The sequence below is a fragment of the Enterobacter sp. ECC_219_Taxon_10 genome (assembly GCF_058354905.1).
The window spans coordinates 4,225,379-4,280,898 of sequence record NZ_CM178005.1 but is presented as its reverse complement, the minus strand read 5'-3'; the positions used below and the strand labels follow the sequence as shown (position 1 = coordinate 4,280,898).

Here is a 55,520-nt window from a genome sequence, read left to right as displayed (position 1 = left end):
AGCTGGGCGCAATGGCGACCATCAACCAGGTTATCGACCAGGAAACCGCACAGCTGGTTGCCGAAGAGATGGGCCACAAAGTTATCCTGCGTCGTGAAAACGAGCTGGAAGAAGCAGTAATGAGCGACCGTGACACTGGCGCTGCGGCTGAACCGCGTGCACCGGTTGTGACCATCATGGGTCACGTTGACCACGGTAAAACCTCTCTGCTCGACTACATTCGTTCTACGAAGGTTGCCTCCGGCGAAGCGGGTGGTATTACCCAGCACATCGGTGCTTACCACGTAGAAACTGAAAACGGCATGATCACCTTCCTGGATACCCCAGGCCACGCAGCGTTCACCTCAATGCGTGCTCGTGGTGCTCAGGCAACGGATATCGTTGTACTGGTTGTTGCAGCAGACGATGGCGTCATGCCACAGACCATTGAAGCTATCCAGCACGCAAAAGCGGCGCAGGTGCCTTTGGTTGTTGCAGTCAACAAAATCGATAAGCCAGAAGCCGATCTGGACCGCGTGAAGAACGAACTGTCTCAGTACGGTGTTATGCCGGAAGAGTGGGGCGGCGAAGCGCAGTTCATCCCAGTTTCTGCTAAAGCGGGTACCGGTATTGACGACCTGCTGAACGCTATCCTGCTGCAGGCTGAAGTTCTGGAGCTGAAAGCGATTCGCAATGGTATGGCGAGCGGCGCGGTAATCGAATCCTTCCTTGATAAAGGTCGTGGTCCGGTTGCTACCGTTCTGGTTCGTGAAGGTACCCTGAACAAGGGCGACATCGTTCTGTGTGGCTTCGAATACGGCCGCGTTCGTGCGATGCGTAACGAACTGGGCCAGGAAGTGCTGGAAGCGGGTCCGTCCATTCCAGTGGAAATCCTGGGTCTGTCCGGTGTTCCGGCTGCGGGTGACGAAGTGACCGTAGTGCGTGACGAGAAGAAAGCGCGTGAAGTTGCTCTGTATCGTCAGGGTAAATTCCGTGAAGTTAAGCTGGCTCGTCAGCAGAAATCTAAACTCGAGAACATGTTCGCGAACATGACCGAAGGCGAAGTGCACGAAGTGAACGTTGTACTGAAAGCCGACGTTCAGGGCTCTGTGGAAGCGATTTCCGACTCCTTGCTGAAACTGTCTACTGACGAAGTGAAAGTGAAGATCATCGGTTCTGGCGTAGGTGGTATCACCGAAACCGACGCGACCCTGGCTGCAGCTTCTAACGCCATCCTGGTTGGCTTCAACGTGCGTGCTGATGCATCTGCTCGCCGCGTGATCGAAGCGGAAAGCCTGGATCTGCGCTACTACTCCGTCATCTATAACCTGATTGACGAAGTGAAAGCGGCGATGAGCGGTATGCTGTCTCCTGAGCTGAAACAGCAGATCATCGGTCTGGCTGAAGTGCGTGACGTATTCAAATCACCGAAATTCGGCGCGATCGCGGGCTGTATGGTTACCGAAGGTACCATCAAACGTCACAACCCAATCCGCGTGCTGCGTGACAACGTGGTTATCTACGAAGGCGAGCTGGAATCCCTGCGCCGCTTCAAAGATGACGTTAACGAAGTCCGTAACGGCATGGAATGTGGTATCGGCGTGAAGAACTACAACGACGTTCGCGTTGGCGATATGATCGAAGTGTTCGAAATCATCGAGATCCAACGCAGCATCGACTAATCCCGTCGGGATCAGTCCATATGTAGGCCGGGATCGCCTCGTGCCACCCGGCAATAATTTTAAAAGGGGCTTTTAGCCCCTTTTTTGTCTGGAGAATTTATTATGGCGAAAGAATTTGGTCGCCCACAGCGCGTGGCGCAGGAAATGCAAAAAGAGATCGCACTCATCCTGCAACGCGAAATTAAAGACCCGCGTATCGGTATGATGACGACCGTCTCTGGCGTGGAAATGTCTCGTGACCTGGCCTATGCCAAAGTGTTCGTGACCTTCCTGAACGATCAGGACGAAGCGGCGGTGAAAAACGGCATTAAAGCACTGCAGGAAGCCTCCGGGTTTATCCGCTCTCTGCTCGGCAAAGCGATGCGCCTGCGTATCGTGCCAGAGCTGACCTTCTTCTACGACAACTCGCTGGTTGAAGGTATGCGCATGTCCAACCTGGTGACCAGCGTGGTGAAACATGACGACGAACGTCGTGTTAACCCGACGGACGACAGCAAGGAGGACTGATGAGTCGTCCTCGTCGTCGCGGTCGTGACGTGCATGGCGTGCTGCTGCTGGATAAACCGCAGGGTGCATCCAGCAACGACGTGCTGCAAAAAGTGAAGCGTATTTTTAATGCCAACCGTGCGGGCCACACCGGCGCGCTCGATCCGCTGGCGACCGGTATGCTGCCGGTCTGCCTGGGGGAGGCGACAAAGTTTTCCCAGTACCTGCTCGACTCGGATAAGCGTTATCGCGTTATCGCGAAGCTAGGCCAGCGTACGGATACCTCCGACGCGGATGGTCAGGTGGTGGAAGAGCGCCCGGTGACCTTCAGCGCTGAACAGCTTGATGCGGCGCTGGAGAGCTTCCGCGGGGACACGATGCAGGTGCCGTCGATGTATTCGGCGCTGAAATACCAGGGTAAGAAACTCTACGAATATGCACGCCAGGGCATCGAGGTTCCGCGTGAAGCCCGTCCGATTACCGTGTATGAGCTGCTGTTCATTCGCCACGAAGGCGATGAGCTTGAGCTGGAAGTGCACTGTTCGAAAGGGACCTATATTCGCACCATCATCGACGACCTGGGTGAAAAGCTGGGCTGCGGCGCGCATGTGATCTACCTGCGTCGTCTGGCGGTCAGCAAGTATCCGGTGGAGCGCATGGTGACGCTTGAGCAGCTACGCGCGCTGGTTGAACAGGCGGAAGCGCAGGGGATCGCGCCGGCAGATTTGTTAGATCCTTTGCTGATGCCAATGGACAGTCCGGCTGCGGACTTCCCGGTAGTTAATCTTCCTTTAACATCGTCCGTTTACTTTAAGAACGGCAATCCGGTTCGCACGGCGGATGCACCGCTGGAAGGGCTTGTGCGCGTGACGGAAGGTGAGGAAGGGAAATTCATCGGTATGGGCGAAATGGACGGTGAAGGGCGCGTTGCGCCGCGTCGTCTGGTCGTCGAATATCCGGTCGACGCGTGACGGCGATAACGGCTCACCTTGCGATAAGCAGGGGAGACGAGTAGAATATCGCCGCTTAACGTCCGGTGAATTGTTTAACAATCTGCTGGGCGTACATGGGGTCGCTGAATTAGAGATCGGCACCCTTACATTCTTTATACTTTGGAGTTTGAAAATGTCTCTAAGCGTTGAAGCTAAAGCTAAAATCGTTTCTGAGTTTGGTCGTGGTACTAACGACAGCGGTTCTACCGAAGTTCAGGTTGCACTGCTGACTGCACAGATTAACCACCTGCAGGGTCACTTTGCAGAGCACAAAAAAGATCACCACAGCCGTCGTGGTCTGCTGCGCATGGTTTCTCAGCGTCGTAAACTGCTCGACTACCTGAAGCGTAAAGATGTTGCACGCTACACCGCTCTGATCGAGCGTCTGGGTCTGCGTCGCTAAGTCTTGCGAGTTTCAGAAAAGGGGGCCTGATGGCCCCTTTTTTCAACCAGACGGCAGCAATTCAATGGAAACTATTGTATTGTTGCTATAAATGATCTTCATTGCAGAGGTTCGCGCGGCTAATGAGAGGCTTCACCCATGGGGGTGTCGGTTGTCATTAGTCGCGAGGATGCGAAGAAGGTCGGGTTAAATCGACAGCACGCCGGTGGTGTGCTGTCATACATTTAAGAAAGGACAGAATTTTGCTGAATCCGATCGTTCGTAAATTCCAGTATGGCCAACATACCGTCACGCTGGAAACCGGCATGATGGCACGTCAGGCGACTGCTGCCGTTATGGTAAGCATGGATGACACCGCGGTATTCGTTACCGTTGTTGGCCAGAAAAAAGCTAAACCAGGTCAGGACTTTTTCCCCCTGACCGTTAACTACCAGGAGCGTACCTACGCTGCCGGTAAAATCCCGGGTGGCTTCTTCCGTCGTGAAGGCCGTCCAAGCGAAGGCGAAACCCTGATCGCGCGTCTGATTGACCGCCCGGTTCGTCCGCTGTTCCCGGAAGGCTTCGTTAACGAAGTGCAGGTTATCGCAACCGTTGTTTCCGTTAACCCACAGGTTAACCCGGACATCGTTGCCATGATCGGTGCCTCCGCTGCCCTGTCACTGTCTGGTATTCCATTCAATGGTCCAATCGGTGCCGCGCGCGTCGGTTACATCAACGACCAGTACGTGCTGAACCCAACTCAGGAAGAGCTGAAAGAAAGTAAGCTGGACCTGGTGGTTGCCGGTACCGAAGCGGCTGTGCTGATGGTGGAATCCGAAGCTGAACTGCTGAGCGAAGACCAGATGCTGGGCGCTGTGGTGTTCGGTCACGAGCAGCAGCAGATTGTTATCCAGAACATCAACGACCTGGTGAAAGAAGCCGGTAAACCACGTTGGGACTGGCAGCCAGAAGCGGCAAACGACGCGCTGAACGCACGCGTTGCGGCACTGGCAGAATCTCGTCTGAGTGATGCTTACCGCATCACCGACAAACAGGAGCGTTATGCTCAGGTTGACGCGATCAAAGACGAAACCATCGCCACCCTGATCGCTGAAGACGAAACGCTGGACGCTAACGAGCTGAGCGAAATTCTGCACGCTATCGAGAAAAACGTTGTTCGTAGCCGCGTACTGGCAGGCGAGCCGCGCATCGATGGCCGTGAAAAAGATATGATCCGTGGTCTGGACGTGCGTACTGGCGTACTGCCACGTACTCACGGTTCCGCGCTGTTCACCCGTGGTGAAACGCAGGCGCTGGTAACCGCGACCCTGGGTACCGCACGTGACGCGCAGATCATCGACGAACTGATGGGCGAGCGCACTGACAGCTTCCTGTTCCACTACAACTTCCCTCCGTACTCCGTAGGCGAAACCGGTATGGTTGGCTCGCCGAAGCGTCGTGAAATTGGTCACGGTCGTCTGGCGAAGCGCGGCGTACTGGCAGTAATGCCAGAAGCAGACAAATTCCCGTACACCGTTCGTGTGGTTTCTGAAATCACCGAATCCAACGGTTCTTCTTCCATGGCTTCCGTGTGTGGTGCCTCTCTGGCGCTGATGGATGCAGGCGTGCCAATCAAAGCCGCCGTTGCGGGTATCGCAATGGGCCTGGTGAAAGAAGGCGACAACTTCGTTGTTCTGTCTGACATTCTGGGTGACGAAGACCACCTGGGCGATATGGACTTCAAAGTGGCGGGTTCCCGCGACGGTATCTCTGCGCTGCAGATGGATATCAAAATTGAAGGTATCACCAAAGAGATCATGCAGGTTGCTCTGAACCAGGCTAAAGGTGCGCGTCTGCACATCCTGGGCGTGATGGAACAGGCTATCAACGCGCCACGCGGTGATATCTCTGAATTCGCTCCGCGTATTCACACCATCAAGATCAATCCAGACAAGATCAAAGACGTTATCGGTAAGGGCGGTTCCGTAATCCGTGCGCTGACCGAAGAGACGGGCACCACCATCGAAATCGAAGACGACGGTACTGTGAAGATCGCAGCAACCGACGGCGAGAAAGCGAAATTCGCGATCCGTCGCATCGAAGAAATCACTGCAGAAATCGAAGTGGGCCGCGTCTACGCAGGTAAAGTGACCCGTATCGTTGACTTTGGCGCGTTCGTTGCCATCGGTGGCGGTAAAGAAGGTCTGGTTCACATCTCTCAGATCGCTGACAAGCGCGTTGAGAAAGTGACCGATTACCTGCAGATGGGCCAGGAAGTACCGGTTAAAGTTCTGGAAGTTGACCGCCAGGGCCGTATCCGTCTGAGCATTAAAGAAGCAACCGAGCAGTCTCAGCCTGCTGCGGCGCCGGAAGCTCCGGCTGCTGAACAGCAAGGCGAGTAAGTTGCCATTTGCCCTCCGCTTCGCGGAGGGCCTGTTATCAGGCAGGACGCCTTGTTAAGCCGCCGGGGGACAGGACGTTCATCCAATAGTTGTCTTCGGGAGTGGGAAATGAAGCCTTTTTTGCGCTGGTGTTTCGTTGCGACAGCTTTAACGCTGGCAGGATGCAGCAACTCTGCCTGGCGTAAGAGCGAAGTCCTCGCAGTGCCATTGCAACCGACTTTGCAACAGGAAGTGATTCTGGCACGCATGGAACAAATACTTGCCAGTCGGGCTTTAACCGATGACGAACGCGCACAGCTTTTATATGAGCGCGGAGTGTTGTATGATAGTCTTGGTCTGAGGGCATTAGCGCGAAATGATTTTTCACAAGCGCTGGCTATCCGACCTGATATGCCTGAAGTATTCAATTACTTAGGCATTTATTTAACGCAGGCAGGCAATTTTGATGCTGCCTATGAAGCGTTTGATTCTGTACTTGAGCTTGATCCAACTTACAACTACGCGCACTTGAATCGCGGTATCGCATTATATTACGGCGGTCGTGATAAGTTAGCGCAAGATGATCTGCTGGCGTTTTATCAAGACGATCCTAATGATCCTTTCCGAAGCCTGTGGCTTTACATCGTTGAGCGGAAGCTCGATGAGAAGCAGGCAAAAGAAGCCCTGAAACAGCGCTTCGATAAATCGGATAAGGAACAGTGGGGATGGAACATTGTCGAGTTCTACCTGGGCAACATTAGCGAAGCAACGCTGATGGAACGCCTCAAGGCGGACGCAACGGATAACACCTCGCTCGCTGAGCATCTCAGTGAAACCAACTTCTATTTAGGTAAGTACTACCTAAGTCTGGGGGATATGGACAGCGCTACGGCACTGTTCAAATTAGCGGTTGCTAACAACGTACATAACTTCGTTGAGCACCGTTATGCATTGTTGGAATTATCGCTCTTGGGCCAGGAGCAAGACGACCTGGCAGAATCGGACCAGCAATAGCTGACGACATAAACATCAGCCCGTAATCTTTTGATTGCCATCACCTTCACTGGTGAGGGCGTTGTTGTTCGTCAATACATCTACTTTGAGCCGGTTCACACTTTTCAATGAAAATTGCTAATCATTTTCACGATGAGCTAAGTAGACTGGCCGCCATTGACATTGAGGCACTCGTACTACATGGCTGAATTCGAAACCACTTTTGCAGATCTGGGCCTGAAGGCTCCTATCCTTGAAGCCCTTAACGATCTGGGTTACGAAAAACCATCTCCGATCCAGGCAGAATGTATCCCGCATCTGCTCTCTGGTCGTGACGTGCTGGGCATGGCCCAGACTGGTAGCGGTAAAACCGCAGCGTTCTCGCTGCCGCTGCTGAACAACATCGATCCGGACCTGCGTGCACCGCAGATCCTCGTCCTGGCTCCAACCCGTGAACTGGCTGTTCAGGTTGCTGAAGCAATGACGGAATTCTCTAAACATATGCGCGGCGTAAACGTGGTAGCCCTGTACGGCGGCCAGCGTTATGACGTGCAGTTACGCGCCCTGCGCCAGGGCCCGCAGATTGTCGTCGGTACGCCGGGCCGTCTGCTGGATCACCTGAAGCGCGGTACTCTGGACCTCTCTAAACTGAGCGGCCTGGTACTGGATGAAGCAGATGAAATGCTGCGTATGGGCTTCATCGAAGACGTAGAAACCATCATGGCGCAGATCCCGGAAGGTCACCAGACCGCTCTGTTCTCTGCAACCATGCCAGAAGCGATCCGTCGCATTACCCGCCGCTTCATGAAAGAGCCGCAGGAAGTGCGTATTCAGTCCAGCGTGACCACTCGCCCGGACATCAGCCAGAGCTACTGGTCTGTTTACGGCATGCGTAAAAACGAAGCGCTGGTGCGTTTCCTGGAAGCGGAAGATTTTGATGCGGCGATTATCTTCGTACGTACCAAAAATGCGACCCTGGAAGTGGCTGAAGCTCTGGAGCGTAGCGGCTATAACAGCGCAGCGCTGAACGGCGACATGAACCAGGCCCTGCGTGAGCAGACGCTGGAGCGTCTGAAAGACGGTCGTCTGGATATCCTGATTGCAACCGACGTGGCAGCACGTGGTCTGGACGTTGAGCGTATCAGCCTGGTTGTAAACTACGACATTCCGATGGATTCCGAGTCTTACGTTCACCGTATCGGTCGTACCGGTCGTGCGGGTCGTGCTGGCCGTGCGCTGCTGTTCGTTGAGAACCGCGAGCGTCGTCTGCTGCGCAACATTGAACGCACTATGAAGCTGACCATTCCAGAAGCAGACCTGCCAAACGCAGACCTGCTGGGCAAACGCCGTCTGGAAAAATTCGCCGCAAAAGTCCAGCAGCAGCTGGAAAGCAGCGATCTGGATCAGTACCGTGCGCTGCTGTCGCAGATTCAGCCTACCGCTGAAGGCGAAGAGCTGGACATGGAAACCCTGGCAGCAGCACTGCTGAAAATGGCTCAGGGCGAACGTAGCCTGATCGTGCCACCAGATGCACCGATGCGTCCTAAGCGCGAGTTCCGTGACCGTGACGATCGTTTCGAACGTCGTGGCGACCGCAACGATCGCGGTCCACGCGGCGATCGTCCAGAGCGTGGCGGTGAAGACCGTCCACGTCGTGAACGTCGTGACGCGGGTGATATGGAACTGTACCGCATTGAAGTGGGCCGTGATGATGGCGTTGAAGTTCGTCACATCGTTGGCGCGATTGCTAACGAAGGCGACATCAGCAGCCGTTACATTGGTAACATCAAGCTGTTCGCATCCCACTCTACCATCGAGCTGCCAAAAGGCATGCCGGGCGAAGTACTGCAGCACTTTACTCGCACCCGCATCCTGAACAAGCCGATGAACATGCAGCTGTTGGGCGATGCACAGCCACGTCCTGACCGCGGCGGTGAACGTCGTGGCGGTGGTCGCGGTTTCGGCGGCGAGCGTCGTGAAGGCGGCCGCAGCGAAGGTCGCGGTGGCGAAGGTCGTCGTTTCTCCGGCGAACGCCGCGAAAACCGTGGCCCGCGCCGTGAAGAAGGCACCAGCCGTCGTCGTTTCGGTGACGCGTAAGTCTTACGCACCTACGTAAAGTAAAATATACAGCCCCGATACACGCTATCGGGGCTTTTTTTATTCCCTTTGTACTCTTGTACTGGTACAGTGCGTCACGCTAAAATGCAGAACCGCATGATTAACTGGAGACAAGGCTGTATGGCGACACTAACCACCACCCAAACGTCACCTTCGCTGCTTGGCGGCGTGGTGATCATCGGCGGAACCATTATCGGTGCCGGGATGTTCTCCCTGCCCGTGGTCATGTCCGGTGCGTGGTTCTTCTGGTCGCTGGCGGCGCTGGTCTTTACCTGGTTCTGCATGCTTCATTCCGGGCTGATGATCCTTGAAGCAAACCTGAATTACCGCATTGGCTCCAGCTTCGACACCATCACCAAAGATCTGCTGGGCAAAGGCTGGAACCTGGTGAACGGCCTTTCCATCGCGTTTGTGCTCTACATTCTGACCTACGCGTATATTTCGGCGAGCGGCTCGATTCTGCATCATACCTTTGCTGAAATGTCGCTGAACGTTCCGGCGCGTCTGGCCGGGCTGTGCTTTGCCCTGGGCGTGGCGTTTATCGTCTGGATGAGTACCAAAGCGGTGAGCCGCATGACGGCCATCGTGCTGGGCGCTAAGGTCATCACCTTCTTCCTGACCTTCGGCAGCCTGCTGGGGCACGTCACGCCCGCCACGCTGTTTAACGTCGCGGAAGTGAACACCTCCTACACGCCGTACCTGCTGATGACGCTGCCGTTCTGTCTGGCATCGTTTGGCTACCACGGTAACGTGCCGAGCCTGATGAAGTACTACGGCAAGGATCCGCGCACCATCGTGAAATGCCTCGTCTACGGCACGCTGCTGGCGCTGGGGCTGTATGTGATTTGGCTGCTGGGGACGATGGGTAACATCCCGCGTCCGGAATTTATAGGCATTGCGCAGAAGGGCGGTAACATCGACGTGCTGGTGCAGGCCCTGAGCGGCGTGCTGAACAGCCGCAGCCTGGATCTGCTGCTGGTGGTCTTCTCCAACTTTGCGGTGGCGAGTTCTTTCCTCGGCGTTACGCTGGGCCTGTTTGACTACCTGGCGGATCTGTTCAGCTTTGATGATTCCGCGCTTGGGCGCTTCAAGACCGCGCTGCTGACCTTCCTGCCGCCGATTGTGGGCGGTTTGCTGTGGCCGAACGGCTTCCTGTACGCCATCGGCTATGCAGGACTGGCGGCAACCATCTGGGCTGCGATTGTGCCGGCGCTGCTGGCGCGTAAATCACGTCAACGCTTCGGCAGTCCAAAATTCCGCGTCTGGGGTGGAAAGCCGATGATTGCCCTGATCCTGGTGTTTGGGGTAGGTAACGCGGTGGTCCACGTGCTGTCGAGCTTTAATCTGTTGCCGGTGTATCATTAAATCGTGCAGCCTGATCCCCTCACCCCGACCCTCTCCCGAAGGGAGAGGGAGAAAACCGTAGGCCGGATAAGGCGAAGCCGCCATCCGGCAAAAAACTACCCCACCAACTCCTCTTTCACCTGCATCGCCAAATCAAACGAGTGCAAGCGCGCCTGGTGATCGAAAATCTGGCCGTTAACCATAATTTCATCCGCCTGCGTTTCACGCAGCACCGCTTCCAGCCCGTGACGCACTTTTGCCTTATCGCCCACCAGCGACATGCTCAGCGCCTGCTGCACGCCGTACTGCTCGGAGGCGGACCACAGCTGATGCATATTCTCCACCGGCGGCGGAAGCTGGCCCGTCTCACCGCGACGCAGCTTCACAAACGCCTGTTGCATTGAGGTAAACAGGAATTCCGCGTCGCGGTTGCTGTCGGCGGCAATGATGTTGATGCACACCATCGCGTACGGCTTCTCCAGACGCTCGGACGGTTTGAAGTTCGTGCGGTAGAGATGCAGCGCCTGATGCAGCATATCCGGCGCGAAGTGGGAGGCGAACGCAAACGGCAGCCCCAGTTGTGCGGCGAGCTGTGCACTGTAGAGGCTTGAGCCTAACAGCCACACCGGGATCTTCTCGCCGTAGCCCGGTACCGGGCGCACGTGTGGGTTCGGATCGCGTGCGTCGAACCAGTCCACCAGCTCGGCCACGTCGCGCGGGAAGTTGTCGATATCGCCGCTCATATGGCGGCGCAGGGCGCGCATGGTCGGCTGATCGCTGCCCGGCGCACGGCCAAGACCCAAATCAATACGCCCCGGATAGAGGGTATTCAGGGTGCCAAACTGCTCGGCAATCACCAGCGGGGCGTGGTTCGGCAGCATTACGCCACCGGAGCCCAGGTGCAGGGTGGTGGTATTTGCTGCCAGATAGCCAATCAGTACCGAAGTCGCAGCGCTGGCGATGCCCACCATATTGTGGTGCTCGGCCAGCCAGTAGCGGTGATAGCCACGCTTTTCGGCGAGCTGAGCCAGATCGAGAGAGTGCGAAAAGGCTTCTCGCGCGGAGGAGCCTTGTGGGATCGGCGCCAGATCCAGCACCGAAAACGGAATGGTTTTGTCAGTCATAACAGCTCACTTTGTCGACGGTCAATCTTTAATACTGCATTAAAAAATGATAACCGTTGTTAACAAAGTGAGCCTTTTTTAGGCCTGAAGTTCCAGCCCGGCCAGACGTTTCCAGTAACCGTTGCAGTCGCTGTTTGCCGTCAGCGGCAGCGGCGACGCGCCGTTTTCGTTGGCGCGGAAGGCGTCCAGCATCGCGAACACGCTGGTATCCAACGGCGACAGGCGCACCATGTCCACCAGCCCGTCCATCGACGCCAGTTCGTTGCCGAGGTTATAGACATAGCCGCTCATGGTCTGAATGCCGTTCAGAACAAATACCTGCTGATTTTCCTGCGACAGCATGCTGCGCCCGTTCGGATATTTAATACAGCAGGTTTCACATTCGTCTTTCGGGCGGTCTTCCGAGCGCGCGGTAAAGCAGCGAGCGGAGTAGGCCAGCGGCAGATGGCCGTAGCTCAGCACTTCCACTTCAAACTGATGGCGAATGCCCAGCTCGTCGCACTGGTTCAGCAGGTTTGCCAGCCAGTCGCGGGAGAGCTCCACCGGCATACACCAGCGTATCATTCCTTGTTTGAGCAGCAGGCGCAGGGTGACGGCGTTATAGCAGTTCAGCGCATGGCCCGCGACAAAGGGCAGCCTGCGTTCGGCGCACATGTTCACCACGCCCAGATCGCTCGCTTCCAGCAGAAACTCGCCGTTTTCGACGTAGCGCTTCAGCTCTCCCAGTTCGGACGAGGCCTGCACCAGCGCGAGCGTTGAAAGCACCACCTGTTTGCCGCTCCCGGCCAGGCTTTTCGCCATATCCAGCCAGTCGCCCACTTTGGTGGCGCGGCGTTTGCTGCACACCGCCTCACCGAGGTAAATCACATCGGCGCTGCTGGTGGCAGCCTGTTGGTAAAAATCTTCCAGCGTCTCTTTTGGCCAGTAGTAGAGCACCGGCCCTAATGAATATTTCATGGTTATCTCACTGCCATTTACGGTGATACGCGCCAAGCGTGGTTTGCGTGCCTTCGGACATCGATCCGAGCGTCTCCATCCACGCCGCTTGCGGGGCATAGTTCTGCGGGTCCGCCATGCAGCGGTCAATGGCCTGACGCCACACTTTCGCCACCTGGCTCACGTAGGCCGGGCTGCGCTGGCGACCTTCAATTTTCACCGAGGCAATATTGGCGGCCAGCAGCTCCGGCAGCAGCTCCAGCGTGTTAAGGCTGGTGGGCTCTTCCAGCGCGTGGTAGCGCTCGCCGTCGACCAGGTAGCGGCCTTTGCAAAGCGTCGGGTAGCCCGCGTTTTCACCGTCCTGATAGCGGTCGATCAGCACTTCATTCAGACGAGACTCCAGTCCCTGAGGGGTCTGCTGCCAGCGAACGAAGCGGGCAGGGGAGCAGGCCCCGACGGTATTCGGCGATTCACCGGTTAAGTAAGAAGAAAGATAGCAACGGCCTTCTGCCATGATGCACAGGCTACCAAAGGCAAATACTTCCAGCGGCACTGGCGTGACGCGAGCGAGTTGCTTAACCTGATGAATAGAGAGCACGCGCGGCAGCACCACGCGGGCTACGTCAAAGTTTTGATGGTAAAAACGCACCGCCTCTTCGTTTGTGGCAGATGCCTGAACAGAGACGTGGCGCTCAATATGCGGATAGCGTTCTGCCGCATACTCAAGCATGGCGAGGTCGGCCAGGATTAACGCATCGGCACCCAGCTGTGCTGCCATATCCACCGCGCGTTGCCAGCGGGCGTAACCGTCAGGATGGGCAAACGTATTGATAGCAATATGCAGCTTTCGGCGGTGCTGATGAACGAAGTTAACGGCTTCCTGAAGCTTTTTCTCCGTAAAGTTGAGGCCAGCAAAATGGCGGGCGTTGGTGTCATCTTTCAGCCCGATATAGACCGCATCGGCCCCATTTTCGATGGCCGCCTTAAGCGCCGGAAGGTTTCCGGCAGGGCAGAGCAGCTCCATAAATTATCCTGATGTAGTCGATAGCAAAATTGTTAACGAGCTGGGATTTTAATTAACCCATACGCGACAATTTTTGATTTAAGGCAGCTAATGGCGTATTGATGGCACCAATAATGAGGTACGTCGGACGACAGTTTGTTGATTTACGCCGCTATGTTGCGCTTCGGATATGGCAAAATAGCGGGACTATAGCTATCAGGGAGTAAAGCTCGTGCTGGATAAACTGCGTTCACGTCTCGTACAATTCGGTCCATCAATGCTGAGCGTGCCGGTCAGGCTGGCGCCGTTCGCGCTTAAACGCCAGGTGCTGGAGCAGGTCCTGAGCTGGCAGTTCCGTCAGGCGCTGCAGGACGGTGAACTGGAGTTTCTGGAAGGCCGCTGGTTAAGCATTGAGGTTCGTGACATCGGGCTGCGCTGGTTTACTTCGGTTGAGAACGACCAGCTGATCGTTCGTGAGTCCGCCGAGGCGGATGTGAGCTTTAGCGCCAACGCCAGCGACCTGCTGATGATTGCCGCGCGCAAGCAGGATCCGGATACGCTCTTCTTCCAGCGCCGTCTGGTGATTGAGGGCGACACGGAGCTTGGCCTGTACGTTAAGAATTTAATGGATGCCATTGAGCTGGAGCAGATGCCGAAAGCGCTGCGCGTGATGTTGATGCAAATGGCAGATTTCGTTGAGGCGGGGCTGAAATCCCCGCCGGACAGTAAACACACTTCAGTAGGTGAGCCATGCTGATTCGAGTCGAAATTGGGATTGATGCACCGGGTATCGATGCGTTATTACGCCGCGCTTTTGAGAGCGATGCGGAAGCCCAACTGGTCCACGATCTCCGTGAAGACGGCCTGATCACGCTGGGGCTGGTTGCCACCGATGACGAAGGTCAGGTTGTCGGCTATGTGGCCTTCAGCCCGGTGATCGTTCAGGGTGAAGATCTTCAGTGGGTGGGCATGGCACCGCTGGCGGTAGATGAAAACTACCGCGGGCAGGGCCTGGCGCGCCAGCTGGTCTATGAAGGGCTGGACTCGCTTAATGAGTTTGGCTATGCCGCCGTGGTCACGCTGGGCGATCCGGCATTCTATGGCCGTTTAGGCTTCGAGCAGGCCGCGCATTACGATCTGCGCTGCCACTGGCCGGGTACCGAATCCGCCTTCCAGGTGCATCGCCTGGCGGATGATGCCCTGAACGGCGTAAATGGTCTGGTGGACTACCACGACCATTTCAATCGCTTTTAATCAGGCTCTCGCGTAGCGCCTCAAAGGAGCCGTCTCCGGTTACGAGGCGCTCTTTCTGGCGCTTCGTCAGCTGCTTAATGCGGTACTCCAGCCTGAGCGCCAGCGATCTGTCCCCCACGGCGGCGGAAAAAGCCAGCTGCAGTTCGCCTTTCCCCCGCAGCGCTTTTGCCCCTTTTCCCGTTTGATGTTGTAAAAAACGCCGCGCCACATCGGTGGTGATCCCGGTGTAGAGTGCGTTATCAGCGGTTCGGACAAGATAGAGAAACCAGCACACGGTAAACAGATTCAGTATGTTAAGGTGAACGCACCATAGCATGAGAGAGAACGAAAATGGAAACACTGGCCGCCATCAACCGCTGGCTGGCGAAGCAGCATGTTGTCACCTGGTGCGTCTACAACGAGGGTGAGATGTGGTGCGCAAACGCTTTTTACTACTATGATCCGGAGCGCGTCGCTTTTTACGTCATGAGCGAAGACAAAACGCGTCATGCGCAGATGACCGGTCAGCAGGCAAAAGTCGCGGGCACGGTAAATGGCCAGCCGAAAACGGTCGCGCTGATCCGTGGGGTACAGTTTAAAGGGGAAATCCGTCGCCTGGACGGAGAAGAGAGCGACACGCGTCGTAAGCTCTACACGCGCCGCTTCCCGGTTGCCGCTGCGCTAAAAGCCCCGGTGTGGGAAATCCGCCTCGATGAGCTGAAATTTACCGACAACACCCTGGGCTTTGGCAAGAAGCTGCACTGGTTACGCGCCGAGCAGGCGTAGCGCTTCGCGGTTAAACGCCGGAAGATCGTCCGGGGTCCGGCTGGTGATCAGCTGGTCGTTGTCATTGACCACCTCCTGATCGTAAAACTCGGCCCCTGCATTTTTCAGATCGATAACGATCGGTTTCACGGCGGTAAGCTTACGCCCGCGAACAACCTCCGCGCTGATGAGCAGCTGCGGGCCGTGACAGATGGCAAAGACCGGTTTGCCGGTAGAGACAAAGTCCCGGGTAAAAGTCACGAAGCGCTCGTCCCCGCGCAGGGAATCCGGTGAATGGCCGCCTGGCAGCAGCAGGGCGTCGAAATCTGACGGGCTAACGTTATCGATGGATTCATTGATGGTCACGGTCGCTTCGCCCTTATGGCCTTTCACCGTTTTGCCTGCCTCTTTCTCAATGGTGATAACCTCGTGTCCCGCCTTGCGGAACGCCTCTGCAGGAGAGGTGAATTCTGAATCTTCAAACTCGTCGGTAATCAAGACTGCGATTTTCTTGCCCATGCTTCCTCCGTTGTTTTGGCTTCAGACTGATTTTTCTCCGCTTGTGGTAAATACTTACCTGTAACAGACTTCTAAGTGTGGTCGACCACGCTGAGTTCGCAAACGGACAATTCTGTAAAGGGGATAAGATGAGTCAGGTACTGATTACAGGCGCAACCGGGCTGGTGGGCGGGCATCTGCTGCGGCTGCTGATCCAGGACCGCCATATTAACTACATCGCCGCACCGACGCGTCGCCCGCTGTTGGACATCTCCGGCGTCTTTAACCCGCATGACCCCCAGCTCACCGACGCGCTGGCGCAGGTGCAGGACCCGATAGATATCGCCTTTTGCTGCCTGGGCACGACGCGGCGTGAGGCGGGCAGTAAAGAAGCCTTTGTTCATGCGGACTACACGCTGGTGGTGGACACAGCCATGACGGCGAAAAAGCTGGGGGCAAAACATTTCCTGGTGGTCAGCTCGCACGGCGCCAGCACCGGCTCGCCGTTTTTTTACAATCAGGTGAAGGGCAAAATGGAAGAGGCGCTGATTGCCCAGAAGTGGGAGCGTCTGACAATCGTGCGGCCTTCGATGCTGATGGGGCACCGCGACGAACGGCGTTTTAACGAATCCTTTTTCGCCCCGCTGTTTCGCATCCTGCCGGGTAACTGGAAGTCCATTGAGGCGCGGGACGTCGCGCAGGCGATGCTGAAAGAGGCGCTGGCATCGTCGCAGGAGGGCGTCAATATCATCCCTTCGGCAAAACTGCGTGAAATCGCGCAGGGCGAGGCGTAAACTTCTCCGGCTTATTAAATAACACTCTCCGGGGAATGGTATGACTGGTCAGTCTTCATCTCAGGCGGCAACACCTGTCCAATGGTGGAAGCCCGCACTCTTCTTTCTCGTGGTCATCATTGGCCTCTGGTATGTGAAATGGCAGCCGTACTACGGCAAAGCCTTCACCGCTGCCGAAACGCACAGCATCGGTAAATCTATTCTCGTTCAGGCTGATGCCAGCCCGCTGAAGGCGGCGTGGGATTACGCCATGGTCTACTTCCTCGCGGTGTGGAAAGCTGCCGTCTTAGGGGTGATCCTGGGATCGCTGATTCAGGTGCTTATCCCGCGTAACTGGCTGGTGAAAACTCTCGGTCAACCGCGCTTTCAGGGCACGCTGCTGGGCACGATTTTCTCCCTGCCGGGCATGATGTGCTCCTGCTGTGCCGCACCAGTTGCGGCGGGTATGCGCCGCCAGCGCGTATCCATGGGCGGTGCGCTGGCGTTCTGGATGGGGAACCCGCTTCTCAATCCGGCGACGCTGGTGTTTATGGGCTTTGTGCTCGGCTGGCATTTTGCCGCTATCCGTCTGGTTGCCGGGCTGCTGACGGTGCTGGTGGTGGCGACGCTGGTGCAAAAGCTGGTGAAGGATACTGCCGTCGAACCCGCAGCCGTTGGGCTGGACGTCAGCGAACCGCAGGGCGGTTTCTTTACTCGCTGGGGTAAGGCGCTGTGGCAGCTTTTCTGGAGCACCATTCCGGTCTATATCCTGGCGGTCCTGGTTCTGGGCGCCGCGCGCGTCTGGCTCTTCCCGCATGCGGATGGCGTGATCGACAACACGCTGATGTGGGTGATTGCAATGGCCGTTGCAGGCTGCCTGTTTGTGATCCCCACGGCGGCGGAGATCCCGATTGTCCAGACCATGATGCTGGCCGGTATGGGTACCGCACCGGCGCTGGCGCTGCTTATCACCTTGCCGGCAATCAGCCTGCCGTCGCTCATCATGCTGCGTAAGTCTTTCCCGGCGAAAGCGCTGTGGCTGACGGCGGGGCTGGTGGCGCTGAGCGGGGTGATTGTCGGGGGTATTGCGTTGATGTAAAAAAAAGCCCGGTGGCGCTCGCGCTCACCGGGCCTTCAGTCAGGTGTGGATTACTTAATGTAGGTAAACGCGGTGGTGACGTGCTTCACGCCGCTCACCCGGCTGGCGATATCCGCCGCCGCTTTCCCTTCACGGTCGGTCACCAGACCCAGCAGGAACACTTCACCATTTTCGGTCGTTACCTTCACATTTGAGGATTTCACCTGGTCTGAGCCCAGCAGCTGGGAGCGGACTTTGGTGGTGATCCATGTGTCAGACGACGCGGTCCCAAGGCTGATTGGCTGACCCTGGCGGATTTCGTTGAAGACTTCCGTGGTGCCCTCAACGCCCATTGCGATCTGCTTCGCGCGGCTGGAGAGCTCGGTATTCGGTGCCTGGCCCGTCAGCAGGACTTTGCCCTGATAAGCCGTCACGTTGATACGCGCTTCTTTCTTGATTTGTTCGTCTTTCGACAGCGCGCTGTTGACCCGCAGCTCCAGCGTACCGTCATCCACCTGTGTGCCCACAGAGCGCGGATCGGTCGCCGCTTTGGTGCCCACTGCAGCGGTACCCACAACGGCCGCAGCAATACATCCCTGAAGCAGTAATGCAGACATAAGGACTGCGAGGGTCGATAAAGCCTTCATAAAAACTCCTTAATCATCCTGGTGAGGGAAAAGCGTGTTATCGATCAAATCGCATAAGCAGTTCACCGTGAGCATATGCATCTCCTGAATACGTGCGCTACGGTGAGACGGAATGCGGATTTCCACATCCTGCGGCCCGAGCAGACCCGCCAGCTCACCGCCGTCGTAGCCGGTTAAGGCGACGATGGTCATGTCGCGGGTAACGGCGGCTTCAACGGCTTTGACGATGTCCCGGCTGTTGCCGCGCGTGGAGATGGCCAGCAACACATCGCCGGCGTGCCCCAGGGCGCGCACCTGCTTCGCGTAAATTTCGTCATGCAGACGATCGTTAGCAATCGCTGTTAAGACCACATTATCGGTATTAAGTGCAATGGCAGGTAAACTGGGGCGTTCTGTTTCAAAGCGATTGATCATGCTGGCAGCAAAATGCTGTGCGTTGGCGGCTGAGGTTCCGTTGCCACAACAGAGGATTTTGTTGCCGTTAAGCAGGGATTGCACCAGCGTCATTGCAGCGCGAGAGATCGCGTCCGGAAGGGCTTCCGCCGCGGCAATCTGAGTCTGGATGCTTTCTGTGAAGCACACTTTAATTCTTTCGAGCACGTTATCCCTTTTAAATCTTAATTATGCGTCTTCGCCAAAAGCGTTTTTAAGCCATTCGATCTCATTTCCGGTGAAGGCTATCACATCGAAACGGCAATCCACAGTATCAAAGCTCCCATTATGGCGGGCAAGCCACAAGTGGGCAGTCTGTAATAATTTATGTTGTTTGGCGAGCGTCACGCTGGCGGCAGCACCGCCAAAACGGGAAGACTGTCGAAAGCGGACTTCTACAAACACAATCACCTGACCGTCTTTCATGATCAGATCAATTTCGCCGCCGCGCCCGCGGACGTTAGCGGCGATAAAGCGCAGTCCTTTGCCTTCAAGCCAGCGACGCGCTTTTAACTCCCACGCATCGCCAGTCTCTTTACGGCTTAACTGGCCGGGACGATTTGCCCCTGCTGGTATTTGAGCCATGATAACTTCCTGTTAATCACGCAGTCCTGCGTCGCGGTCAGATCGCCGGTGTTGCCGTTAAGCTCAAAGCCCGGCACCTGACGCATCTGGGTGAAGTGGTTCGCCAGCGCCCATGCATCGACGCCCATCGCATACAGACGCGCCAGAGAGTAGTCGTTACGTACGGAGCTTAGCGCCTGCTGCATCAGCGCCGGGTTGCTGCCCGCCAGCATTGGAATTTCACTGTACTGCAGGCCGTCCATTTCCAGACGAAAATCCGGGCCCGCAGTACCTTGCGCGCTGCGGGAGCTGGCGTAGAGCGTTGCACCGCTCTGGCTGCCGTTACGCATCGCAATCATCGGTTTGATAAAGGCGATCTCCTGCGGCGTGGCAACGATATAGGCTGCATCCACTTTACCGCCACCGCTAATCTGCGCGTCGGTAGGTGGGGCAGGGATGGTCAGCCCGCCAATGGTCACGCTCTGCTGCTGAGGCAGGCTGGCGGAAACCGGGCTGCCGTTAAGCGCAATACCCGCCCCGCCGTTGACGCCCGCACGCAGTTCAGAAACGGAACCGAATTTCTGCTGCAGCACGATGCCGCCGCCCAGCTTCTGCCACTCGTCGGCAAAGGCATTAGCCACGCGATCGCCCAGCGTACTACGGGGGATCAGCAGCAGCGGAGCCTGTTTACCCTGCTCGTGGATATGACGCGCCGCATCGCGGGCTTCATCTTCCGGAGAAAGCGCGAAGTAGCAAATATTGGCCCGGTTCTGAACCTGTTCCGGCTGGTTGAGCGCCAGCACGTTCAGCGTGGTGTTGCTCTTCATCAGCTCTTCCACGTTATTTTTCAGCAGCGGGCCGACAACGATGCTCGCCCCGTCCTGCTGAACCTGCGCCAGCACCTGATCGAGCGGTTTCGAACTGGTGTCGTAGATTTTCAGCTCAGCGCCAGGGTTCGCGCTGGTGGTCGCCACGGCCTGCGGCTGAGCGGCAGGTTGGGATGCAGGTTGTACAGGCTGCTGTTGAGGCTGTTCTGCTGTTGCCTCAGGTGCAGGCGTCGCTTGTGTCTCAGCCGGAGGTGCTGCTGTAACTGGTGGGGTAGTCGGTGCGGTAACCGGGTTTTGCATTGTGCCCTGCGCCGGCGTTTGTGCCGTGGTCAGGTCACTGGTCTCAGCGGCGGAGGGGCTGACAACGTCGTTTACGTTGGCCGCCTGGGCCGCCTGTACCGGTACCGCACTGCCCGTCACCGGCGAGGTGCCGTTTTTCGCCGCTTCAAAGCCCTGTTGAATCGTACGGCCAAACACGGCCGCCTGGCCATTTAGCGGCAGAAGCAGCGCGATTTTGCTGGTCGATGCTGGCTTAAAGTTCTGCACGTTTACCAGCTGGGTTGGCAGCATTTTCGCCCCCGGGTTCTGCGGGTAACGGGTCTGCCAGTCGGTAATACCGGCTTTCAGCATTTTTGGATCGCTGCGGTTGTTAAACCACATCTGCTGCAGATCCAGCCAGCCCTGCAGCACGTTTTCGTCCGCGTTGATGACCAGCGCCTTTGCCTGATCCTGGGTCATCGAGGCAAGTGCCTGCCAGGTGGCATCAATGTTTTTCTGCTTGTCGGCCCCGGCGAGCAGCGGCTCCTGGGCAATCAAGGCGCGCAGCAGGGTCAGGGAAGGACGCCCCTGTTCTGCGGTGATGCCCGCCTGCCAGAAGCGCGCCTGCTGGTTTTTATCCAGCGCGCTCAGGTCGATGCTCCCCAGGATCTTTTTCGCGCTCTCATAGTCTTTCTGCGCGACCTTCAGCTCGGCAGAGAGCAGGCTCTGCTCAAGACGCTGGGTATCGTTAAGCTCTTTCGGCAGTTGGCCGAACAGCTCGGCAGCCTGCTGGGTTTTGCCCTCTTTCAGCAGTGCACGAATGGCGAGTAATTGCCAGTTGATCCTGGTATCATTTGTACTCTGCGACATTTGTTGCAGATAAAAGCCAGAATCAGCCTGAGCGGAGCCCTGAAGATGGGCGGTGCTCTGGTCAGGTGCCTGGGTGCCACAGCCTGCAAATATCAGTGCTGCGAGCAGAAGCGGCACGCTGCGCGTGGCTTTTTTTCGAAGAAACGTTAACGGTACCATACTGTATCCAGTGATTTTTTTTACGCAATGCTCAATATTAAATCGGCAATACGGACGAAACAATGAAACAACACGAAACGGCAGATAATTCTCAAGGCCAGCTTTATATTGTACCTACTCCTATCGGGAATTTGTCTGATATTACCCAACGTGCCCTCACTGTATTGCAAACTGTTGATTTAATTGCGGCTGAAGACACCCGACACACCGGCCTGCTGCTGCAACATTTCGCGATTAACGCCCGATTGTTTGCTCTGCACGATCACAATGAGCAACAAAAAGCCGAAACGCTGGTGGCGAAGCTGAAAGAGGGGCAGAACATTGCGCTGGTCTCCGATGCCGGTACGCCGCTGATTAACGATCCTGGCTATCATCTGGTGCGTACCTGCCGTGAAGCCGGTATTCGCGTTGTGCCACTGCCGGGGCCGTGCGCCGCCATTGCTGCTTTGAGCGCGGCGGGTCTGCCGTCCGATCGCTTCTGCTATGAAGGTTTCCTGCCCGCCAAATCCAAAGGCCGCCGCGATGTGTTAAAGGAACTGGAGGCCGAGCCGCGTACCCTGATTTTCTACGAATCCACTCACCGTCTGCTGGAAAGCCTGGAAGATATGGTCACCGTCTGGGGCGAGAGTCGCTACGTGGTGCTAGCGCGCGAGCTGACCAAAACCTGGGAAACCATTCACGGTGCGCCGGTGGGTGAACTGCTGGCGTGGGTGAAGGAAGACGATAACCGCCGCAAGGGCGAAATGGTGCTGATTGTCGAAGGGCATAAGGCGGAAGAGGATGCCTTGCCAGCCGACGCGCTGCGCACGCTGGCGCTGCTGCAGGCGGAACTGCCGCTGAAGAAAGCGGCGGCATTAGCGGCGGAGATCCACGGCGTGAAGAAAAATGCGCTGTATAAGCATGCGCTGGAGCAGCAGGGGGAGTGATCCATACTCCGCCTTTTTTGCCGGGCGGCGCTGCGCTTGCCCGGCCTACAAAATTTAGAGTGTCGGAATAAATGTCGTAATAAATGTCGGAAAAGAAAATTGCGCAGGTCATCCGCCGATCTGCGTCTTTCGCTAAACCGTAATGATCTCGGTGCCCGTTTTACCCAACAGTTCTTTTTCGTGCTTTCCGATCCCATCATCCGTTATCACACAGTCGATTTTTTCCATCGGCAACACCTGGTTGAACCCGCGGCGGTTGAACTTGCTGGCGTCCAGCACGGCAATCACCTTATGCGCTGCGGCAGCCATCACGCTGCTAATCGAATAGCCTTCATTGAACGTTGTAATGCCGTTGGTGGCATCAATACCGTCCGCGCCGACAAACATCAGATCCGCGCTTATCCCGGTCAGAGAGCGCTCGGCGATGGTGCCATGCATAGAGTGGGTTTTATGGCGCACGGTACCGCCACAGACCACGAGCGTAATATCTTTATTTTCCGAGAGGGCAAACGCGGCAGGCAGGCTGTTGGTGATGACGGTGATGTTGGCTTTTTTGGTGAGTGCTTCGGCGATGAGCATGGTGGTGCTACCGCTATCGAGAATGATCGTCATCCCTTCTTCAATCATGGATGCTGCAGCCTGTGCGATCCGCTTTTTCGGGTCGCTCGCCAGCTGATAACGATCCTCCAGTACCACTTCCTGATTTTCGCTTTCTGCCAGGCTGCTGCCGGGTCTTGCTGCGCCACCGTGAAAACGCGTGACCAATCCTTTTTCTTCCAGCAGGCGGAGATCTGTTCGAATCGTTACTTCTGAAATGCCAAACATATTTGACAGATCCAGCACCATGACACTGCCCTGAGCGTTGACGAGGTCAACGATTTTATTGCGTCGCTCAAATGAGTTCATATTGAATTGCCTGATAATTAACTGCCTCTATTCTAATCGAAGGGATGCGAAAGGTGTATGACAATATTCGAAAGCAAATGTGAGCCAGCTCAGGTTGCTGGCTCGAAGCACTACGCGAAGCGCAGCATGATTTTGCCCTGCATAGGCGCACCGTTTAGTCCTTGCACGGCCTGAGCAAAGCTGTCGCTATCGCCGGTATGAGCAATAAGGGGCTTTAGCTGCAGTTTTTTCTCTGTGAGCAGGCGGGCTGCGGTTTCCCATTCTTCACCCGGCCACGGGGCCGAATAATTCATCCAACTTCCCAGAAGCGTCAACTCCTTACGCAGTATCTTCCCAAATGTCGCCGCAGGTAAGTTCAGGTCGTGATGCAGCGTACCCACCAGAGCGACCTGGGCGCGCGGCCCGGCGATATCAATGGCGAGCGTGACGGTTTGCGGTGTGCCAGCAGTCTCCAGAACCAACTGATCAAACGGGTTGTCGCTCAAGGCGTTGAGGATGTCGTCTGCGCCCAGAGCTCGGCTATTAAACACCTGAGTTGCCCCCAGCGCTGTTGCCTGCGCGAGCTTATCGTCGTTGATATCGATCGCGCTTACGCTGTTGGCGCCCAATGCCAGCGCACACTGCATCGCCAGCAGGCCAATCGTCCCTGCGCCGACAATTATGACGTTCTTACCCTCGCAGCCGGAAGCGAGATGAAACGCGTGTAGCCCTACGGTTATGGGTTCAATAAAAGCGCCATCCTCAATTGCCATCTCTGCTGGTAGGCGGAACAGGTTTGCGCGCTTCACCACGATATATTCCGCGTTGCCGCCTTCGCTACGAGATCCGACAAACTGATACTGCTTGCAGAGCGAGTAATAGCCTTTTTCACATGCCGGACAGGAAAAGCAGGGCAGTAATGGCACGCAGGCAACCGGATCGCCTGCTTTGAGATCGTGCACTTCGGTACCACAGGCTTCGACATAACCGCTAAATTCATGTCCCAGGGTGATGGGATAATAATGCGCCCCTCCGGCAAAAATTCGCGGGATATCGGAGCCACATAATCCTGAGCAGGCAATGCGCACCTGCACATCATCCGCAGCCTGAATCTGAGGGATTGGACGTTCTTCAACACGCACGTTGCCCTCAGCGTGAATTACCACTGATTTCATATTCACTCCAGAAAAAGAGGGGGAGCTTGGCTCCCCGGATATCAAGACATCGTCTGGCTTTGCGGGCTAGCGACGTTCTTTTCTGCCGCGTTAAATACGCGGGCGCGTCGCCAGGTGAGCAGGACGCCGGTGAAGTAAATCGCGCCAATCACGATGAACCCCACCACGTTTTGCCAGGTGAACAATTGGATGAGCAGCCAGGTGACGGGTGAACCGCCCTGGTCCATGGAGGCCACCAGTCCGCCTGCTTTCAACGCGCCAGCATTTTGCGCAAGCTGGGTATGCAGGCCGATGGTCTGGGTCGCAATCCACAGCGTAATGCCCATGATGATGACGCCAGAGATAAGCGTGCGGAACAAGTTGCCCTGATGCACCGCGACCGCCATCGCCACAAAGAAGCCGATGGTGGCAAGGTCACCGAACGGCAGCACCTGGTTGCCCGGCACCAGAACCGCAATCAAAATGGTTAGTGGGATGAAAATCAGGCTGGCGGAGACGACGGACGTATGGCCCAGCAGCAGCGCCGGATCGAGACCGATCAAGAACTCCTGCCCACCAAACTTCGCCTGCAGACGTTTACGGGCATGTTTAGCAATCGGCGTCAGGCCATCCATGATGGGTTTGATGACGCGCGGCATCAGCAGCATCACGGCGGCGGTTTTAACGGCCAGCTGGAGAACCGATTTAGCGTCGTAGCCAGCCAGCAGGCCAATAGCCAGTCCCATCACAAACCCAACCGTGACCGGTTCGCCAAACGGGCCAAAACGTTTTTGCACGTCGTCTGCGCTAAAATGAATACGCTTCACGCCTGGGATTTTGTCGATAATCGTATCGACCAGAACGGCGATCGGGCCAAGGTAAGCTGACGAGCCGTGAGGGATGGCGATCCCTTCCAGACCGAAAAAGTCCCGGGTGTCCTTAGCAAACCAGTCTCCAAGCTTGTAAACAAAGGCTGCGTGCACCACAACGCCCAGGATCCCCAGCCAGTAAGAGCCGGTTGCCAGGTGCAGCATCGCACCGGTGAAGGTCATGTGCCAGATGTTCCAGATATCGACGTTTACTACCCGGGTCATCCGCGTCACCAGCATGACAACGTTAACGCCAATGGCAACAGGGATAGCAATAAGTGCAATCTGTGATGCCCAGGTCATTGGGGATGAACCCGGCCAGCCGACGTCCACCACGTGCAGGTTAATCTGGAACTGCTCAGCCATCGCTTTGGCCGCCGGGCCGATGGAGTCAAGCATCAGGCCGATAACCAGCCCGATCCCGACGAAGCCGATGCCAATATGCAGGCCGGATTTAAAGCAATCGCCCAGCTTCATCCCCAGAAGCTTCGAGAAGATGATGATGACTATGGGCAGCATGACGGTGGGACCGAGGTCGAGAATATACCGCATGATTTCGGTAAACATGATCTTACCCCTCGAGGATGGTCAGAATTTTTTGCTGCAGGGCTTCGACGCCGACGCCGGATACAAACGGCATGCCGTGCACCACCGGGATGTCGCCAAAGGCTCTGTCAACTTTCGCCGTGGTACAAATTAGATCTGCGCCGTCCATATAGGTTTCGATTTCAGTCACCCGGCACTGGACCAGATCCAGTTCAATGTGGTGGGCTTCACACAGCTCTTTGATCTCTTCTGCTGCCATGGTTGAGGTGGCGACAGCACCGCCGCAAGCAACAATAACTTTGCGTTTCATAGGGTACTCCTTTTTATTATCAGTATGTTATGAAGCCTGGGCACAGGCGACAGGCTCAAGGATCGTCTCCCGGAAACGATCGGCCAGGCGCTCTGCGGGCACCGCCAGCAGCATGTCCAGCGTGTCCGGGTTTTGTAGCTCACTGAAAAGGCGGCGCAGCAATTTCATTTGCGCCGCAGGGTTTTCAACGATTAACGCGATGATGAGTGAGACGGCGACCTCGCCATCATCGTCAGCCTGCTGAAAATGCACCGGTTTGTCCGGGCGAATCAGGTAAATCGCGGGGCGTTTCGCATGTATGGCTTCGCAGTGCGGAATAGCGACCGCATGGCGTTCAAGAGCAATGCCGGTGGGGTAGTTCATCTCCCTTTCCATAAGGGCGGCAGGGTAGGTGGCGTGTACAACACCGTTAGCCAGCATCTCCTCGCCAATATGCGCCAGCGCCTGCTGGCAGGTTTCAAACTCAATTCCGGTACGGACAAAAACGTGACTCATACATTCTCCGGCATCAGACGGGTTCAGGGGTGCAGCCAAATCGATAGGCGCGTAATACATCCTGTATTTTGTCGATGATGAGATTTTGCGGTGTTGCGGCGATCTCATTCATCGACAATCGTTCGAACTGGACGGGCATAAACTGGCTGATCAGCCCCAGAGGCAAGGAGGTTGCGTTCAGATTAGCAATTAACTTCTCAACGCTCTGGCGAATGCGCGGGTGCGGCCAGTAGTAGCGAATGCGATCGGACAGGCTAAAGTGAATATCCACCATTGCCTGGCTCCAGGTGGGGCGGTAATACTTCTTCCAGTAATCCGGCTCGTTCAGCATGACTTCGTCGATCACGTCAAGCACATGGCTGCGTTGCTCAGGGGCGATGAGGGCCTTCTCCATTTGCGCGAGGGCAAAAATGGCTTCTCGCAGGGCAAAGGTAAGCGCCGGACCGACTTTCAGGATCGCGAAGTGATCGCGAACCAAAGCGCGATAGGCCTGACGAGTCTGGTAGTCGGTGGAGTGCGCCTCATAGACCATGGGGGTCTGGCGGATCCAGCCGGAAAGCGCCTCTGCCGCGTGCGGCTGGTAGTGAATAATTTGCGTATGGTCGAACTCCACGCCGGGTTGCACGACTATCGCAATCACGCGCGTCATCGCCTCGTCCAGACCGAGCGCGGCAAAGGCCTCACGATGCGTTTCCAGCGTCTGCGCGGCATCTTCCACACGGGTAACATGCACGCTGCTAATACTGCTGGCCTCACCGCCTGGAACGGGAACCTCAGTACCAATCACGTAGGTCAGCGCCGCTTTTTGTTCTTCAGTGGCCGTCTCTTCTGCCGCTTTACACAGTCGGGCAGCACGCTGTGCCACCACCCCTGGCGGGAGTGGAACAGGATCGTCGGCGCAGGACATGGAGGCGTCCAGGTGGATCTTGCTAAACCCTGCCGCGACATAGGCTTTGATCAATGCGATGGATTTCTCCATCGCCGCGTCTGCCGGTTCGTTTTGCCAACAGTTTGGCCCCAGATGATCGCCACCCAGGATCAAACGTTCATGCGGAAAGCCCACCTCTTTAGCAATCTTCAGAACGAAATTACGGAAATCAGCGGGTTTCATACCGGTGTACCCGCCGAACTGGTTCACCTGATTTGAGGTGGCCTCAATCAGTACCTTGTTGTCGGTATGCAGATCGAACCGCAGTGCGGCTTCGATAACCAGCGGGTGCGCTGAACAGACAGAACAAATACCGAGATGCTCTCCCGCCTTATGGCGGGCAATAATATCTTTCACATTTCCTCCGGGTCAGGACTTTAGAGTTTTCCTTCACAACCACAATCGTTAATGACTTTGCGCACCACCTCTTTCATGGCACGTTTGGCGGGCACCATGTAATGTCGCGGGTCACTGGTTTCGGGATGTGAAGCGAGATAGGTTTTCAGCGCATTCGAGAAGGCGATTTTGAGTTCTGTGGCAACGTTGACCTTGCAGATACCGAGGCGAATGGCCTGACGGATATCGGCCGTAGATAAACCTGAAGCGCCGTGCAGCACCAGCGGGATATCGACCTGATTGCGGATCTCTGCCAGACGTTCAAAATCAAGTTTCGGCGTGGCAGTGTAGAGGCCGTGCGCGGTACCGATGGCGACGGCCAATGAGTCGATACCCGTTAATTCAACAAATTCGCGTGCCTGTTGCGGGTTGGTGTAAAGCGCGTCTTTGCTGTCGACGACCAGGTCATCCTCCTGACCGCCAAGACGGCCAAGTTCAGCCTCCACGCTAACGTCGTAGCGGTGGCAGTAGTCTGTCACTCTCTTCACCAGCGCCACGTTTTCAGTGAACGGATGATGAGAGCCGTCGATCATTGCAGAGCGGACCCCTCTCTGTACTTTCTGCGCGATATCGTCGAAATCTTCGTGATGATCGAGGTGGATCGCCAGTGGCTGGTTATACGTTTTGGCCAGATCGCTGGCGATGGCGACCACGTTCCCGGTTCCGGCATAGCTAAACGTACCTGGCGTACCCGCGACGATCAGAGGGGAGCGCATCTCAGAGGCCGTTTCAACGACCACCTGCAGCGTTTCGAGATTATGAATATTGAATGCCGGTACGGCGTACCCTTCGCGCTGTGCTTTTAACAGCATCGCTTTCGACGAGATGATGAACATCTTTCCTCCGAAACCTTTCGTTTTGTTTATGCGAAAGAGAGTATAGGGTTTCGGAATGTTATTTTGTGATTGGTATCTTAAAAATGAAAGAATCGAAACGAAAGATAAGAATGCGAAAGAAATGAAAGAAAAAAAAAGCATGGCCGAAGCCATGCTAAGCGAGGTTTACAGCAAACTCACGTCACTGGCGCCGGGTTAAACACCGCCAGCTGATTATGCAGCCCCCACTGGTCCGAGAACGTTTTCTTCCGCCCGCTTGCCACGTCCAGAATAAAGTGGAACAGTTTCCAGCCCACGTCTTCAATACTCTCTTCCCCGGTGGCAATGGTGCCCGCATTGATGTCCATTAAGTCATACCAGCGGTTTGCCAGCTCGGTGCGGGTCGCCATCTTGATCACCGGGACCGCCATCAGGCCGTACGGCGTACCGCGCCCGGTGGTAAAGACCTGTACCGTAATGCCGGACGCCACCTGCTGGGTGCCGCAAACAAAATCGCTGGCAGGCGTAGCCGCATAGATCAGACCGCGCCTGGTTGGCCGCTGGCCCGGAGAGAGCACTTCCACAATCGCGCTCTGGCCGGATTTAGCTATCGAACCGAGGGCTTTTTCCACCACGTTTGCCAGACCGCCTTTCTTGTTGCCCGGAGAGGGGTTGGCGCTGCGGTCCGTTTTGCCCATATCGAGATAGCTATCGTACCAGGCCATCTCCTCGAGCAGGCGTTTCCCCACCTCTTCATTAACGGCGCGCGGCGTAAGGAGATGAATGGCGTCACGCACTTCGGTGACTTCGGAGAACATCACCGTGGCGCCGCAGCGCACCAGCAGATCGGACGCATAGCCCACCGCCGGGTTAGCCGTCACGCCAGAGAAGGCATCGCTGCCGCCGCACTGAGTGCCCACCACCAGTTCCGATGCCGGGCACGTTTCGCGCTGGCGGCGGTTGAGTTTGTCCAGATGACGCTCCGCCACCTGAAGAATATCGTCGACCATCGAACGGAAGCCAACGTGGCGTTCGTCCTGCAGGCGCACGATGCTGGCCTCGTCAGCCGGGATGGCTTTGACATCTTCGGTGCCCTGCAGCAGGCGCTCTGGCTGCAATTTTTCACACCCGAGACCAATCACCATCACCTCGCCGCCAAAGTTCGGGTTAAGGGCGATATTGTGAATGGTACGGATCGGCACGACCGCCGCTGGCGCGTTGATCGCCACACCGCAGCCGTACAGGTGGTTAAGACCCACCACGCCGTCGACGTTCGGGTACTTCGGCAGCAGATCGCGCTCAATGATTTTCACTACGTAATCCACCACGCCCGCCACGCAGTGCACGCTGGTGGTAATGCCGAGCAGGTTTTTGGTTCCCACGCTGCCGTCCGCGTTGCGGTATCCTTCGAAGGTATAGCCCTCCAGCGGAGGAAGCGGTTCAGGAACGCGGGTAGACAGCGGCAAGGTATTCAGAGGCGGTGCTTTGGGCAGTTCAACCAGCGACTCCTCAATCCAGCTACCCTGCGGGATAGCGCGTACCGCATAGCCTATGACTTCACCGTAACGGACGATTGCACCGTGGGCAGGAATATCGACCAGCGCGACCTTGTGTCCCTGCGGAATGTGCTCAATCAGCTCAAGCCCGTCCGGGAAGCGGGTGCCTGCTTTTAAGCCATTGTCGTTGACAATAATCGCCACGTTATCCGTATCGTGAACCTTAATATAAAACGCCGTCGGCGATGCCTCTCTAATTGCAATATCGGCCATTATTCACTTTTCTCCGGTAAAGTTTCAGCTATGAAATATAGCTCCTGGATAATCGTTTTCTTATCGAAGAAATAAAGCATGTCAGGACGGGAAAAGTGAAAATGTGATCGCGATCGTTTCAGGCGGACTAATCCTTGATTCTGTGCATTAGCGCCCACTGCTTTGTGCGTATGCTCAAAATAGCGTTGAGATGCAGCGTGATACTTGAGCATTAAGACAATGTGCTGCCACACAGAGCCGATTATACTGAATGACGATTTTATTGCGCCAACATTCAGTCAGAGAAATAAATATAAAAAGAATCTGTTTCGAAATGAATAATACGGGCTAAAACTGCGGAATTAAAAAGGTATATGAGATGAATAACGATATCTTCCCGAATACGTTTAAAGCGGCTCTTGCGGCGCACCAGATTCAGATTGGCTGCTGGTCCGCGCTGGCAAACCCCATCAGCACCGAAGTGCTGGGCCTGGCCGGGTTCGACTGGCTGGTGCTGGACGGCGAACATGCGCCGAACGATATCAGCACCTTTATTCCGCAGCTGATGGCGCTGAAAGGCAGCCCCAGCGCCCCGGTAGTGCGTGTGCCAACTAACGATCCGGTGATTATCAAGCGCCTGCTGGATATCGGTTTCTACAATTTCCTGATCCCGTTTGTGGAAACGGAAGAACAGGCGGCGCTGGCCGTGGCCTCAACGCGCTATCCGCCGGAAGGGATCCGCGGCGTTTCCGTTTCGCACCGCGCCAACATGTTTGGCACCGTTAAGGACTACTTCGCTCAGTCCAATAACAACATCACCATTCTGGTTCAGATCGAGAGCCAGCAGGGCGTTGATAACCTCGACGCGATTGCAGCCACAAACGGCGTGGACGGTATCTTTGTCGGCCCAAGCGATCTGGCTGCCGCCTTTGGTCATCTGGGCAACGCCAGCCATCCTGACGTGCAGCGCGCGATCCAGCACATCTTTGCCCGCGCCAAAGCGCACGGTAAACCGTGCGGCATTCTGGCGCCGGTTGAGGCCGATGCCCGTCGCTACCTGGAGTGGGGGGCCACCTTTGTAGCCGTCGGCAGCGACCTCGGCGTGTTCCGCTCAGCGACGCAGAAATTAGCGGACGCTTTTAAAAAATAACCATCATTGAGGAAACAGATTATGACGCTGAAAGTGGGTTTTATTGGTCTTGGGATCATGGGTAAACCAATGAGTAAGAACCTCATCAAAGCGGGTTACTCACTGGTGGTATCCGATCATAATTCGCAGTCTGTGGCGGAGGTGATGGCGGCGGGTGCGGAAACGGCCACCACCGCTAAAGCCATTGCCGAGCAGTGCGATGTCATCATCACCATGCTGCCAAACTCCCCGCACGTCAAAGAGGTTGCGCTGGGGGAGAACGGCATCATCGAGGGGGCGAAGCCCGGCCTGGTGCTGATTGATATGAGCTCTATCGCCCCGCTTGCCAGCCGTGAAATCAGCGAGGCGTTAAAAGCGAAGGGCGTCGACATGCTGGATGCGCCCGTCAGCGGCGGCGAGCCGAAAGCCATCGACGGCACCCTTTCGGTGATGGTGGGCGGCGATAAAGCCGTGTTCGACAAATACTATGACCTGATGAAAGCGATGGCGGGATCCGTGGTGCATACCGGAGATATTGGTGCGGGCAACGTCACCAAGCTGGCGAACCAGGTGATTGTGGCGCTGAACATTGCCGCCATGTCTGAAGCGCTGACGCTGGCAACCAAAGCGGGCGTCAATCCGGATCTGGTCTATCAGGCTATTCGCGGCGGCCTGGCGGGCAGTACCGTGCTGGATGCCAAAGCGCCGATGGTGATGGACCGTAACTTCAAGCCGGGATTCCGCATCGACCTGCACATTAAAGATCTGGCGAACGCCCTGGACACCTCTCACGGCGTGGGTGCGCAGCTTCCGCTGACCGCTGCGGTCATGGAGATGATGCAGGCGCTGCGTGCCGATGGCCTGGGCACGGCCGATCACAGCGCGATTGCGTGCTACTACGAAAAACTGGCGAAGGTGGAAGTGGCGCGTTAATAGCATCTTGCCCGCACCTGAGGGTGACAGCGGCGCGCAAACCCTCTATACTGCGCGCCGAAGCTGACCAGACAGTCGCCGCTTCGTCGTCGTCCCTTTCGGGGGAGACGGGCGGAGGGGAGGAAAGTCCGGGCTCCACAGGGCAGGGTGCCAGGTAACGCCTGGGGGGGAAACCCACGACCAGTGCAACAGAGAGCAAACCGCCGATGGCCCGCGCAAGCGGGATCAGGTAAGGGTGAAAGGGTGCGGTAAGAGCGCACCGCGCGGCTGGTAACAGTCCGTGGCACGGTAAACTCCACCCGGAGCAAGGCCAAATAGGGGTTCACATGGTACGGCCCGTACTGAACCCGGGTAGGCTGCTTGAGCCAGTGAGCGATTGCTGGCCTAGATGAATGACTGTCCACGACAGAACCCGGCTTATCGGTCAGCTTCAACTTCTCAGGAAACCCCGCTTCGGCGGGGTTTTTGCTTTCTGTGGTTGTAGGTCAGGGTAAGCGAAGCGGCAACCGGCACCGGGCAAACGACATCAATTCTCATATTTGCGACATTAAGCACATTTCACTGTTTTTATCCCTTCAATGTTTATCCTGAATCTGCAGACGATCGCCATCACAAAATTTCACGCTGAAAAACAGTGAATTTACAGTATTGTCAATTTGTTATGATTGTTATCTGTATGATCCTGAATGTTTTCCTGGTTGATATGGATATATTGAAATCAAAAACATTCAGGCTGTGAATGTGTGACCTGTTCCACTCTTTATCAAAAGCTGGCCAAAAAGCCTCTGCAGAATTTGATAATTTGAAAGAATGTTTCAACTGAATAACGGTTATTTATTGGCCTTTAATTGCCTGAAAGATCGTCTTTATTGATTTTTTTAATGCAGGAGAATTTATCAAGGTTATTGCCATAAAATAAATTTATTACTCCTGTTTTTGTTGATCAATATCAGCGTAATGGTCTGCCTTGATGCATTCATCTCATTGTTAGTAAAGTCTTTTTAGGGTTTTGATTATTCATGTGGATAGTGTGAAAAAGCAAATTGTGAGTAACAGCACATACCCCTTGAAACATTATTGAGTAGAATCCACCCCGTCATAGGGAAATAAGCGCAGAATATTATGAACACTATTATTCTACCGAAAACACAGCACCTCGTGGTATTTCAGGAAGTCATTAAAAGTGGCTCCATAGGTTCTGCCGCAAGACAGCTGGGCCTGACGCAGCCCGCCGTCAGCAAAATCATCAGCGATATTGAGTCCTACTTCGGCGTGGAAGTGATGGTACGTAAAAACACCGGCGTAAAACTCACTGCCGCGGGCCAGGTTCTGCTCTCGTACTCTGAGTCGATCACCCGCGAGATGAAAAACATGGTGAGCGAGATTAACAGCCTCAGTTTTAGCACCGTCATGGACGTCTCCTTTGGCTATCCGTCGCTGATTGGTTTCACCTTCCTGTCCGGGATGATCAAAAAATTCAGGGAAGTGTTCCCGAAAGCACGCGTATCCATGTATGAAGCCCAGCTCTCCTCTTTCCTTCCGGCCATTCGCGACGGTCGTCTGGATTTCGCTATCGGCACGCTGAGCGATGAAATGCTGTTGCAGGATCTGCACGTCGAACCGCTGTTCGAGTCCGAGTTTGTGCTGGTCGCCAGTAAATCACGAACGTGCACCGGCCCGACGACATTGGCATCGCTCACGCACGAGCAGTGGGTGATGCCGCAAACCGATATGGGCTACTACAAAGAACTCCTGACCACCCTGCAAGACAACCACATCAGCATTGAAAACATCGTCCAGACCGATTCCGTCGTCACCATTTATAACCTTGTCCTGAATGCCGATTATCTCACGGTGATTCCGCGCGACATGATTGCGCCGTTCGGCTCGGACCAGTTTATTGTGCTGCCAGTGGAAGATGAATTACCCGTGGCGCGTTATGCCGCCGTATGGTCAAAAAATTACAGGATTAAAAAATCGGCATCAGTTTTAGTCGAACTGGCAAAACAATATTCTTCGATGAATATCGAAAGACGACGATAAAAATAATCACGCTTTAAAACACCCGGGGCGCCGCTTTTTAACGCTCTGATACCCTGACTTTGCCTGAAAACAATGAATTATTATAACGAGGACATTATGCACATTACTTACGATCTCCCGGTAACCATTGAAGATATACAGGATGCCAGAAAGCGACTGGCAGGAAAAATCTATAAAACCGGCATGCCGCGCTCAAATTATCTCAGCGAACGGTGTAAAGGTGAGATATTCCTCAAGTTTGAAAACATGCAGCGTACCGGCTCGTTTAAAATTCGCGGTGCGTTTAATAAATTAATCTCGCTGACCGATGCTGAAAAGCGCAAAGGCGTCGTCGCCTGTTCCGCAGGAAACCACGCGCAGGGAGTGTCGCTCTCCTGTGCGATGCTCGGTATCGACGGCAAAGTGGTGATGCCAATGGGCGCACCGAAATCCAAAGTCGCCGCGACGCGCGACTACTCGGCAGAGGTGGTGCTGCACGGCGAAAACTTCAACGACACCATCGCCAAAGTGAGCGAAATCGTCGAGATGGAAGGGCGCATTTTTATCCCGCCTTATGACGATCCGAAAGTGATCGCCGGCCAGGGCACCATCGGCCTGGAAATTCTCGAAGATTTGTACGACGTGGATAACGTGATTGTCCCTATCGGCGGCGGCGGATTAATTGCCGGGATTGCCACGGCGATTAAATCCATCAACCCGACCATTAATATTATCGGCGTACAGTCTGAAAACGTTCACGGAATGGCCGCATCGTATCAGGCCGGAGAAATAACCAACCATCGCGTTACCGGCACGTTAGCTGACGGCTGCGATGTGTCTCGTCCGGGTAAATTAACCTTCGAAATTGTTCGTGAACTGGTCGACGACATTGTACTGGTGAGCGAAGACGATATTCGCAACAGCATGATTGCCCTTATTCAGCGAAATAAAGTGGTGACGGAAGGCGCCGGTGCGCTGGCCTGCGCGGCATTATTAAGCGGCAAGCTTGACCACTATATTCAGGGCCGTAAAACCGTCTGCATTATTTCCGGCGGCAATATCGATCTCTCCCGCGTTTCCCAAATTACCGGCTTCGTTGACGCATAAAGGTGACCTATGAGCAACACAGAAAGCATTATCGTTGGCCAGTCCAAAACGTCCTCCTGGCGTAAGTCTGATACTACCTGGACGCTTGGCCTGTTTGGTACCGCCATTGGCGCGGGCGTGCTGTTCTTCCCCATTCGCGCAGGCTTTGGTGGATTGATCCCCATTTTGCTGATGCTGGTTCTCGCGTTCCCGATTGCGTTTTACTGCCACCGCGCGCTGGCGCGTTTGTGTCTGTCCGGCAGCAACGTTTCCGGCAACATCACCGAAACGGTGGAAGAGCACTTTGGGAAGACCGGCGGGGTGGTGATCACTTTCCTCTACTTCTTCGCCATTTGCCCGCTGCTGTGGATTTACGGCGTCACCATTACCAACACCTTTATGACCTTCTGGGAAAACCAGCTCCAGCTGCCCGCGCTGAACCGTGGCTTTGTCGCGCTGTTCCTGCTGCTGCTGATGGCCTTTGTTATCTGGTTTGGTAAAGACCTGATGGTGAAGGTCATGAGCTTCCTGGTGTTCCCGTTTATCGCCAGCCTGGTGCTGATTTCCCTGTCGCTGATCCCGTACTGGAACTCGGCGGTGATCGACCAGGTCAACCTGAGCGATATCGCCTTCACCGGTCATGACGGCATTCTGGTCACGGTGTGGCTGGGTATCTCCATCATGGTCTTCTCCTTTAACTTCTCGCCTATCGTCTCCTCGTTCGTGGTCTCCAAGCGCGAAGAGTACGAACCTGAGTTCGGTAAAGAGTTCACCGAGCAGAAATGTTCCAGAATCATCGGTCGCGCCAGCCTGCTGATGGTGGCCGTGGTGATGTTCTTCGCCTTTAGCTGCCTGTTTACGCTCTCTCCGCAGAATATGGCGGACGCCAAGGCGCAGAACATTCCGGTGCTCTCCTACCTGGCGAACCATTTTGCCTCGATGTCCGGAACCAAATCGACGTTCGCGACGGTACTGGAATACGGTGCCTCCATCATCGCGCTGGTCGCGATCTTCAAATCTTTCTTCGGCCACTACCTGGGCACCCTGGAAGGGCTGAACGGCCTGATCCTCAAGTTTGGCTACAAGGGCGATAAGAAGAAAGTCTCTGTTGGCAAGCTGAACACCATCAGCATGGTGTTCATCATGGGCTCCACCTGGGTTGTGGCGTACGCCAACCCGAACATTCTCGACCTTATCGAAGCCATGGGGGCGCCGATTATCGCCTCTCTGCTGTGCCTGCTGCCGATGTACGCCATCCGCAAAGCGCCAGCCATGGCGAAATATAAGGGCAAACCCGAGAACATCTTCGTCACGGTTGTGGGCCTGCTGACCATTTTGAATATCGTTTACAAACTGTTCTAACCCAAAGCTCAGGAAGAGCGGAGTCATATGATGATTGAGTTTCCGGTAGTACTGGTTATTAACTGCGGATCGTCCTCTGTTAAGTTTTCGGTGCTGGATGCAGCAAGCTGCGATGCCCTGATGACGGGCATTGCAGATGGGATCAACACCGGGAAGGCCTTTATTTCCGTGAACGGGGGGGAGCAGGCCAGACTGGCTCACCAGGACTACGAAGGGGCGCTGGCTGCCATCGCCCTGGAGCTGGAGAAACGCGACCTGATGAGCAGCGTGGCCTTGATTGGCCACCGCATTGCGCACGGCGGCGACTTCTTCAGCGAGTCGACCCTGATCACGGAAGAGGTGATCGCGCAGATCCGCCAGGTCTCCCCGCTGGCACCACTGCATAACTACGCCAACCTGAGCGGCGTGGAAGCCGCAGAGCGCCTGTTCCCCGGCGTGCAGCAGGTGGCAGTGTTTGACACCAGCTTCCACCAGACGCTGCCGCCGCAGGCGTATCTGTACGGATTGCCGTACCGCTATTTTGAAGAGCTGGGCGTGCGCCGTTACGGCTTCCACGGAACCTCTCACCGCTACGTGGCCGGGCAGGCGCATACGCTTCTCGGGCTGTCCCCCGATGACAGCGGCCTGGTGATCGCCCATCTCGGCAACGGGGCGTCCATCTGTGCGGTGCGCAACGGCGAAAGCGTCGACACTTCTATGGGGATGACGCCGCTGGAAGGGCTGGTGATGGGTACGCGCTGCGGCGACGTGGACTTCGGCGCGATGGCGTGGATTGCCCAGCAGACCGGCCAGTCCTTAGAGGACCTGGAGCGCGTGGTCAACAAAGAGTCCGGATTGCTGGGGATATCCGGCATCTCCTCTGATCTACGCGCGCTGGAGAAAGCCTGGCACGAAGGCAATGAGCGGGCGCAGCTGGCAATAAACACCTTTGTTCACCGCATTGCGCGGCATATTGCCGGTCACGCCGCGTCTCTGCACCGTCTGGACGGGGTGATCTTTACCGGCGGCATTGGCGAAAACTCGACGCTCGTCCGCGCGCTGGTGGCGGAACATTTGAACGTGTTCGGCATCCACCTCGACGACGCCAAAAACGCCCTGCCGGGCAGCGCGGGTGAGCGCATCATCAGCACCGATACCTCCCGCGTGGTCTGCGCGGTTGTCCCTACCAACGAAGAAAAAATGATCGCGCTGGACGCCCTCCGTCTTGGGAATGTTACTCCGGCCGCGGCTTACGCCTGATAAAGCGAGAATCACATGAAAGTAACTATCGATACGGGCGTCGCGCCCTACAGCGACGCATGGGCCGGGTTTCGCGGTGAAGAATGGAAAAACGCCGTTAACGTCCGCGATTTTATTCAGCATAACTACACCCCTTATGAAGGCGATGAAGCTTTCCTCGCGCAGGCGACGCCAGCAACGACGGCGCTGTGGCAGAAGGTAATGGTCGGCATTCGCCAGGAGAATGCCACCCACGCCCCGGTGGATTTTGACACTAACATTGCCACCACCATTACGGCCCACGCGCCTGGCTATATCGACCAGGATCTGGAGACGATCGTCGGTCTGCAAACCGATAAGCCGCTTAAGCGTGCGCTGCACCCTTACGGTGGGATCAATATGATCCGCAGCTCGTTCGAAGCCTACGGTCGGGAGATGGATCCACAGTTCGAATACCTGTTTACCGACCTGCGCAAAACCCACAACCAGGGCGTGTTTGACGTCTATTCGCCGGAGATGATGCGCTGCCGTAAATCCGGCGTGCTGACCGGTCTGCCGGACGGCTACGGGCGCGGACGCATCATCGGCGACTATCGCCGCGTGGCGCTGTACGGGATCGCTTATCTGGTGCGCGAGCGTGAGCTGCAGTTTGCCGATCTGCAGGGCAGGCTGGAGCGCGGTGAAGATCTGGAGGCGACGATCCGCCTGCGTGAAGAGCTGGCGGAGCACAAGCGCGCGCTGCTGCAGATCCAGCAGATGGCGGCGAACTACGGCTTTGATATCTCACGTCCGGCGATGAACGCCCAGGAAGCGGTGCAGTGGGTCTATTTTGCCTACCTTGCCGCGGTAAAATCCCAGAACGGTGGGGCGATGTCGCTGGGGCGCACGGCCTCGTTCCTCGATATCTACATCGAACGCGATATGCAGGCAGGGCGGCTGAATGAAGTCCAGGCCCAGGAGCTTATCGACCACTTCATCATGAAGATCCGCATGGTGCGCTTCCTGCGCACGCCGGAGTTCGACACCCTCTTCTCCGGCGATCCGATCTGGGCGACGGAAGTGATCGGCGGCATGGGGTTGGACGGCCGCACGCTGGTGACCAAAAACAGCTTCCGCTATCTGCACACGCTACACACCATGGGGCCTGCGCCGGAGCCGAACCTGACGATCCTCTGGTCTGAACAACTGCCGATCGCGTTCAAGAAATATGCCGCGCAGGTGTCGATCGTCACCTCTTCGCTGCAGTACGAGAACGACGATCTGATGCGTGCAGACTTCAACAGCGACGACTACGCCATTGCCTGTTGCGTCAGCCCGATGGTGATCGGCAAGCAGATGCAGTTCTTTGGCGCGCGCGCCAACCTCGCCAAAACGCTGCTTTACGCGATCAACGGCGGAGTGGACGAAAAACTGAAGATTCAGGTCGGCCCGAAAACCGAGCCGCTGCTGGGCGACGTGCTGGATTACGACACCGTGATGGCGAGCCTCGATCACTTTATGGACTGGCTGGCGGTGCAGTACATCAGCGCCCTGAATCTCATTCACTACATGCACGACAAGTATAGCTACGAAGCCTCGCTGATGGCGCTGCACGACCGGGACGTCTATCGCACCATGGCCTGCGGCATTGCCGGGCTGTCGGTGGCGGCGGATTCTCTCTCGGCCATTAAATACGCCACGGTGAAGCCGGTGCGCGACCACACCGGTCTGGCGGTCGATTTCGTGATAGAAGGGGACTACCCGCAGTATGGCAACAACGACGATCGCGTGGACAGCATCGCCTGCGACCTGGTGGAGCGCTTTATGAAGAAAATTCAGGCGCTGCCAACCTACCGTAACGCGGTGCCGACCCAGTCGATCCTGACCATCACCTCCAACGTGGTCTACGGCCAGAAGACCGGCAACACGCCGGACGGACGCCGCGGCGGCACGCCGTTTGCGCCTGGCGCGAACCCGATGCACGGTCGCGACAGAAAAGGGGCGGTGGCCTCGCTAACGTCGGTGGCCAAACTGCCGTTCACATATGCAAAAGATGGGATCTCCTACACCTTCTCCATCGTGCCGCAGGCGCTGGGCAAGGACGAGCTGGTGCGTAAAACCAACCTGGTCGGGCTGCTGGACGGGTATTTCCATCATGAAGCGTCCATTGAGGGCGGGCAGCACCTGAACGTCAACGTCATGAACCGGGAAATGCTCCTCGATGCCATTGCGCATCCTGAGAATTACCCGAACCTGACGATCCGCGTTTCAGGGTATGCGGTGCGGTTTAACGCCCTGACGCGGGAGCAGCAGCAGGATGTGATTTCGCGAACGTTTACCCAATCTATCTAAAATGAGTTCTCATGCCCCCTCAACGTAGGGGGCATTTTTTTGCCCGCTAAACATACAAAATTGTTTATATAATTACTCACACATATTCATCCGCTCTTGAAAAACAATGCTCCTGCTTTTTCCTATAACAGAATGTAAGGACAGTAAGATGATGAAAATGACCCGTATTGCGCTGGTCGCCGCCTCGCTGGCAGTGTGCAGTTTTAAGGCGCAGGCCGCGAACGTTGAGGCAGCCCCGTCTCCATCGCAGGATCCGCTGGTACAGCACCTGAAGCTCAGCAATGAGCAGGTTAAGAAGATTGACGATCTGCATAAGCAGCTGGAACAAAATGTCAGCAAGATCCCGATGACGGGCGTGAAGGACGGCGCGCTGATCGACATGTTCCAGGCGGGTAAGTGGGACGAAAGCACGGTGAAAAGCCAGCTTTCCGCCTTTAGCAAAATTGAAGAGCAGACCCGTTATTACCGCGTGAAATATTACTTCGACGTCAGCCAGGTATTGACGCCGGAACAGCGTAAGCAGATTAGAACCGATATGGCTAACGCGCTGGCAGAGTGATTCAGGAATCAATCATTTAAAATGAGACCTCACAGAATCGCTTTAATTAGATTCTGTGAGAATGAATTCTAAACATCATGCCGACGCACGTTCATTCCATGCATCAGCAAACTGAATATTCCCGTCGCAATAGGTCCAGGTCGCTTTTTCGTAGCGCAATTGAACAGATTCAAGGTGGCCAGTACCAGGGCAGTTACGTGTATCGTTAACAATAGGGGAGATAGAGACAACTTTCACACCTTCCAGCTCAGTTCTAAAGTATTCAACCTCCCAACCTGCGTCATTAATTCGGTAATATCTAATTTCAACTTTCTTAAGGTTTTGCCCTGTCGCTACCGCCTTATAAAGATAAGGAGATGAGCTATCAATTTCCTTCTCGAACAGGAAAGGCGCGTGTTTCCTCGTTCCGGTTAATCTTCCGGAGAGTGGATCGGTTGGAATACTCAAATTATGGGTTAAACCTCTAATTTCAACACTCCCTTCACGATCCTGAACATCACATGAACCTTTAATGAGTGAGCCACCGTCGTCATAGAACCAAATGTGAACAGGTACGGCCATGATAAAAACTCCTTCTATAAATCAATCGTGTATCCATTTTCCTGCTTTTACCGCTTCGGCAAACATTCTTACCGTCAATGGCTTTGATATTTGCTTAACCGGTTCTTTAGTAAACCATTTCCTGAAAAACCAGGTTTGAGTCCAGGGGAAATAATTTCCAGTGTTAACTTCAATAAGATACTTTTTTTCGAATCGCTCAATGGCATATACGATATCATCCAGATCCGTGTAATCCTGTAAAACATCATCTATCCCGAGGGGAATCCGTTTACCCGTAAATGTGCCTTGTTCTGGTAAATTATCCCTGAAGAATTTTAAAACATCAGCTTCACTGTTCATCTTCACCAAATCCGGTCTTTTGGGTGAGCAATCGTATTATATCTTGAAAGCGTTTTGTAACTTATCATTGCAACATCTGCAGCAAGTATGGTTATCCCTAGTGCAGGTATCCATCGGCCAATGAACGCACCTAAGTTTTTGGTATACATTGGTTTTCTGTATTTAAAGCTTGCAAGTGTAATTGTAGGTAGTCGGTGTGGTAGCTGTACATTCAGTAGATCTCGCAGGTACTTAGATGCCACAGATGTGCCTATTGTAGCCGTTTCTGGCTTTGTTCTGGTTTCAAGTATAGGTAAACCAAGAATCATAGTGGCCATCATTACTGCATCCTTTAATCCGCCGAACTGTTCATCGGTGGCATCCAAAAAAATCCAAAAAAATAACTCAGATGCGGAGATGTTACATACACCTTTATAAAAGTATGTTCCATTGAGTTCTTCAACGGTGTCCATAGTATAACCATAGTCTTTGCGTTGTTTGCTGAAATGTCATCCTATAAAAAACAAAGGGCTGAGAGTAGGGCGTTTATCTTTATAAATTCCGAAATATTCTCGTTTCAGGATGATGTAATTTTTTGATGCGCATCACATTTAGAAAATTTTATCTTCTTTTTAGGATTTTATGGAATGTTTTACTCATGATCTTGATAAATCCTTATAAAGGTTGTGACCTTTTTCTCCCGCGCTCCGGATATGATCTTTCCACACCAATAACACACACCTGCAACCATCTGAATCGCAATCGCTGGCGATCGGAACCTAATAAAAACAACTGTTTACCCTACAAAATAAGCGAGTGCCCCATGAATATGGCAACAAACAGCAGTGTGATTGTGAGTGATTCCCCTGCGGCAAGGCGGGCGGGAATGAGCGAAAGCGAGTGGCGAGAGGCGATTAAATTCGACAGCACCGACACGGGCTGGGTCATTATGAGTATCGGGATGGCTATCGGCGCGGGGATTGTTTTTCTCCCGGTTCAGGTGGGATTAATGGGGCTGTGGGTCTTTTTACTTTCGTCGATTATTGGTTATCCGGCCATGTACCTCTTCCAGCGATTATTTATTAATACGCTGGCGGAATCCCCGGAATGTAAAGACTACCCGAGCGTGATTAGCGGTTATTTAGGTAAAAACTGGGGCATCTTATTAGGCGCGCTCTATTTCGTGATGCTGGTGATCTGGATGTTCGTCTATTCCACGGCTATCACCAACGACAGCGCCTCGTATTTGCATACCTTCGGCGTGACCGACGGTTTGCTCTCGGAAAACCCGTTTTACGGCTTATTCCTGATCTGCATTCTGGTCGCTATTTCGTCGCGCGGTGAAAAGCTGCTGTTTAAAGTTTCCAGCCTGATGGTGCTGACCAAATTATTCGTGGTTGCCGCGCTGGGTCTTTCGATGATTGGACTCTGGCATTTAGCCAACGTGGGCATGCTGCCGCCGATGGGGCTGCTGATTAAAAACGCCATCATCACGCTGCCGTTTACCTTAACTTCCATTCTGTTTATTCAGACCTTAAGCCCGATGGTGATTTCGTATCGTTCACGGGAAAAGTCCGTTGAGGTGGCGCGCCATAAAGCGCTGCGGGCGATGAATATTGCCTTTGGCGTGCTGTTTGTGACGGTCTTTTTCTACGCCGTCTCCTTTACGCTAGCGATGGGGCATGACGAGGCGGTCAAAGCCTACGAGCAGAACATTTCGGCTCTGGCGATTGCGGCGCAGTTTATCAGCGGCGACGGCGCGGGCTGGGTCAAAATCGTCAGCGTGATCCTCAATATTTTTGCTGTGATGACCGCGTTTTTCGGCGTCTACCTCGGCTTCCGCGAGGCCACGCAGGGGATCGTCATGAACATCCTGCGCCGCAAAATGCCGGCAGAAAAAATCAATGAAAATGCCGTCCAGCGCGGGATTATGCTGTTCGCTATCCTGCTGGCCTGGAGCGCGATCGTGTTAAACGCGCCGGTGCTGAGCTTCACCTCCATCTGTAGCCCTATCTTTGGCATGGTGGGCTGCCTGATCCCTGCATGGCTGGTCTACAAGGTCCCGGCCCTACATAAGTATAAAGGCGTATCGCTGGTGATAATCGTCATCACCGGACTGCTGCTTTGTGTTTCTCCTTTCCTCGCATTCTCCTGAGGGTAATTAAGGTCGTAACGATGTCTAAGCAAACTCATCCTTTATGGAATCAATTTATTCGCGTAGTGCAGGAAGAAGTTAAGCCTGCGCTGGGGTGCACCGAGCCCGTTTCTCTGGCGCTGGCCTGTGCGATTGCCGCAGAGCAACTGCCTGGCGACGTCACGAAGATTGAGGCGTGGGTATCGCCGAATCTGATGAAGAACGGGCTTGGCGTAACGGTGCCGGGCACCGGCATGGTCGGGTTGCCCATTGCAGCTGCGCTGGGCGCGATGGGGGGCAATGCGCAGGCGGGGCTGGAGGTGCTGAAAGATGTCACCGCCGATGCGCTGGCGCGCGCCAAAGCAATGCTTAACGCTGGTCTGGTGCAGGTGAAATTGCAGGAGCCGTGCGAGGAGATCCTCTACTCGCGTGCCTGCGTTTACGCCGGAGAGGCTTCGGCCATGGTGACCATCGCGGGTGGGCATACCCGCGTGGTGGAGGTGGTTTGTCAGGGCGAAACGCGCTTCAGGCTTGACGATCGGCAGGCCGAGGTAAGTAACGATCCGCTAGCGGTTCTGTCAAATACCACGCTCTCGCAGATCCTTGAGTTTGTGGAGCAGGTGCCATTCGAGGCGATCCGCTTCATTCTCGATGCGGGGCGTCTGAACGATGCGCTCTCCCGTGAAGGTTTAAGCGGCAGCTGGGGTCTGCACATTGGCGCGACGCTCAGTAAACAGCGCTCACGCGGATGGATGGGGCAGGATCTGGGTTCAGACATTGTTATCCGCACCAGCGCGGCCTCGGACGCCCGCATGGGGGGCGCGACGCTGCCAGCGATGAGCAATTCTGGCTCCGGGAATCAGGGGATCGCCGCCACCATGCCGGTTGTGGTAGTCGCTGAGCACGTTCAGGCTGGTGATGAACGGCTGGCGCGGGCGCTGATGCTCTCGCATCTGTCGGCGATCTATATTCATTATCAGCTTCCGCGCCTGTCCGCACTCTGTGCGGCGACAACGGCAGCGATGGGCGCTGCGGCGGGAATGGCGTGGCTGATGGGCGGTTCTTACCAGACCATTTCTATGGCGATCGGCAGTATGATCGGTGACGTCAGCGGGACGATCTGCGATGGGGCGTCTAACAGCTGCGCCATGAAGGTTTCAACCAGCGTCAGCAGCGCCTGGAAAGCCGTGATGATGGCACTGGATGATACTGCCGTGACGGGCAACGAGGGCATTGTGGCGCACGACGTGGAGCAGTCGATCGCCAACCTGTGCGCGCTGGCGTGCCGCGCAATGCAGGCCACGGACCGGCAGATTATTGAGATTATGGCGAGTAAGGTGTAGCGATTGACCTTCACCCCTCACCCTGGCCCTCTCCCCAAAGGGGAGAGGGAATGATCGAGCCCCTCGCCCCTTTGGGGAGAGGGGTTGGGGTGAGGGGGATTTTTAAACCGGCAAATCAATCAGCAGCGCGCGCAGCGGCGTATCCGCCACCAGGGTAATATTCGCTTCATCACGAATAAACGCTCCGTCACCGCAGGTGAGCGCTTCTTTCTCTTCCGTGTGCGTCACCGCGTGCACCGTACCGTGAATGGACTGCAAATAGGCGCGCGGACCGTGCAGCTGGAAGCTCGCCTGTTCACCTTTTTTCAGCTCGATATGGTGCAGCCACACCTGCTGACGTAGCTGTAAACTGCCTTTGCTGCCGTCAGGTGACGCAATCAGCTGCTGTTTATCGCCCTTCAGATCTATTTTCTGCACAAGCGAGTTTTCCCGCTCAGGGCAGGCGTCCAGCCACAGCTGCATACGGGTCAGAGTTTTGTCTTTGCTGAGGTTATGCTCGCTGTAGCTAATGCCCGGCTGCGTGGAAATTAACAACGCTTCGCCAGCCTTTGCCTGGACATGATTGCCCTCGCTGTCGCGGTATTCTGCCTCGCCTTCCAGGATCAGGTTCAGGATATCGACTTTCGGGTACGTACGCGGCTGGAAGGACGCGCCCGGGGCGAGCACTTCCTGATTCAATACGCGCAGTGAAGCGTAACCGAGGAGTTTCGGGTCAAAATAGTGTCCAAAGGAAAAGGTGTAGCGGGCCTGCAGCCAGCCAAAATCGGCTTGTCCGCACTGTTTAGCTGTTCTTGTCGTAATCATAAACTTGACCTCTCTTTACACTAAAACAATGGTAAAGGTATGGACGCTGCATTGTTAGCCAGATATTCTGCCCGGTATGTTCAAATTTCCTGAATGAGAACGAGATGGCTAAAGAGAGAGCATTGACGCTTGAGGCGCTGCGCGTCATGGACGCGATTGACCGGCGGGGCAGTTTTGCCGCGGCGGCAGATGAACTGGGGCGCGTTCCGTCTGCGCTGAGCTACACCATGCAAAAACTGGAGGAAGAGCTGGACGTCGTGCTCTTTGATCGCTCCGGTCATCGAACAAAATTCACCAACGTGGGCCGAATGCTGCTGGAGCGCGGCCGCGTGCTGCTGGAAGCAGCAGACAAGCTCACCACGGACGCCGAAGCGCTGGCGCGCGGCTGGGAAACCCATCTGACGTTAGTCACCGAAGCGCTGGTGCCCACTGAAGCGCTGTTCCCGCTGGTGGACCGCCTGGCGGCGAAGGCCAACACGCAGCTGTCGATCATCACTGAGGTGCTGGCCGGGGCGTGGGAGCGTCTGGAGACGGGCAGGGCGGATATCGTCATTGCGCCAGATATGCACTTCCGCTCATCCTCGGAAATCAACTCCCGCAAGCTTTACAGCGTCATGAACGTCTACGTTGCCGCGCCGGATCACCCGATTCATCAGGAGCCGGAACCGCTTTCTGAGGTCACGCGCGTGAAGTATCGCGGTGTGGCGGTGGCGGATACCGCGCGTGAACGTCCGGTGCTGACGGTTCAGCTGCTGGATAAACAGCCTCGTCTGACGGTCACGTCACTGGAAGACAAAAGGCAGGCGCTGCTGGCCGGTTTGGGCGTGGCGACGATGCCGTATCCGTTTGTGGAGAAAGATATTGCGGAAGGGCGACTGCGGGTTGTGAGCCCGGAGTACACCAGCGAAGTGGACATTATTATGGCGTGGCGCCGCGACAGCATGGGCGAAGCCAAATCGTGGTGTTTGCGAGAAATACCTAAGCTCTTTGCGCATCACAACAAATAAGCGTACAGGCCCGGTAAGCGTAAGCGCCACCGGGCAGGAATTTACGCGCCGATCTTAGGATCCGGACCAAAGCGGTTTTCGCCCGGCGTGCCGCTCTGACAGTTGAAAATCAAAATCACGATCCAGCCGACAAGCGGGATCAACAGCAACAGCAGCCACCATGCCGAACGGTCGGTGTCGTGGAGACGACGAAACAGCACGGCCCATGAAGGCAGCAGAACCAATAAACCATAGATCGTGGTGAGTACGCCTTCACCGCCGGCGCGCTCCCATCCGAGAATTTTATCCACGATGCCCAGCACCATAATCAGGACGAAGTTCACCAGAACAAACATCCAGTACTCTTTGCGGCGGGCGCGGCCACCAAATCCAATGTAGTTGCGCAGTACTTTTAAATACCAGTCCATTTTTTCCTTGCCTCAATAATCGGTCAATCACTTGTTTTTTAAGCGATCGAGATAAGGATAGATGGTGATTGTGAATTAAAAAAGGGCATCTGTTGATGCCCTCCGTATTTATCCAAAACGAACGTCGCGCCCGTGCGGTTCATCCAGGTCCTGCCACGGGCCAACGGAAATAATGCCCGTTGGGTTGATGGTTTTGTGGCTACGGAAGTAGTGGGTGCGAATATGGTCAAAATCGACCGTCTCCGCGATCCCTGGCATCTGGTAGATGTCGCGCAGGAAACCGTGCAGGTTCATGTAATCGCTGATGCGGTGTTTATCACACTTGAAGTGGGTGACGTAAACCGGGTCGAAGCGGATAAGCGTGGTCCAGAGGCGGATATCCGCTTCCGTCAGGCGATCGCCCGTTAAATAGCGGTGCTGGCCGAGGATCTGCTCCAGCCGTTCCAGGGATTCAAAGACTTTCCCGACCGCTTCGTCGTAGGCTTCCTGGCTGGTGGCGAAACCGGCCTTGTAGACGCCGTTGTTAACGTTGTCGTAAATCCAGCCGTTCAGCTCGTCAATTTTATCCCGCAGCTCGACCGGGTAATAATCTCCGGCGCGGGCACCGTGCGCGTCAAACGCGGTGTTAAACATGCGGATGATTTCCGCAGACTCATTGCTGACGATCGTCTGGTTTTTCTTGTCCCAGAGCACCGGCACCGTAACGCGTCCGGTGTAGTGCGGATCGGCGCGCAGGTAGAGCTGGTAAAGGAAATCGTGGTGATACAGGTCATCACCGGTCGCGGCGGGGAAATCGCTGTCGAACGTCCAGCCATTTTCCAGCATCAGTGGGTTGACCACCGAAACCGGAATCAAAGATTCGAGCCCTTTAAGCTTGCGCACAATCAGCGTGCGGTGTGCCCACGGGCAGGCGAGAGAAACGTACAGATGATAACGATCTTTCTCCGCCGCGAAGCCGCCTTCGCCGCTTGGGCCAGGCGCGCCGTCGGCGGTCAGCCAGTTACGGAAGGCCGAAACAGAGCGCTTGAAGCGTCCTCCGGTGGATTTAGTGTCATACCAGACATCCTGCCAGACGCCGTCTACGAGTTGTCCCATTTTTTCTCCTCCGTCAGATAGCAAAAGCGAGGAGATATCTCCTCGCTTTGGATTCAATCAGTATAGCGTGCTTACCACTTCTTATTCAGAAGGCGGTCGATGCTGTATGCGCCTGGACCTGTGATAGCCAGCAGCAGGAAGCCACCCGCGATGGTCAGGTTTTTCATGAACATCAGTGAGTTCACGCCTTCCGCAAAGTTGCTGTGGAACAGGAACGCGGTCAGCAGGGTAAAGCCTGCGGTAAACAGCGCAGTGGTGCGAGTCAGGAAGCCGAACAGAACCGCCAGGCCGCCGCCGAACTCAAGCAGAATAGTCAGTGGCAACAGGAACCCCGGAACGCCCATGGATTCCATATATTGCTGAGTACCCGCATATCCGGTGATTTTGCCCCAGCCTGCCACGATGAACAGAATTGGCATCAGAATACGTGCGACCAGTACACCAACATCTTCTAATTTTTTCATTTTACTCTCCAGGAAACCACATCAGCGGCTGAACATTATTTGTCTGCAATTCCGGGTAGATACCGCGGCTCTGCTGTCGATGGAGAGGATAATAAACGGGGCGGGTGGCAATTGTTAGCAAGGAAAACTGTCAATCTTCTTCAAAGATATTGAGTAAGGCCAGGTGCGCGCTGGTGCCCTCACCCCAACCCTTTCCCACGGGGAGAGGGCGAAAAAAAACGGTAACCAGGGTTACCGTTTTGCGTTTATCACCGCAGCTGCTGTTGTCGCAACGTCGCTTTCACCAGACGCCAGGCGCTCCAGGCACCAAAACCGCGTCGGGCCCAGCGGATGAGCATATTCGGATGACGAACCGTCCAGATAGCCATCACGCTGCTGCCGACCAGCGCCCATGAACGCAGGCTCAGGAAGGTATTCCAGCCACGGTCAAACCGTCGCGTCGCGTCGATCCAGTCACGGCGGCTGGCAGACAGATCCAGCCGTTGCTGCTGGATCTGACTTAACAGGTACGCTTTTCGCTTCTGACGTTCCGCTTTATCGCTCACGGCTTGTCATCCTCCAGCAGGGCGCGATCGTTAGCCAGCTCCTGGCGCGTGTGGCGCAGGAAAGTGGACTTGCGTGCTTTACGCAGTGTCCATATGCCGCCAATCAACGCCGCGACCAGCAGAACGACGGTCGTGGCAATCATCGCGTTGAGTCGATACTGCGGGTCAATGGCCCAGATGATTAACACCATCAGGCTCATCAGACCAAACGCGGCGAAGAGCATGGTCAGTCCGAGCATCAGCAGCATCTGGAAGAGGTTCGCTTTCTCCTCTTCCAGTTCGACCACTGCCAGCCGGACGCGCGTTTCGGCAATCCCGACCAGCGTCGTTAAAATACGCTGGCCGATGCCGAGGACGTTATTAGCAGGCCCTTGTGCGTGACGAGGATCTTCCATATCAACGACGCGTCAGCAGGACACCCAGTACCACACCTACTGCGGCACCAATTCCGACACCCGTCCATGGATTATCACGTACATATTCGTCCGCACGCGCAGCCGCTTCACGGGTCTGTTTCGCCAGCGCATCCCCGGTTTCACCCAGGCGGTAGCGGCTCTCTTTCAGCGCCTGCTCCGCTTTGCTGCGCAGTTTGCTCACTTCTTCTTTCGACTTATCGGCAGAGGAGTTCAGCACCTCTTCAAGGGTATCGGCCAGGGATTTCAGTTCAGCGCGCAGATGTTCAGACGTCGTATCTTTTGACATGATTCTCTCCTGTTGAGATTTCCGTTAACTCAATAATCGCGAGCTTCCAGCGCTTTCAGGTCGTCCTGCGCCTCTTTCAACTTCTTCTCGCGCTTAGCAATTTTTTCCGCATCCCCTTTCTCTTTCGCTTCCTGCAGGTCTTGACGGCGCTCGGCTATCTCGTCCTTTTGTTCAGCGATTTTCTTCTGGTGATCGGCACGCAGCTTGCTGTCTGAACAGTTCGCTTTCACTTCGCTCAGCGCTTTTTTAAGACCATCAACACGGTGCTGATTGTTATGCTTTTCGGCATAACCGATCTCACGCTGAATATCCTGTTCTTTCTCCTGACAGAGAGAGTTTGCGAAGGTCGCTGTGCTTAAAGATAAAAGGGCCAGAGCCAGGGTAATGCGGAATTTCATTATCGAAACCTTCCATTGTGTTGCGGGGTTAGCCGCTATCCAAAATTATGCGGAGTACATTCGAGGGGTGCTCCGCGTACTTAAGCATAGTAAGTAAACGGGGGATTCACCAAAGTGAGTGAAAAGATTCGGAATCCTGGAAGTTATCCGAACCGATGCGACGTATCGCGAATCAACGACAGCCATGCGGCCGGCGAGTTGTCGTCTTCCTGCTGGGCAATGATATATCCGTGCGGCAGCGTACGGTCAAGAACGGCTTTCGCGGCGGCGCTCTGCGCACGGGAATCAAACTTAATCAGTAAAACATCGTCCTGCGGGGTGATGCTTTTAAAGCGGATGCCGTTTGCATCCAGATGATGCCAGACAGAAAAACCGTCAGGCACACCGCCCCCCTGGTTTACCGGACGAATAGCCAGCGTAGCGTCCTGATGTGAAAGCGTGTTCCAGGCCAGCAGTATGGCGCTGAGCATCACCAGTGCAATAAAGGCACAGGCAAAGCGGCGCATGGCGAGCGGTGAGATAACCATCGTTAACCTCGCGCTCCGTATTTTTTCTTCCACAGGACAACCAGCGAGCCAATCAGGCCGAAGACCAGCAGAACAACAGGCAGCAGCATCAGGCAGGACATCAGCTGATCTTCATATTTCATGAAGACCGGCGTTTTACCCAGCGCATAGCCCAGCGTCGTCAGGATCAGAACCCATAACAGGCCGCTCATCCAGTTGAAGAACTGGAAGCGTGCGCTGCTCAACCCGGACAGCCCGGCAATGGTGGGCAGCAGGGTGCGTACAAAGGCGATAAAGCGGCCAATCAGCAGCGCGGAAAGCCCATGCTTATGAAACAGGTGGTGTGCCCGCTGGTGATAGTGCGCAGGCAGATGGGAAAGCCAGTTCTGTACTATTCGGGTATTGCCCAGCCATCTTCCCTGGATATAACTCACCCAGCAGCCAAGGCTGGCCGCGACGGTCAGTAATAAGATGGTCTGCGGGAACGCCATTGCGCCTTTGGCACACAGCACGCCGACAAGCACCAGCAAACTGTCACCCGGTAAGAAGGCCGCAGGCAGCAAACCATTCTCAAGGAACAGGATCATAAACAAGACAAAATAGAGCATGCCAATCATGGAAGGGTTGGCCAGCGTTTCAAAATCCTGCGCCCAAAGGGCATGCAGCAGTTGGGTCAAAAGTTCCATTCAGTGTTCCTGGAAATCGGTTAACGTCTCGCCTGTTATCCGGGACAAACAGCACGGCGACATTGTTGTGATTTCATTATGGTCGCTCGCGGACACATTGAGTTGTGGCCAACACTGTTCCCTGTTAATTGGCTGGTTAGCAAGCACTAACTTTCAAAATAACGAAGTGAATCCAATTGTAACAAAGCCCGACGTTCTGCGTCACAGAATTTGCAGGGTGAGGTGATTTTGGCGTAAGCCCTGAAAGTGAGCGAGGGATTTTACAAAGGCTGACACTATATATGTTTTGCTTACCCACTCAGGCGGGAAGGCGCAGCGATGCGCCTGCCGGCAGAAAGGTCACCTATTTTGCACCGCTCGGGGCCGTATCGAGGTGAACGACAGGATTATCAGCAAAAAGATAGCGGTCGGCGTTAAATTCGAAGTCGTCGCTGGTTTCATTGAACAGCATCTGCTTGGTGTTTTCCAGGTGCTGCCACATGGCCAGTTTCGCCGCGTGGGGATCTTTACGAATCAGCGCCTTAAGGATCTGGTCGTGATCGTCACACCAGTTGTCGACCGTGCGGGAATCGATGTGATCGTGCAGTTTTTTCCAGTAGGGGTTGTGAACGCGCTGAGTCCACATTTTCTCAACGATTGCCGCCAGCGCCGTATTCTGGGTGGCCAGGGCAACCTGAACGTGAAACTGCAGGTCCCACTCGGAATCACGGAAACATTTTTCCTTGCGGGCGTTTTCCTGGATCTCCATCAGCTTCATGATGTCCTGCTTGGTCACCTGCGTGGCGGCAAATTCGGCAATATTGCTTTCGATCAGCTGGCGAGCCTGGAGCAGCTCAAACGGGCCGTAGCTGGCGAATTCCAGACTTTCATCCGCTACCGGAGAGTGCTTAGGCTGATTAGAAATAACGTGAATGCCGGAACCTTTGCGTACCTCGACGTAGCCTTCCACTTCCAGCATGATAATCGCTTCGCGCACTACGGTGCGGCTCACACTTTTTTCATCCGCGATAAAGCGCTCGGCGGGAAGTTTATCACCGACAAGATAGACCCCTTGCTCGATGCGATCTTTCAGCTCAGCAGCAAGTTGTTGATATAAACGACGTGGTTCGGTGATTTCCATATGCGCTCCAGGCAGGGTACGGCAGATGATTTGTTATACCACTTTCACGGAATACTCTCCAGATTTTGCCATTAAAAAAGCCGCCCGCGGGCGGCTTCGGTGAAACGTATTTTCGCTAACTCTGCGTAGCCGGTTTCCCGAGGGACTCTTTCGCCAGCTCCTCTGCGGATTTACTTTTCAGCACCGTCCAGATAACCACCGCACCCATCAGGTCAAAGATTGCCAGCACCGCGAACAGTGGGCTGAAGCCGATGGTATCCGCCAGCGCGCCGACGACCAGCGCGAACATGGTACTTGCGGTCCACGCGGCCATCCCGGTCAGGCCGTTGGCGGTTGCCACTTCGTTACGACCAAAGACGTCAGAGGAGAGCGTAATCAGCGCGCCGGACAGCGACTGGTGCGCAAAACCACCGATGCACAGCAGCGCGATAGCGACGTAGGGGCTGGTGAACAGGCCAATCATGCCCGGGCCAATCATCAGCAGCGCGCCCATGGTCACCACCATCTTACGGGAAACAATCAGGTTCACCCCAAACCAGCGCTGGAACAGCGGCGGCAGGTAGCCGCCCACGATACAGCCCAGGTCAGCGAACAGCATCGGCATCCAGGCGAACATCGCGATCTCTTTCAGGTTAAAGCCATAGACCTTGAACATGAACAGCGGGATCCAGGCGTTGAAGGTCCCCCAGGCCGGTTCAGCCAGGAAGCGCGGCAGGGCGATACCCCAGAACTGACGGGTGCCCAGGATCTGCCAGACGGACATCTTCTTACCATTGTTGGTCTGATGTTGCGCTTCCTGACCACCAATAATGTATTCGCGTTCTTCTTCGGAGAGCTTTTTCTGATCGCGCGGGTGTTTATAGAAAACCAGCCACGCCATTGCCCACGCAAAGCTCAGCACGCCAGAGATGATGAACGCCATCTGCCAGCTGTGCATCACGATAGCCCACACCACCAGCGGCGGCGCAATCATCGCGCCGATGGACGAGCCTACGTTGAAGTAGCCGACCGCAATAGAACGCTCTTTTGCCGGGAACCACTCGGAGCTGGCTTTCAGCCCCGCCGGGATCATCGCCGCTTCCGCTGCCCCTACCGCGCCACGGGCCAGCGCCAGACCGCCCCAGCTGCCTGCCAGCGCGGTTGCGCCGCAGAACACCGCCCAGGCGATGGCGAAGAAGGCATATCCGATTTTGGTACCGAGAATATCCAGAACATAGCCAGCGACTGGCTGCATGATGGTGTATGCCGCGGAATAGGCGGCAATGATGTAAGAGTATTGCTGCGTGGAGATATGCAGCTCTTCCATCAACGTCGGCGCCGCGGCTGCCACGGTGTTACGCGTCAGGTAGCCCAGCACGGTGCCCAGTGTCACCAGCGCGATCATATACCAACGTAACCCTTTAATTTTACGCATCTAAAACCTCATCGTTATGTTATTTCCGCGCCAGAGCACGGCAACCTCTCAACCGTTTCCGGGAGCAGCTGTGTAACGGGAGGGGCATAACCGGGAGAATGTCCCGGAACGGCCCGAACCTTGCCATAAGTAAGCGTGCATAAGTTGGTATCCGTACCGTTAAACCCGATGTTTCTCACACCGGTAATGCATTCCGTCGGCTGAATGTTTGCGACGGCGAAAAGATAACTTGTCATACAACTTTAAAAGGTGAGTGACATCACAAATGTATGATCCTTTGTAGGGTCATTATTCGTTGCGGGTGAAGCCAGTATCGACGCGGCCTGTAGAGTGATTTACTCCAATTTGGGTAATTTATTTGTCGACGTTTATTGATCTCACTCACGAAAAAAACGTCGGCGGGTGGAAATTGGTGTGATAACTTTGCAGCATATGAACATACGCTTTCTGACGCTCCCGTAATGAGGAAGACGATAATGACGCCGTTTATGACCGAAGATTTTCTCTTAGATACCGAATTTGCTCGCCGCCTGTACCACGACTACGCAAAAGACCAGCCGATTTTCGACTACCACTGCCACTTACCGCCGCAGCAGGTTGCCGAAAATTACCGTTTCAAAAACCTGTATGACATCTGGCTGAAGGGTGACCACTATAAATGGCGTGCGATGCGTACCAACGGTGTGGCTGAGCGCCTGTGTACCGGCGACGCGACCGATCGCGAGAAGTTTGATGCCTGGGCAGCGACCGTTCCGCACACCATCGGTAACCCGCTTTACC

59 protein-coding genes and 1 other RNA gene (2 of these 60 running past the window's edge) are annotated in these 55,520 nt (G+C 55.3%); 28 read left to right on the top strand and 32 right to left on the bottom strand.

The features are described 5' to 3' along the window. The 9 genes from infB to mtr form a co-directional block, all read left to right on the top strand. Positions 1-1,661, top strand: the 3' portion of a protein-coding gene (gene infB, locus AC4ICF_RS20355) for a translation initiation factor IF-2 (protein WP_116342265.1). It extends 1,027 nt beyond the left edge of the window; 1,661 of the gene's 2,688 nt are visible here — the last part of the coding sequence; the start codon falls outside the window, past its left edge; its stop codon occupies positions 1,659-1,661. A gap of 102 nt (positions 1,662-1,763) precedes the next feature. Beyond that, positions 1,764-2,168 (top strand): 30S ribosome-binding factor RbfA, encoded by a 405-nt coding sequence (rbfA, locus tag AC4ICF_RS20350; protein ID WP_041907887.1) that lies wholly within the window; start codon positions 1,764-1,766, stop codon positions 2,166-2,168. Then, positions 2,168-3,118, top strand: a complete 951-nt coding sequence (gene truB, locus AC4ICF_RS20345) for a tRNA pseudouridine(55) synthase TruB (protein ID WP_116342263.1) — start codon at positions 2,168-2,170, stop codon at positions 3,116-3,118. Before rbfA ends, truB begins: the two co-directional genes overlap by 1 nt. Before the next feature lie 154 nt (positions 3,119-3,272). Next, positions 3,273-3,542, top strand: a complete 270-nt coding sequence (gene rpsO / locus AC4ICF_RS20340) for a 30S ribosomal protein S15 (RefSeq protein ID WP_003861789.1) — start codon at positions 3,273-3,275, stop codon at positions 3,540-3,542. A 242-nt stretch (positions 3,543-3,784) separates the two neighbouring features. Further along, positions 3,785-5,923 (top strand): polyribonucleotide nucleotidyltransferase, encoded by a 2,139-nt coding sequence (pnp, locus tag AC4ICF_RS20335; RefSeq protein ID WP_116342261.1) that lies wholly within the window; start codon positions 3,785-3,787, stop codon positions 5,921-5,923. A gap of 108 nt (positions 5,924-6,031) precedes the next feature. Beyond that, complete coding sequence (gene nlpI / locus AC4ICF_RS20330) at positions 6,032-6,916, top strand: lipoprotein NlpI (RefSeq protein WP_061096959.1); 885 nt, start codon at positions 6,032-6,034, stop codon at positions 6,914-6,916. Positions 6,917-7,023: 107 nt separating this feature from the next. After that, complete coding sequence (gene yrbN / locus AC4ICF_RS20325) at positions 7,024-7,104, top strand: protein YrbN (protein WP_100122156.1); 81 nt, start codon at positions 7,024-7,026, stop codon at positions 7,102-7,104. Continuing rightward, positions 7,097-8,992, top strand: coding sequence for a DEAD/DEAH family ATP-dependent RNA helicase (locus tag AC4ICF_RS20320; protein WP_116342259.1), 1,896 nt, complete (start codon positions 7,097-7,099; stop codon positions 8,990-8,992). Before yrbN ends, AC4ICF_RS20320 begins: the two co-directional genes overlap by 8 nt. Before the next feature lie 141 nt (positions 8,993-9,133). Further along, positions 9,134-10,378, top strand: a complete 1,245-nt coding sequence (gene mtr / locus AC4ICF_RS20315; protein WP_316379863.1) for a tryptophan permease — start codon at positions 9,134-9,136, stop codon at positions 10,376-10,378. Positions 10,379-10,473: 95 nt separating this feature from the next. Here the strand turns inward: mtr and AC4ICF_RS20310 are convergent, their stop codons facing one another. The 3 genes from AC4ICF_RS20310 to ubiU all read right to left on the bottom strand — a co-directional run bounded on the left by AC4ICF_RS20310 (position 10,474) and on the right by ubiU (position 13,441). Next, complete coding sequence (locus AC4ICF_RS20310) at positions 10,474-11,481, bottom strand: luciferase-like monooxygenase (protein ID WP_023307059.1); 1,008 nt, start codon at positions 11,479-11,481, stop codon at positions 10,474-10,476. 78 nt (positions 11,482-11,559) lie between these two features. Then, the gene (locus tag AC4ICF_RS20305; RefSeq protein WP_316379864.1) at positions 11,560-12,438 is read right to left on the bottom strand and encodes a U32 family peptidase; all 879 of its coding nucleotides are present in this window, start codon (positions 12,436-12,438) and stop codon (positions 11,560-11,562) included. A 7-nt stretch (positions 12,439-12,445) separates the two neighbouring features. Continuing rightward, complete coding sequence (gene ubiU / locus AC4ICF_RS20300; RefSeq protein ID WP_042715087.1) at positions 12,446-13,441, bottom strand: ubiquinone anaerobic biosynthesis protein UbiU; 996 nt, start codon at positions 13,439-13,441, stop codon at positions 12,446-12,448. A gap of 211 nt (positions 13,442-13,652) precedes the next feature. Here ubiU and ubiT point away from each other — a divergent pair, with 211 nt between their 5' ends. Both ubiT and AC4ICF_RS20290 read left to right on the top strand, forming a co-directional pair. Next, a complete protein-coding gene (gene ubiT / locus AC4ICF_RS20295) occupies positions 13,653-14,177 on the top strand; it encodes a ubiquinone anaerobic biosynthesis accessory factor UbiT (RefSeq protein WP_028014541.1) in 525 nt (174 codons plus the stop codon). Next, positions 14,171-14,674 carry a GNAT family N-acetyltransferase gene (locus AC4ICF_RS20290; RefSeq protein ID WP_316379865.1) on the top strand — a complete coding sequence of 168 codons (504 nt, stop codon included), beginning with the start codon at positions 14,171-14,173 and terminating at the stop codon, positions 14,672-14,674. The genes ubiT and AC4ICF_RS20290 overlap by 7 nt, the downstream gene beginning before the upstream one ends. Here AC4ICF_RS20290 and AC4ICF_RS20285 read toward each other — a convergent pair. Continuing rightward, the gene (locus AC4ICF_RS20285) at positions 14,661-14,990 is read right to left on the bottom strand and encodes a GIY-YIG nuclease family protein (protein ID WP_045260079.1); all 330 of its coding nucleotides are present in this window, start codon (positions 14,988-14,990) and stop codon (positions 14,661-14,663) included. The genes AC4ICF_RS20290 and AC4ICF_RS20285 overlap by 14 nt on opposite strands. A gap of 14 nt (positions 14,991-15,004) precedes the next feature. On the opposite strand from AC4ICF_RS20285, the gene AC4ICF_RS20280 reads away from it, so the two are divergent. Beyond that, on the top strand, positions 15,005-15,439 hold the full coding sequence (locus tag AC4ICF_RS20280; protein WP_316379866.1) for a YhbP family protein: 435 nt from the start codon (positions 15,005-15,007) through the stop codon (positions 15,437-15,439). On the opposite strand, the gene AC4ICF_RS20275 is transcribed toward AC4ICF_RS20280, so the two are convergent. Continuing rightward, positions 15,419-15,937, bottom strand: a complete 519-nt coding sequence (locus tag AC4ICF_RS20275; RefSeq protein WP_316379867.1) for a type 1 glutamine amidotransferase domain-containing protein — start codon at positions 15,935-15,937, stop codon at positions 15,419-15,421. The two genes, AC4ICF_RS20280 and AC4ICF_RS20275, sit on opposite strands and share 21 nt — an antisense overlap. A 128-nt stretch (positions 15,938-16,065) precedes the next feature. Here AC4ICF_RS20275 and AC4ICF_RS20270 point away from each other — a divergent pair, with 128 nt between their 5' ends. Further along, positions 16,066-16,710: an NAD(P)H-binding protein gene (locus AC4ICF_RS20270; protein WP_316379868.1), complete on the top strand. Its 645-nt coding sequence runs from the start codon at positions 16,066-16,068 to the stop codon at positions 16,708-16,710. Between the two features lie 40 nt (positions 16,711-16,750). Further along, on the top strand, positions 16,751-17,788 hold the full coding sequence (locus AC4ICF_RS20265; protein ID WP_316379869.1) for a permease: 1,038 nt from the start codon (positions 16,751-16,753) through the stop codon (positions 17,786-17,788). A gap of 50 nt (positions 17,789-17,838) precedes the next feature. Here the strand turns inward: AC4ICF_RS20265 and dolP are convergent, their stop codons facing one another. Genes dolP through AC4ICF_RS20245 form a run of 4 tightly spaced genes read right to left on the bottom strand, consistent with a single transcriptional unit; the run spans position 17,839 to position 21,524 of the window. Next, the gene (dolP, locus tag AC4ICF_RS20260) at positions 17,839-18,414 is read right to left on the bottom strand and encodes a division/outer membrane stress-associated lipid-binding lipoprotein (RefSeq protein ID WP_028014534.1); all 576 of its coding nucleotides are present in this window, start codon (positions 18,412-18,414) and stop codon (positions 17,839-17,841) included. 9 nt (positions 18,415-18,423) lie between these two features. After that, the gene (gene diaA / locus AC4ICF_RS20255; protein WP_003861754.1) at positions 18,424-19,014 is read right to left on the bottom strand and encodes a DnaA initiator-associating protein DiaA; all 591 of its coding nucleotides are present in this window, start codon (positions 19,012-19,014) and stop codon (positions 18,424-18,426) included. 21 nt (positions 19,015-19,035) lie between these two features. Further along, positions 19,036-19,431 carry a YraN family protein gene (locus tag AC4ICF_RS20250; RefSeq protein ID WP_028014533.1) on the bottom strand — a complete coding sequence of 132 codons (396 nt, stop codon included), beginning with the start codon at positions 19,429-19,431 and terminating at the stop codon, positions 19,036-19,038. Then, positions 19,389-21,524 carry a penicillin-binding protein activator gene (locus AC4ICF_RS20245; protein WP_439209953.1) on the bottom strand — a complete coding sequence of 712 codons (2,136 nt, stop codon included), beginning with the start codon at positions 21,522-21,524 and terminating at the stop codon, positions 19,389-19,391. The genes AC4ICF_RS20250 and AC4ICF_RS20245 overlap by 43 nt, the downstream gene beginning before the upstream one ends. A 62-nt stretch (positions 21,525-21,586) precedes the next feature. On the opposite strand from AC4ICF_RS20245, the gene rsmI reads away from it, so the two are divergent. Further along, entirely contained in the window at positions 21,587-22,450 is an 864-nt protein-coding gene (rsmI, locus tag AC4ICF_RS20240) for a 16S rRNA (cytidine(1402)-2'-O)-methyltransferase (protein WP_316379871.1), read from the top strand. Between the two features lie 132 nt (positions 22,451-22,582). Here the strand turns inward: rsmI and AC4ICF_RS20235 are convergent, their stop codons facing one another. The 8 genes from AC4ICF_RS20235 to garD form a co-directional block, all read right to left on the bottom strand. Then, the gene (locus AC4ICF_RS20235) at positions 22,583-23,356 is read right to left on the bottom strand and encodes a DeoR/GlpR family DNA-binding transcription regulator (RefSeq protein WP_163329740.1); all 774 of its coding nucleotides are present in this window, start codon (positions 23,354-23,356) and stop codon (positions 22,583-22,585) included. 110 nt (positions 23,357-23,466) lie between these two features. Beyond that, positions 23,467-24,510 (bottom strand): galactitol-1-phosphate 5-dehydrogenase, encoded by a 1,044-nt coding sequence (gatD, locus tag AC4ICF_RS20230; protein WP_163329739.1) that lies wholly within the window; start codon positions 24,508-24,510, stop codon positions 23,467-23,469. Between the two features lie 41 nt (positions 24,511-24,551). Beyond that, positions 24,552-25,925, bottom strand: a complete 1,374-nt coding sequence (locus tag AC4ICF_RS20225) for a galactitol-specific PTS transporter subunit IIC (RefSeq protein ID WP_316379872.1) — start codon at positions 25,923-25,925, stop codon at positions 24,552-24,554. Between the two features lie 4 nt (positions 25,926-25,929). Beyond that, positions 25,930-26,214 (bottom strand): PTS galactitol transporter subunit IIB, encoded by a 285-nt coding sequence (gene gatB, locus AC4ICF_RS20220; protein WP_163329737.1) that lies wholly within the window; start codon positions 26,212-26,214, stop codon positions 25,930-25,932. A 27-nt stretch (positions 26,215-26,241) separates the two neighbouring features. Beyond that, positions 26,242-26,709, bottom strand: a complete 468-nt coding sequence (gene gatA / locus AC4ICF_RS20215; protein WP_116342229.1) for a PTS galactitol transporter subunit IIA — start codon at positions 26,707-26,709, stop codon at positions 26,242-26,244. Positions 26,710-26,722: 13 nt separating this feature from the next. Continuing rightward, entirely contained in the window at positions 26,723-27,994 is a 1,272-nt protein-coding gene (gatZ, locus tag AC4ICF_RS20210; protein ID WP_116342226.1) for a tagatose-bisphosphate aldolase subunit GatZ, read from the bottom strand. Between the two features lie 20 nt (positions 27,995-28,014). After that, complete coding sequence (locus AC4ICF_RS20205; protein ID WP_116342223.1) at positions 28,015-28,869, bottom strand: tagatose bisphosphate family class II aldolase; 855 nt, start codon at positions 28,867-28,869, stop codon at positions 28,015-28,017. A 176-nt stretch (positions 28,870-29,045) separates the two neighbouring features. Continuing rightward, entirely contained in the window at positions 29,046-30,617 is a 1,572-nt protein-coding gene (garD, locus tag AC4ICF_RS20200) for a galactarate dehydratase (protein WP_316379873.1), read from the bottom strand. Positions 30,618-30,975: 358 nt separating this feature from the next. Between garD and garL the strand changes: the two genes are divergently transcribed. The 9 genes from garL to AC4ICF_RS20155 all read left to right on the top strand — a co-directional run bounded on the left by garL (position 30,976) and on the right by AC4ICF_RS20155 (position 41,236). Beyond that, a complete protein-coding gene (gene garL, locus AC4ICF_RS20195) occupies positions 30,976-31,746 on the top strand; it encodes a 2-dehydro-3-deoxyglucarate aldolase (protein ID WP_116342217.1) in 771 nt (256 codons plus the stop codon). A 21-nt stretch (positions 31,747-31,767) separates the two neighbouring features. After that, a complete protein-coding gene (gene garR, locus AC4ICF_RS20190; protein ID WP_116342215.1) occupies positions 31,768-32,658 on the top strand; it encodes a 2-hydroxy-3-oxopropionate reductase in 891 nt (296 codons plus the stop codon). A gap of 59 nt (positions 32,659-32,717) precedes the next feature. Next, an RNA gene (gene rnpB / locus AC4ICF_RS20185) (RNase P RNA component class A) lies at positions 32,718-33,094 on the top strand. Between the two features lie 686 nt (positions 33,095-33,780). Next, on the top strand, positions 33,781-34,701 hold the full coding sequence (gene tdcA, locus AC4ICF_RS20180; protein ID WP_163329732.1) for a transcriptional regulator TdcA: 921 nt from the start codon (positions 33,781-33,783) through the stop codon (positions 34,699-34,701). Between the two features lie 96 nt (positions 34,702-34,797). Beyond that, positions 34,798-35,787 carry a bifunctional threonine ammonia-lyase/L-serine ammonia-lyase TdcB gene (tdcB, locus tag AC4ICF_RS20175; RefSeq protein WP_316379874.1) on the top strand — a complete coding sequence of 330 codons (990 nt, stop codon included), beginning with the start codon at positions 34,798-34,800 and terminating at the stop codon, positions 35,785-35,787. A gap of 9 nt (positions 35,788-35,796) precedes the next feature. After that, on the top strand, positions 35,797-37,128 hold the full coding sequence (tdcC, locus tag AC4ICF_RS20170; protein ID WP_116342210.1) for a threonine/serine transporter TdcC: 1,332 nt from the start codon (positions 35,797-35,799) through the stop codon (positions 37,126-37,128). A 30-nt stretch (positions 37,129-37,158) separates the two neighbouring features. Further along, complete coding sequence (gene tdcD, locus AC4ICF_RS20165; RefSeq protein ID WP_491466217.1) at positions 37,159-38,367, top strand: propionate kinase; 1,209 nt, start codon at positions 37,159-37,161, stop codon at positions 38,365-38,367. Between the two features lie 15 nt (positions 38,368-38,382). Continuing rightward, positions 38,383-40,677 (top strand): formate C-acetyltransferase, encoded by a 2,295-nt coding sequence (gene pflB / locus AC4ICF_RS20160; protein WP_439209955.1) that lies wholly within the window; start codon positions 38,383-38,385, stop codon positions 40,675-40,677. 148 nt (positions 40,678-40,825) lie between these two features. Beyond that, positions 40,826-41,236, top strand: coding sequence for a Spy/CpxP family protein refolding chaperone (locus AC4ICF_RS20155; RefSeq protein ID WP_316379876.1), 411 nt, complete (start codon positions 40,826-40,828; stop codon positions 41,234-41,236). A gap of 75 nt (positions 41,237-41,311) precedes the next feature. On the opposite strand, the gene AC4ICF_RS20150 is transcribed toward AC4ICF_RS20155, so the two are convergent. From AC4ICF_RS20150 to AC4ICF_RS20140, 3 genes are read right to left on the bottom strand one after another with little or no spacing between them, the layout of a single operon-like run. Then, positions 41,312-41,797, bottom strand: a complete 486-nt coding sequence (locus AC4ICF_RS20150) for an Hcp family type VI secretion system effector (protein ID WP_010435904.1) — start codon at positions 41,795-41,797, stop codon at positions 41,312-41,314. A 21-nt stretch (positions 41,798-41,818) separates the two neighbouring features. Continuing rightward, positions 41,819-42,136, bottom strand: a complete 318-nt coding sequence (locus AC4ICF_RS20145) for a DUF1493 family protein (RefSeq protein ID WP_080328283.1) — start codon at positions 42,134-42,136, stop codon at positions 41,819-41,821. A 2-nt stretch (positions 42,137-42,138) separates the two neighbouring features. Continuing rightward, positions 42,139-42,588: an STM2901 family protein gene (locus tag AC4ICF_RS20140; RefSeq protein ID WP_010435901.1), complete on the bottom strand. Its 450-nt coding sequence runs from the start codon at positions 42,586-42,588 to the stop codon at positions 42,139-42,141. A 350-nt stretch (positions 42,589-42,938) separates the two neighbouring features. On the opposite strand from AC4ICF_RS20140, the gene AC4ICF_RS20135 reads away from it, so the two are divergent. Then, positions 42,939-44,270 (top strand): SLC5/6 family protein, encoded by a 1,332-nt coding sequence (locus AC4ICF_RS20135; RefSeq protein ID WP_022649483.1) that lies wholly within the window; start codon positions 42,939-42,941, stop codon positions 44,268-44,270. Positions 44,271-44,290: 20 nt separating this feature from the next. Further along, the gene (locus AC4ICF_RS20130; protein ID WP_192983887.1) at positions 44,291-45,592 is read left to right on the top strand and encodes an L-cysteine desulfidase family protein; all 1,302 of its coding nucleotides are present in this window, start codon (positions 44,291-44,293) and stop codon (positions 45,590-45,592) included. Between the two features lie 102 nt (positions 45,593-45,694). On the opposite strand, the gene AC4ICF_RS20125 is transcribed toward AC4ICF_RS20130, so the two are convergent. Then, positions 45,695-46,396 (bottom strand): pirin family protein, encoded by a 702-nt coding sequence (locus AC4ICF_RS20125; RefSeq protein ID WP_316379877.1) that lies wholly within the window; start codon positions 46,394-46,396, stop codon positions 45,695-45,697. Positions 46,397-46,500: 104 nt separating this feature from the next. On the opposite strand from AC4ICF_RS20125, the gene yhaJ reads away from it, so the two are divergent. Beyond that, on the top strand, positions 46,501-47,403 hold the full coding sequence (yhaJ, locus tag AC4ICF_RS20120; protein WP_003862655.1) for a DNA-binding transcriptional regulator YhaJ: 903 nt from the start codon (positions 46,501-46,503) through the stop codon (positions 47,401-47,403). Positions 47,404-47,444: 41 nt separating this feature from the next. Here yhaJ and AC4ICF_RS20115 read toward each other — a convergent pair whose 3' ends face one another. From AC4ICF_RS20115 to AC4ICF_RS20065, 11 genes are all read right to left on the bottom strand, one after another. After that, positions 47,445-47,810, bottom strand: a complete 366-nt coding sequence (locus AC4ICF_RS20115) for a DUF805 domain-containing protein (protein WP_061096989.1) — start codon at positions 47,808-47,810, stop codon at positions 47,445-47,447. Between the two features lie 108 nt (positions 47,811-47,918). Then, positions 47,919-48,905 carry a glutathione S-transferase family protein gene (locus AC4ICF_RS20110; RefSeq protein ID WP_116342199.1) on the bottom strand — a complete coding sequence of 329 codons (987 nt, stop codon included), beginning with the start codon at positions 48,903-48,905 and terminating at the stop codon, positions 47,919-47,921. 71 nt (positions 48,906-48,976) lie between these two features. Continuing rightward, positions 48,977-49,369 (bottom strand): DoxX family protein, encoded by a 393-nt coding sequence (locus tag AC4ICF_RS20105; protein ID WP_116342196.1) that lies wholly within the window; start codon positions 49,367-49,369, stop codon positions 48,977-48,979. Positions 49,370-49,617: 248 nt separating this feature from the next. Beyond that, complete coding sequence (locus AC4ICF_RS20100) at positions 49,618-49,914, bottom strand: YqjK-like family protein (RefSeq protein WP_014885330.1); 297 nt, start codon at positions 49,912-49,914, stop codon at positions 49,618-49,620. Next, positions 49,911-50,309 (bottom strand): phage holin family protein, encoded by a 399-nt coding sequence (locus tag AC4ICF_RS20095; RefSeq protein ID WP_014885329.1) that lies wholly within the window; start codon positions 50,307-50,309, stop codon positions 49,911-49,913. Before AC4ICF_RS20095 ends, AC4ICF_RS20100 begins: the two co-directional genes overlap by 4 nt. Position 50,310: 1 nt before the next feature. Then, complete coding sequence (locus AC4ICF_RS20090) at positions 50,311-50,616, bottom strand: ElaB/YgaM/YqjD family protein (protein ID WP_008503141.1); 306 nt, start codon at positions 50,614-50,616, stop codon at positions 50,311-50,313. A 29-nt stretch (positions 50,617-50,645) separates the two neighbouring features. Continuing rightward, positions 50,646-51,014, bottom strand: a complete 369-nt coding sequence (locus AC4ICF_RS20085; RefSeq protein WP_116342194.1) for a DUF1090 domain-containing protein — start codon at positions 51,012-51,014, stop codon at positions 50,646-50,648. 143 nt (positions 51,015-51,157) lie between these two features. Further along, positions 51,158-51,541 carry an EnvZ/OmpR regulon moderator MzrA gene (gene mzrA, locus AC4ICF_RS20080; RefSeq protein ID WP_116342191.1) on the bottom strand — a complete coding sequence of 128 codons (384 nt, stop codon included), beginning with the start codon at positions 51,539-51,541 and terminating at the stop codon, positions 51,158-51,160. Positions 51,542-51,543: 2 nt separating this feature from the next. Beyond that, entirely contained in the window at positions 51,544-52,206 is a 663-nt protein-coding gene (gene yqjA, locus AC4ICF_RS20075; protein WP_008503144.1) for a DedA family general envelope maintenance protein YqjA, read from the bottom strand. 343 nt (positions 52,207-52,549) lie between these two features. Continuing rightward, on the bottom strand, positions 52,550-53,326 hold the full coding sequence (gene exuR / locus AC4ICF_RS20070; protein WP_028014506.1) for a transcriptional regulator ExuR: 777 nt from the start codon (positions 53,324-53,326) through the stop codon (positions 52,550-52,552). Between the two features lie 115 nt (positions 53,327-53,441). Then, positions 53,442-54,740 (bottom strand): MFS transporter, encoded by a 1,299-nt coding sequence (locus tag AC4ICF_RS20065; RefSeq protein ID WP_116342188.1) that lies wholly within the window; start codon positions 54,738-54,740, stop codon positions 53,442-53,444. A 476-nt stretch (positions 54,741-55,216) separates the two neighbouring features. On the opposite strand from AC4ICF_RS20065, the gene uxaC reads away from it, so the two are divergent. After that, positions 55,217-55,520 carry the 5' portion of a glucuronate isomerase gene (gene uxaC / locus AC4ICF_RS20060; protein WP_439209956.1) on the top strand. It continues 1,109 nt past the right edge of the window, so only the first 304 of its 1,413 coding nucleotides appear in the window; the start codon lies at positions 55,217-55,219; the stop codon falls past the right edge of the window.

Coding starts and splice junctions, on each gene's coding strand:
- rbfA (WP_041907887.1), top strand. CDS start 1,764: ATGGCGAAAGAATTTGGTCGCCCACAGCGCGTGGCGCAGGAAATGCAA.
- truB (WP_116342263.1), top strand. CDS start 2,168: ATGAGTCGTCCTCGTCGTCGCGGTCGTGACGTGCATGGCGTGCTGCTG.
- rpsO (WP_003861789.1), top strand. CDS start 3,273: ATGTCTCTAAGCGTTGAAGCTAAAGCTAAAATCGTTTCTGAGTTTGGT.
- nlpI (WP_061096959.1), top strand. CDS start 6,032: ATGAAGCCTTTTTTGCGCTGGTGTTTCGTTGCGACAGCTTTAACGCTG.
- yrbN (WP_100122156.1), top strand. CDS start 7,024: ATGAAAATTGCTAATCATTTTCACGATGAGCTAAGTAGACTGGCCGCC.
- AC4ICF_RS20320 (WP_116342259.1), top strand. CDS start 7,097: ATGGCTGAATTCGAAACCACTTTTGCAGATCTGGGCCTGAAGGCTCCT.
- mtr (WP_316379863.1), top strand. CDS start 9,134: ATGGCGACACTAACCACCACCCAAACGTCACCTTCGCTGCTTGGCGGC.
- AC4ICF_RS20310 (WP_023307059.1), bottom strand. CDS start 11,481: ATGACTGACAAAACCATTCCGTTTTCGGTGCTGGATCTGGCGCCGATC.
- AC4ICF_RS20305 (WP_316379864.1), bottom strand. CDS start 12,438: ATGAAATATTCATTAGGGCCGGTGCTCTACTACTGGCCAAAAGAGACG.
- ubiU (WP_042715087.1), bottom strand. CDS start 13,441: ATGGAGCTGCTCTGCCCTGCCGGAAACCTTCCGGCGCTTAAGGCGGCC.
- AC4ICF_RS20290 (WP_316379865.1), top strand. CDS start 14,171: ATGCTGATTCGAGTCGAAATTGGGATTGATGCACCGGGTATCGATGCG.
- AC4ICF_RS20285 (WP_045260079.1), bottom strand. CDS start 14,990: ATGCTATGGTGCGTTCACCTTAACATACTGAATCTGTTTACCGTGTGC.
- AC4ICF_RS20280 (WP_316379866.1), top strand. CDS start 15,005: ATGGAAACACTGGCCGCCATCAACCGCTGGCTGGCGAAGCAGCATGTT.
- AC4ICF_RS20275 (WP_316379867.1), bottom strand. CDS start 15,937: ATGGGCAAGAAAATCGCAGTCTTGATTACCGACGAGTTTGAAGATTCA.
- AC4ICF_RS20270 (WP_316379868.1), top strand. CDS start 16,066: ATGAGTCAGGTACTGATTACAGGCGCAACCGGGCTGGTGGGCGGGCAT.
- AC4ICF_RS20265 (WP_316379869.1), top strand. CDS start 16,751: ATGACTGGTCAGTCTTCATCTCAGGCGGCAACACCTGTCCAATGGTGG.
- dolP (WP_028014534.1), bottom strand. CDS start 18,414: ATGAAGGCTTTATCGACCCTCGCAGTCCTTATGTCTGCATTACTGCTT.
- AC4ICF_RS20250 (WP_028014533.1), bottom strand. CDS start 19,431: ATGGCTCAAATACCAGCAGGGGCAAATCGTCCCGGCCAGTTAAGCCGT.
- AC4ICF_RS20245 (WP_439209953.1), bottom strand. CDS start 21,524: ATGGTACCGTTAACGTTTCTTCGAAAAAAAGCCACGCGCAGCGTGCCG.
- rsmI (WP_316379871.1), top strand. CDS start 21,587: ATGAAACAACACGAAACGGCAGATAATTCTCAAGGCCAGCTTTATATT.
- AC4ICF_RS20235 (WP_163329740.1), bottom strand. CDS start 23,356: ATGAACTCATTTGAGCGACGCAATAAAATCGTTGACCTCGTCAACGCT.
- gatD (WP_163329739.1), bottom strand. CDS start 24,510: ATGAAATCAGTGGTAATTCACGCTGAGGGCAACGTGCGTGTTGAAGAA.
- AC4ICF_RS20225 (WP_316379872.1), bottom strand. CDS start 25,925: ATGTTTACCGAAATCATGCGGTATATTCTCGACCTCGGTCCCACCGTC.
- gatB (WP_163329737.1), bottom strand. CDS start 26,214: ATGAAACGCAAAGTTATTGTTGCTTGCGGCGGTGCTGTCGCCACCTCA.
- gatA (WP_116342229.1), bottom strand. CDS start 26,709: ATGAGTCACGTTTTTGTCCGTACCGGAATTGAGTTTGAAACCTGCCAG.
- AC4ICF_RS20205 (WP_116342223.1), bottom strand. CDS start 28,869: ATGTTCATCATCTCGTCGAAAGCGATGCTGTTAAAAGCACAGCGCGAA.
- garD (WP_316379873.1), bottom strand. CDS start 30,617: ATGGCCGATATTGCAATTAGAGAGGCATCGCCGACGGCGTTTTATATT.
- garL (WP_116342217.1), top strand. CDS start 30,976: ATGAATAACGATATCTTCCCGAATACGTTTAAAGCGGCTCTTGCGGCG.
- garR (WP_116342215.1), top strand. CDS start 31,768: ATGACGCTGAAAGTGGGTTTTATTGGTCTTGGGATCATGGGTAAACCA.
- tdcA (WP_163329732.1), top strand. CDS start 33,781: ATGAACACTATTATTCTACCGAAAACACAGCACCTCGTGGTATTTCAG.
- tdcB (WP_316379874.1), top strand. CDS start 34,798: ATGCACATTACTTACGATCTCCCGGTAACCATTGAAGATATACAGGAT.
- tdcC (WP_116342210.1), top strand. CDS start 35,797: ATGAGCAACACAGAAAGCATTATCGTTGGCCAGTCCAAAACGTCCTCC.
- tdcD (WP_491466217.1), top strand. CDS start 37,159: ATGATTGAGTTTCCGGTAGTACTGGTTATTAACTGCGGATCGTCCTCT.
- pflB (WP_439209955.1), top strand. CDS start 38,383: ATGAAAGTAACTATCGATACGGGCGTCGCGCCCTACAGCGACGCATGG.
- AC4ICF_RS20155 (WP_316379876.1), top strand. CDS start 40,826: ATGATGAAAATGACCCGTATTGCGCTGGTCGCCGCCTCGCTGGCAGTG.
- AC4ICF_RS20150 (WP_010435904.1), bottom strand. CDS start 41,797: ATGGCCGTACCTGTTCACATTTGGTTCTATGACGACGGTGGCTCACTC.
- AC4ICF_RS20145 (WP_080328283.1), bottom strand. CDS start 42,136: ATGAACAGTGAAGCTGATGTTTTAAAATTCTTCAGGGATAATTTACCA.
- AC4ICF_RS20140 (WP_010435901.1), bottom strand. CDS start 42,588: ATGGACACCGTTGAAGAACTCAATGGAACATACTTTTATAAAGGTGTA.
- AC4ICF_RS20135 (WP_022649483.1), top strand. CDS start 42,939: ATGAATATGGCAACAAACAGCAGTGTGATTGTGAGTGATTCCCCTGCG.
- AC4ICF_RS20130 (WP_192983887.1), top strand. CDS start 44,291: ATGTCTAAGCAAACTCATCCTTTATGGAATCAATTTATTCGCGTAGTG.
- AC4ICF_RS20125 (WP_316379877.1), bottom strand. CDS start 46,396: ATGATTACGACAAGAACAGCTAAACAGTGCGGACAAGCCGATTTTGGC.
- yhaJ (WP_003862655.1), top strand. CDS start 46,501: ATGGCTAAAGAGAGAGCATTGACGCTTGAGGCGCTGCGCGTCATGGAC.
- AC4ICF_RS20115 (WP_061096989.1), bottom strand. CDS start 47,810: ATGGACTGGTATTTAAAAGTACTGCGCAACTACATTGGATTTGGTGGC.
- AC4ICF_RS20110 (WP_116342199.1), bottom strand. CDS start 48,905: ATGGGACAACTCGTAGACGGCGTCTGGCAGGATGTCTGGTATGACACT.
- AC4ICF_RS20105 (WP_116342196.1), bottom strand. CDS start 49,369: ATGAAAAAATTAGAAGATGTTGGTGTACTGGTCGCACGTATTCTGATG.
- AC4ICF_RS20095 (WP_014885329.1), bottom strand. CDS start 50,309: ATGGAAGATCCTCGTCACGCACAAGGGCCTGCTAATAACGTCCTCGGC.
- AC4ICF_RS20090 (WP_008503141.1), bottom strand. CDS start 50,616: ATGTCAAAAGATACGACGTCTGAACATCTGCGCGCTGAACTGAAATCC.
- AC4ICF_RS20085 (WP_116342194.1), bottom strand. CDS start 51,014: ATGAAATTCCGCATTACCCTGGCTCTGGCCCTTTTATCTTTAAGCACA.
- mzrA (WP_116342191.1), bottom strand. CDS start 51,541: ATGGTTATCTCACCGCTCGCCATGCGCCGCTTTGCCTGTGCCTTTATT.
- yqjA (WP_008503144.1), bottom strand. CDS start 52,206: ATGGAACTTTTGACCCAACTGCTGCATGCCCTTTGGGCGCAGGATTTT.
- exuR (WP_028014506.1), bottom strand. CDS start 53,326: ATGGAAATCACCGAACCACGTCGTTTATATCAACAACTTGCTGCTGAG.
- AC4ICF_RS20065 (WP_116342188.1), bottom strand. CDS start 54,740: ATGCGTAAAATTAAAGGGTTACGTTGGTATATGATCGCGCTGGTGACA.